Source organism: Frigidibacter sp. RF13 (assembly GCF_026626305.1).
Taxonomy (GTDB): domain Bacteria; phylum Pseudomonadota; class Alphaproteobacteria; order Rhodobacterales; family Rhodobacteraceae; genus TMP-24.
In genome coordinates, this window is sequence record NZ_JAPNUE010000012.1 from 1 (window position 1) to 57,671 (window position 57,671).

Consider the following 57,671-nt stretch of genomic DNA (forward strand, 5'->3'; position numbering starts at 1 on the left):
CAGACTATCATTTCGCCATTCGTGCCTTTACCGCTCTTTCAGCGTGCCGCATGACCCCAGGTAGTTGAACGGTCTCAAGCCGCTCCTTTGATTTTGTTGACTTTCGTGTACCGCATTTAACGGCTACGCGACACCGGCGTCAGCGTTTGCGCCCGCACCGGGAGGCCAGTGATAGCCATGGCCGAAGCCGCGCCGATACCGCCAAGAACAGACCGGCGCGACAAAGCTAGCCCGGTCTTGCGATTACGATGTGTCATTTCAGAATCCTCCGCTGTTGTGTGTCCGCCTCGACGCGCATGGCTGGGCAGTTTGTTGTAGTGGTTATCGCAAAGTCACTTGCCGCCACGGCCTTCCAATCCGGCTTGGGCGTCGGCATCGGATCCGGGCACGCGCATCTCGAAGGTCTCGCGGATCACGGTGTAGTCGAAGTATCCCAACCGGGCGATTGGCTCGATCGCGGTGATGTCCAGTCGACCGTCAGGCCGGATCACTTGGTCGTCGATATGGATCGTCTCCACCTGGGCAAAGACGACATCGACGGTGCCGTGGTTGGAGGCGCCGCGCATCGTGTGCGTGCTCAGGTACCGGCATTCGAACTTGCAGGGGCTTTCCTTGACCATCGGCACCGCACCGTTGTCGGAATAGATGCGGGTCACGTTGATACGGTCGAACTCGCTTTCCTCGGGCGGCAAAGCCATGGCGCTGATGTTCACCGCCTCGCGCAGCGCGAATGTCGCCATGTTCCAGACAAACCAGCCGGTTTCCTCGGCGTTCAGGACCGTGTCCTTGCGCCGCCCGTCCGGGTAGCGGTTGGCCGCGAACATCACCATTGGCGGATCGAAGGTCAGGTTTTGCCACTGGCTGTAGGGCGCGATGTTCTCCACCCCGGCGACACTGCGGCTGGACAGCCAGCCGATCGGACGCGGCACGGTGCAGCTCTTGAATGGCGAATACGGCAATGGGCAGCGTTCAGCACCGGGCGAGTACTTCATGGCGGCGTCCTTCTCGACCTTGTTTGTGATTTACAATATATGAGCGATATATCGGCAGTATGTCAATCTGCCTTGATATAGAGCGGCGCGGTGCGCCGCAGTTGTGCTGGAGACGGAAATGAACAAGACAGAGCAGGCGGTTGCCATGCTGCAGGGCATGATCGAGCGGGGCGAACTCGCCCCTGGGTCGATGGTGTCCGAACGGACCATCGTCGAGCTCATCGGCTTGGGGCGGACACCGATTCGCGAGGCGATCCAGCGCCTGGCGCCCAGCTACATGATCCGAGTGCATGCCAGCCGTGGGATCGAAATCCCGGCAATCACAGTCGAGGATCAGCTCAGCCGACTTGAGGTCCGCCGCGCCGTCGAGGTGCTGGCAGTAGACCTCGCGAGCAAGAGAGCCAGCAAGACACAGCGGGAGGCCATGCAAAGCTTGGCATCCCGTCTGGAAGGCCAGTTCACCTTGCAGGAGTACACCGACACCATCCGGGAAACCCATGCGCTCATCCTCGATGCCGCCGGGAACCGCTATCTCGGGTCGCTGATGCTCCCATTGCAGGGGTTGTCGCGACGGTTCTGGATCGTTCATGCGCGCGAGGAAAATAGCGATATCTTACGCGGGCGGGATCTGCACCGCGCCATTCTGACGGCCATCTCTGAAAGAGATGCGGAGGCCGCCACAGCCGCGTCTCGGGCGCTCAATGATTACCTTGTGGAGTTTGCGCTTGCAGTGGTGGCTCGCCAGGCTGCGCGGTGAGATGAACCGGGAGGGGTCTGCCGGCGCATTTCTGGTTCGATGATCGGGCTACTTTTCTGGCAGCGTTCAAGCTTCAGGGAAGCCACCTCCGGGAAAGCCAAGTTGCCAGAGGCCACCCTCTGGAAGCCTGTTTGCGAGAAGTCGTTGAGTCCGCTTCACTTTCCCCGTTGACAGGCCTGCCTCGATTGACCCGCCCCTTGATCATTGAAGAATTGAGCCCGGAGGCCCCCCTCACGGGCGCTTTTTTTGATTTCCCCCCCTCTCATCCCGAGCCGCATCCCATGGACCTCGTCTTCGCGCCGAGCCAGATCGAGGCTTGGCCGATTGCCCGGCTGCACCCCTATGCCCGCTTTGCCAAGATGCATGGCGACGACCAGGTGGCGAAGATCGCGGCCATGGCCGAGGATTTCGACCTGACGCTTGTGTGGACGCTGCGCGGAATGCAAGGACATCGTGAACCGGCAGTGTCCCGGGTGGTGGTGTAGGAGGCCGCGCGCGGAGCCTCCGGCGTAGCGCGGCGCGCGGCCGCGGGTGACGCTGGCGGTCACCGCTGCGGGAAAGGCCGAGACCGCTCTTGCCGGCGCGCGCGCCAAGCTGGACACAGTGATCGAGGCCCTGCCGGAAGGTCTGCGCACGCCCGAGGCGGTTGTCGCTCGACGGGAGGCGTTGCAGAGAGAGCAAAGGCAACTCTCCGAGGCGCTGGAAGTGGCGACGCAACAGGACCGAGCCGTCAGTGAAGTGCTCACCCGTTCGCAAGAGCAGCTAGAAGCAGCGAAGCGGGCGCGCGACGGGCAGCAGCAGCGCGTGAAGAAGGCACAAGGTGATTTTGTCGCTCGGCTTACCGAGGTTGGGCTGGACAAAGCGGGATATGATGCCTGCAAGAGCCATTTCCCGACTCTCGACGCCGACCGCAAGAAGGTGACCGATCACCGCGATGGATTGATCGCTGCTCGCAAGACATTGCGAACGCCATAGCCGCTTGTGCAGATCGTGAACGCCGGGATCTTGCCCCGCTACAGCTGGCGTTGGCAGACGCCACCCAGACCTTGAACGCGGCCAACGCTGCACTTGCCACAGCGAGAACGGATGTATCGTCACTGGCCAAATTCAAGGAATCGCTTGCCGCGGCTCTGACCGAAACCGAGCGGCTTGAAACTGAGACCGGTCCGCTCCGGGGGCTGGCTGATCTGGCTAACGGCAAGAACGATTTCAAGATGACACTCGAGACCTTCGCGATCGGAGCAATGTTCGACCAGGTTCTCGAGGCGGCGAATATGAGGCTCGACCCTATGACACGTGGTCGCTACCGGCTAACGCGTGGGCTCGAGCCATCTGGCGGTCGCGGCAAGCGTGGGCTCGAAATCGAGGTCTTCGACATCAACACCGGCAAGGCGCGCCCGACAGCAACGCTGTCAGGCGGCGAAACCTTTATCGCGGCACTGGCCCTCGCGCTTGGGCTAGCTGATGTGGTCGAGAGCCTTTCGGGCAAGATCCGGATGGACACTTTTTTTTCGATGAAGGCTTCGGGAGCCTCGACACCGAGAATGGGGCGGGCACGTTGGATCAGGTGATCCAAGTTCTTGCTGCGCTGACAGAGGGCAGCCGGGCCGTCGGCCTGATCTCGCACGTCGGACTGGTGCAGGAGGCTATTCCACAAGGCTTTTACGTGCGCTCGACCCCAAGCGGCAGCCGGGTAGAGTAAAGAAGGGGTACGGGATGACGGACCGCTGGTATTACCGGAAGGCACACACCCGCCGTCTGTCGTCAGGGCGCACGGTATCCGTCCGCGGCGGTTGGGCAGTTCGGGGCGATCGTGAAAGCAAGAGGGGCGCATCGTTCAGGCGGACTTGTCCAATATGTGGGGCGCTGATCGTAAGCGTTGGCATGCCCAGAGGAGGGTGGGTCCATTTTGAGGGCGGCAAAGGCCTGACACGAATTAAGCACCCTTGCCTGCATCTTGGCGAAGGTCTGAGCAGGCGGCGCGACGAGGACACACCGGATCTTTTCGAAAGCCTGCCTTAGCTCGTTGCCGGATCACACAGAGCGATTCTGACCAAAACACTTAGGTCGATGTTCAAACCACGACCCTTTGGCCGCATCGATGAACGTAAGTATTGGCGTCAAGCGCTCCTCCCTCAATGAACCGAGAAGGTCCCTGTCGCTGGATCTGATCACAAAGGTCTAGTCCTTGATCCGCCACATTCTGAATCGTCCTTGTTGCGTCACTTCTCGGATCAGGCCTCGCTCTTCCATCCATGCGAGGTTCCTTTGAACAGCCGCGCGACTTGCGCCTGTTAGGGGTCTGCTCCGGCTGAGTGCAAAATGACACCTTAAGGCTGGGTGCTATCGTTTTTTCCACCTGTATTCGCCTGTGAGCAGGATATGCGCCCACCCGAGTGGCGAGATGTGCGTCAGAAGGTCTGGTGAACAGTCGAGACCTTCGCCCTTTCTGGCTGCAACAGCGTGGCCAAGATGTTTGGTGTTCCAGTAGATGGCGATTGCGGCCAGCAGGTTAAGCCCCGCCATGCGATAGTGCTGTCCTTCAGAGGTTCGGTCTCGGATTTCGCCCTGCCGCCCAATGCGCAGCGCATTTTTCAAGGCGTGATGCGCTTCACCTTTGTTCAGGCCGATCTGGGCACGGCGCTGCATATCGGCGTCGAGCAACCAGTCGATGATGAACAAGGTGCGTTCAATGCGTCCGATCTCCCGTAGTGCAAGCGCCAGTTCATGCTGGCGCGGGTACGAGGCGAACTTCCGCAACAATTGGCTGGGTGGCATGACACCCGCCGCCATTGTGGCGACGGCGCGTAAGATGTCCGGCCAGTTTTCCGTGATCAGCTTTTCTCTGATCTTTCCACCGACCAGCCCGCGGACTTCCTTCGGCGCAGCGGCGGGGTCGAAGAGATAGAGCCGCTTTGAAGGGAGATCGCGGATGCGGGGAACAAAGCGATAAGACAGGAGTGCGGTTGCGGCAAAGACATGATCGGTGAAGCCGCCGGTTTCAGCGTATTGCTCTTTGATCTTCTTCCCAACCTCGTTCATCAGCAGGCCGTCCAGAATGTACGGGGCCTCGTTGACGGTCGCAGGGATGTTCTGTGTGGCAAACGGGCCGAACTGGTCGGAGACATGGGTGTAGGCCTTCAAGCCCGGCTCCTGCCCATACTTCGCGTTGATGAGGTTCATCGCCTCGCCATGACGCGCTGTCGGGAAGAACTGACCGTCGCTTGAAGCAGTCATGCCGACGCCCCAGAACCGCGCCATCGGCAAATCGGCCTGCGCCGCAATCACCTTGGCAAGCGCCCTGTTGATGGCATCGCTTTCAACATGCCAGCGGGACAAGCGCGAGAGTTGGAAGTAGTCATGTGAACTGGTCGCCTCGGCCATCTTGCTGAGGCCAAGGTTCAATCCCTCGGCCAGCAGCACGTTCAACAACCCGATGCGATCCTTGCAGGGAACGCCGGTGCGCAAATGGGTGAAGGTTTCGGTGAAGCCGATATCGTCATCAACTTCCTGCAACAGATCGGTGATCCGGACGGCAGGCAGGCGACCATAGAGATCAAGCACCATGCCATCAGCATCCGCCGGGATTGCTGCCGTCAAACGATCAACCTTGAGCACGCCGTTCTCGATTGAACCGCCGGGAATCGCGCCGGTTCGGGCGGCCTTGGCCAAACGCTTCATACCGTCCGCTAGCCTTGCCTTGCGATCATCGAGCCAGACCACAGGTTCGAATGGCATCGTCAGGCGAGGGCACGCCTTGGCTGTTTCTATCGGTACCAAAGCCTGTTTCAGATCAGCGTAACGCCGGGAATGGGGCAGCCAGATATCGCCGGATCGGAAAGCTTCGCGCACCTGGAACAACACGGCGACCTCCCAGAGCCGATTGTCACCTGGGTCCTGAGCATTGAGGTGTCGATGCCATTTCGAAGTTCGGCGTAAGAAGCCCACCTGGCGGGACGCATCGGTTTGATCCTGGGCGATGACTTTTGTTGCCTGCATCAAAGGTGCCGCCACCGGGGCGGCGCAGATATCGAGCGCCCGCAGCATTCTTGGGGCATAGCGCCGGAACCGGTGATACCCATGAACGACATGCGACAGGGCGTCAGCCGCCATCGTGTCGGTCAACTCGGCCGCGGTTGTCACCATGTTTTCGAGTTGAGACCAGCCACACGTAACTTCAATGGTCGCTTCAAGGGATGCACCATCCGCCTTGGCCGCTAGCAAGGCGGCGCCCAAATCCTTGAAGGAGCGCAATGTCTCGCGCAGCGAAGATCGGGCGTCTGCGATACGCGCATCGGAAAGCCTCTTCGCATCCCGCCAGATCTTGCCAACAATCCGGTCGTGGGTTTCGATCACGGCATCGGCAATGGCTGCCTTCCACTCTACCGCACAGACAGCAAGGATCGCCAGGCGCCGGTCACTCGTGATGTCGCGCAACCCATCGGCAAAGTAGCGCTCGCCTTGGCGGCGCAGGCGGGTGGCCCGATGTGGCGGTACGTTGGACAGAATATCCGGTGAGAGGCCGAATTCTTGCAAAAACTCCAACCGGTCCAGAAGTCGCGATGCTCCAGCCGAGTTGCTGCCCGCCTCGAAACGGCGAAGCCAGATGAACCGGGTGACATTGCCATCCACGATCTCGGTCAACAGCGCGTCCAGGCGTTCTTTCGTTTCATCGTCGATCTTGTTGGCGATCCGGCTTTCAATCCGACGTTCTGCCGATACCAGGGCATCCGCGCACAGCCGCTCGACGACCGAGATGCCGGGCAGGATTACTTGTGACCGGCGACACTCTTCAATAAATCGCCGTGCCAGGTCTTCGTTGGATCGGGCCGTTTCAGCCTCTTTCTCCAGCCAGGCTTTCAGACTGCGCGCACCCTGGCCCGAGAACATCTTGAAGCCATAGAGCTGGCGCAGGGCGTGCAGGTGCTGCTGACGGGTTTGCCGACGTGCGGCATATGGCAAGACATCGTCGCCGGTCAGACCCAACTGGGCCGCGATGAAGCGCAATACCTTTTCCGGGATGACCTCACCGGAAGACAACAGCCGACCAGGATAGCGTAGGGCACAGAGCTGTAGGGCAAAGCCGATCTTGTTTTCCGGCCGCCGCCGTTCGTTGATGTGTTCGATATCGTCGTCTGCCAGTGTGTAATGCCGCAACATCAAAGTCTCGTCAGTCGGCAGGTCGAAAAGCGCCGAACGCTGGCGCTCGGTCAGAATGGTGCGATGCGCCATGTTTCTTTTGCTTTCTTGTTGGAGTTTATTTATTGATGATTATGATATGAGTTAAGGAATAAACGAGATGGCCGAAAGCCCGGAATTCCTCCACACACCACAAACGTTCGTTTGTGAAACATGCTGATCGGATACGCGCGCGTCTCAAAAGCCGATGGCAGCCAGTCGCTTGATCTGCAAAAGGACGCTCTTGTTGAGGCGGGCGTCGATGAAAAGCAAATCTACTCCGATCAGGCCTCGGGCAAGAAAGACGACCGCCCGGGCCTCGAAGCCTGTCTGAAGGCTCTGCGCGACGGCGACGTCCTTGTCATCTGGAAACTGGACAGAATGGGTCGCAGCCTGAACCATCTGGTGAAAACGACGACCCTGCTGTCAGAGCGCGGTGCCGGCCTGAAGGTGCTTACAGGCCAAGGGGCACAGATCGACACGACCACCGCAGCCGGTCGGTTGTCATTTGGCATCTTTGCAGCGCTCGCTGAATTTGAAAGCGAGTTGATCCGGGAACGCACCATGGCAGGGCTGCAAGCCGCCCGTGCTCGAGGTCGAAAGGGCGGCCGTAAGTTTGCACTCACCAAAGCCCAGGTCCGGATGGCACAGGCCGCAATGGCCAACAGGGACACATCAGTTTCAGAACTGTGCCGTGAGCTGGGCGTGAAGCCCGTCACCCTGTACCGATACGTCGATCCCAAAGGCAACCTGCGCGACTATGGAAAACGCGTCCTCGGCGCTTAAGGTGTCATTCTGCACTCAGCCGGAGCAGACCCCTATTTGTCGATGTCCCGACCGCCGAGGCAAGACTCGTACCGTAAGCGATGGCGTGGACGCCCCCGGCGGCATCGATGTGCCACGGCGGTGGGTGCCTCAAGCACCGCTGCGGAGGGGAGCGTCCCCCACCGCTTACTGTGCACAGACGTGTGGAGGTCAATCGGTAAAGTGTACAACGAAGCCAACCTTCGGCTATCAAGCATATATCGCTTAAGAACCAAACTTCGCGACAGAACCGGTGCGGCTCGATGCTTGCGCGAAAATCTACTCTTCGCGAAATGCGTGCTGCATCTGGTCGAGAACCGGGCGAAGCAGGTAACTCGCAACAGATCTTTCGTCGGTTCCGAGAAAAGCTTCGATCGGCATGCCGGGGATCAGCTGGAGACTGCCGAGCTTACTTATCTCCGCTGGCGCGACCGTGACCTGGACTTTGTAGTATGTCGCCTGGGTCGCCTGATCGGTCACCGTGGTCGGCGAAATCAGCGCGACCTCGCCGTATATTTCTGGTGTCGTACGGTGGTTGAAGGCAGAGAATCTGAGCCGTGCTGCCTGACCCGGATAGACTTGATCGACGGCGGTTGGCGCGACATGCAGTTCGAAGGTGCGAACATCAGCGTCCGGGATGATCTGTGCAATTACGGCGCCCGGCGGAACGACCCCACCGACGGTGACGATCTGCAACTCATGCAGATAGCCGCTGACCGGGGCGACAATATCGATCCGTTCGAGTTGCTTGCGCGTGGACGCGATCTGTTGATCAAGTTCATCAATCTGGCTTACCGTGCTTCGCAGTTCTGTCACGGCCTCTTCGCGGAACTGTTGCTCTATCCGGGCCTGTTCGAGCTCGGCGTCGCGGATAGAGTTCCCCAGCCGTGCAATCTCGCTGAGCTGCTCGGTGATCTCGCCCAGTAGTTGGGCGCGGCTTTGTTCGAGCGACAGGATGTCAGCCTTTGTCACGAGGTTCTTTTCGACCAGTTTCCGTTGCTTATCGAGTTGTTCCACGACCAGCTGTTCCTGCGCACGCTTTGCGCCGAGCAAAGCTGTGATGCCGTCGATCTGGCTGCGGAACTGGCTGATCCGCTCGGCGGTCTGGGCGCGGCGGGCGGATTGAATTTCGGCACGGGCACTGAAGATCGCCACCTCGCCCTGTCTGAGAGAGGAAAGGTCGATGTCGCCGAGCGCGATAGAGGGGTCCGAAAAGGCGGGCGGCGCCGTTCCGTCCCGTTCGGCGAGCAGGCGGTCACGACGGGTGATAGCCTCCGCGTAGCGGCCAAAGTAGATCTTCAGGTTGGCCCTCAGGAGCGTATCATCGAGCCGGATAAGCAACTGCCCCTGATCGACATGCTGCCCCTCGGTGACGAGAATCGCGCCGACGATCCCACCGTCGAGATGCTGGACCGACTTGGGCTTGCCATCGACCGAGACAGTCCCTTGCGCCACGACCGCACCCGCGATCCCCGTCCAGACCGACCAGAAAATCAGGATCAGGACGAGTGCGATGCTCCCGATCACGGCGACAAGGCCCGCCTTGCGCATGTCGGTTTGCGGCGCCTTGGTGTCAGCCAGCATCCTGCATCCTCCGGATGACGGCAGGGCCGGTGTGACCGGCCGGTCTTGTGGCCTGCGCCAGAACCTCGTCACGATCGCCGAAATGTCGGACCTGTCCGCCCTGCAGGACCAGTACCTTGCCGACGGCGGCAAGCGCGCTTGGCCGATGGGCCATGAGGATGACCGTCGTTCCCCTCGCCCGCATGTCGAGAAGCGCTTTCGCGAGCGCCTCGTCACCGGCAGCGTCAAGATTGGAGTTGGGTTCGTCCAGGATCACGATCTTGGGTGAGCCGAAGAGCGCACGCGCCAGGCCGATACGCTGCACCTGGCCACCCGACAGGGGGAAGCCGGAAAAACCGATCTCGGTGCCATAGCCTTGCGGCAGGGACAGGATCATCTCATGTACGCCGGTCAGTTTGGCAACGGCGACGATATCCTCGTCCTTGGCCTCGGGGTCGAACCGGCAGATATTGTCGCGGATCGTCCCGGACAGAAGTTCGACCTGCTGCGGCAAATACCCGATATAGCGGCCGAGCTGTTCGGCGCTCCATTGCGGCAAGGCAGCGCCGTCCAGCCGGATCTCGCCGCTGTCGGCCGCCCAGGACCCCACGAGCAGCCGTGCGAGCGTCGATTTACCCGAGGCGGACGAGCCGATCACCCCCAGACCCTCGCCTGCCTCCAGCTGGAAGGTGACATCCGACAGCACCGGCGGCCTCTCGGCCCGGTTGCGCTGTCCGGGCGCGAACTTGGTGAGACCACGGACGGCGATCTGGCCCGTAGGCTCCGGAAGTTCGATCGGCACGGCCGCCGCAGCCGGCGCCGCCAGAAGTTCGGTCAGCCGACGATGCGCCTCGCGCGTCTTGACGATTGCGCGCCACTGGCCGATCACCTGATCGATCGGCGCGAGCGCCTTGCCCGAGATGACCGAGATCGCGAGCATCAGTCCTGGCGAAACCTCCTGCCGGATCGCGAGATAGGCCCCAAGCGCAAGGACGGCCGACTGCAGCAGCATGCGGAAAGCCTTGGATGCCGCCGACAATATCTCGGACTTGTCGCCGCCGCGCTGATGGGACCAAAGCCCTTCGTCGTGCATCTTGCGCCAGCGGGCACCTATGCGGCCGCTCATGCCCATGGCCTGAATGGTTTCCGCGGTGCGGTAGCACTGCTCGACAAAGAAGCTTTCCGCCGCATCCATTCCCATGGCGCGCTTGTAGGCTGCATCCGTCAGAAACTGTCCCGCTATCGCAAGCACAGTCACCACCAGAGCGCCGAAGATCGTCAAAAGGCCGAGCCAGGGATGGATGAGCGAGACGATCAGCAGATAAAAAGGCACCCACGGCAGATCGAGGAAGCCAAGCATGGCCGGTCCGGTCATGAACCCGCGGATCGTCGCGAGGTCGTTCAATGGTCTTCGAAGCGCGGGATTTCCCGACAGGGCTGTCTGGATCCACAGCTCGAATCCGCGATTCCCGAGTTGCCGGTCTAGCCGGTAGGCCGCGCGCGACAGGAAGCGTACCCGCAGAAAGTCGTAGAAGGCCAGGAAGGCATAGAGCACCACGACGATCGCCAGGAGCCCGATCAAGGTCGGAACCGACCCCGATCCGAGAACCCGGTCGTAGACCTGCATCATGAACAGCGATCCGGTCAGCATCAGGATGTTCACGCAAGCGCTGAACAGTCCGACGAAGACGAAGGTCCTGCGAAGCCCGGTGAGGGCTTCGCGGTAGAGATTTGGTACGGGATTCACGTGCGCCATTCCAATGCGGCTCGTCCGCCTAGTAGAACGAGAACTTGTTACTATCCATCGCGGCCAGCTGCGTGGTGCTGAGGAAGGCGTCGACCGAGGTCTCGGGATCTACGAGGACACCACTGGGAAGTCCAGCATCCGATCCGTCGCTGCCTGGGTCGTTGATCTGGTCCCGTCCGGCCTCGGATATTTCGCCGGGCGACAGATCGCCGAGCAGCTTCAGCCAACCGGCGTTGCCTGTATCGTGCGTGGTGAAGGCAAGGCCTTCACCAAACGACGCCATGGCCCGTGCAAGCCGGGAAGCCGCCGCCGACAGGCCCGACATGTCAAGGACTTCGGGGGCGTCGCCCTGAACCTCAGGCGCCGGCACTGTCGTGGCGCGTGCGCCAGCTGCAGATGTCGCTGACGGCTCCTGAAGATCGACCGGTTGAGCAGCTTCGGCAAAGACGAAGCTTTCGTCGGTGATCCGCGCCAGGTCGCCCGCCCGCATGTTCTCAAGCACGAGGGACTCGGTCCGGTAACTGATCGTGATCGAGCGGTCATCGCCGGTTCCGGCCTCCGATATCTGCAGGTCTGCAAGGCTGGTGACACCCCATCCCGACAGATCGATCAGGTCGGTTCCGATCTCGAAGTCCATCACGCGATCGACCTGCCCGTCACCCTCGACGAAGGCAAAGGTATCCCCGCCCGAGCCGCCGTAGAAGGTCTGCAGACCTTCCGAGTCGCGCAGATAGTCGTCGCCCGCGCGGCCATAGACACTGTCGAGCCCGTCGGTGATCAGCACATCGCCGAAATCCGTCCCGTGAAGAACTTCGATGCCAGCGATCCGGTCTCCCTCGGCGCCGCCCTTGTTCCTGGTCGGATCGGTCATGTCGACCAGCACGCCGCCACGCAGATAAGCATAGGACAGCGTATCCACGCCATCGCCGCCGAAGAAGGCATCGCTGCCGCCGCCAGCAAAGAGCGTGTCGTCGCCGGTACCGCCACGGATGGTATCGTCGCCATTCCCGTCATAGACCACGTCGTCCCCGGCGCCGGCTTTGATGGTCTGGCCGCCATCGCCAATGCCTTCGTCGTCACTGTCACGGAAGGTGCCGTTGATGGTGTCGTCGCCACTGGTACCGTCGACGGTCGCCCCGCTCCACTTGTCCGGGTCGCTGGTGCTCGGATCCGCGAAGAAGAAATTCGCACCCGTCAGCTTGCCGATATCCTGGGCGGTCAGGCCATTCAGTTGCACCGCGTCGGTCCCGAAGCTGATGGTCAGGTTGCCTGTCGGCCGCCCGGTTTCATCGATCGTTTCGGTGATCGTGAGCTGATCAAGCCGCGTGACACCCCAGAGCGACAGGTCGAGCACGTCATCCTCAAGCCTGAAGTCCGTAATGATGTCGGTCGCCTCGTCGCCCGCCGACATCACGAACCAATCGCGACCCGCCCCGCCGGTCAGACGCTGGAGGCCGGAACCGTCCTGGATGACATCGTCGCCATCGCCTGCATTGATCGCCTCCAGACCATCGGTGATCAGAATGTCATCCTGCGCCGAACCGATCAGGCGCTCGACCGACGTCAGACGATCGCCCTTCGCGTCGCCGTCGCCCTTGGAAGTATCGTACATGTTGAGCGTCACCGACTGCGTCGCGTCCGCATAGCTCACAGTGTCGACACCCAGCCCACCCTCAAGATAGTCGGCGCCCGCGCCGCCGGAGAGGAGGTCGTCACCCTCTCCACCATACAGCGCATCGTCGCCCGCCCCGCCGAAGAGCGTGTCGTTGCCTGCGCCACCGTTGATCTTGTCCTCGCCGGATGCGCCGGTCAGTTGGTCGGCCGCGTCCGTGCCGTTCAGTACCTGATCATAAGCGCTGTCAGGTGCGCTGATTGTAAGCTGGAACGTATCAGAGACCGTCGCGGACCCGTCGCTGGCAACAAGAACGATATCCAGAACCCCGAGCGAACCGGCAGGCGGTGTGCCCTGGAACGACTGCCCGTTGAACGTCAGCCAGGACGGCAATGGCGCACCTGACGCCAGGCGTGCCGCATACACAAGCGTGTCGCCATCAGGGTCGCTGAAGGCGGCGAGATCCGCCCGGAAGGTGAACGCCTTGCCGACCTCGATCAATGCCCCCGCTGCGTCGCGCGAAACGTCGGCCAGGGCATGCGCGAGGACGGGCGGGTCGCCCGAGCCGGTGAAGATCAGCTGGAAGTCGTCGCTGATCGTGAGCGCGCCATCGCTCGCGTAAAGCCTGAGGCCGATCGCGCCTGCGAAATCCTGCGGCGGTGTGCCGCCCACGGTACCGGTCGCCGCATCGAAAACCATCCAGGAGGGCAGCGGATCGCCATTCGCGAGTTTCAGCGAGAGCGTTAGCGCATCGCCGTCGGGATCGGTGAAAAGGCTTGTCTGCAGCGCGATTGCAAAGGCAGTGTCCTCTTTCGCATAGCGGTCGGAAAGCGGTGCGGAAAGAACCGGAGCACGGTTCGGTACAGAGGCGCCGCTTTGCGCCGTGCCCGAAACCGCCCCCTGTGCCTGAACCATCTGGCGCTGAGCGGCTGCAGCCGGGCTCCGCGCCGCCGCGGGCACCGACGTGCTTGTGAACAGGAAATCGCTCGCATCAATCTGGCTGTCGCTTGTGAGACCGGTCAGGGTGATGGTGATGTCGGCGACGCCATTGCCGTCGGTATCGACCAGTACCTGATTGCCCTGGACGCGGGCCTCGCTGTTGTCCGATCCGCCGGTGAAGGCGCCGGAGCCGAGATAGGAGAAGTTACCGACCAGGAGATCACGGAACTCCAGCAGATCGCCCTCGTCCGCACCCCCGTCGAGCTGGTTGAAATCCAGAATGGTATCGACGCCATTCGTCCCTGCCGCATAGACGAAGCGGTCCGCGCCTGCGCCGCCATTCAGCGTGTCATTGCCTGCGCCGCCAGTCAGGCGGTCATCACCGTCAAGCCCCGACAGCGCGTTGTTGCCGCCGTTGCCGCTGAGGACATTGTCAAGAACGTTGCCGGTGCCGCTGTTCCAGGCACTTCCGGTCAGCGTCAGGTTCTCGACCTCGGCGGCGAGCGTCACCGTGACCGAACTTTCGACCGTATCGATCCCGCCGCCCGCAAGTTCGACCACGACGTCCGATGCGGAATCCACCACATAGGTATCGTTGCCGAGCCCGCCGGTCATACTGTCGATGCCCGCGCCTCCGTCGAGGCGGTCATCGCCATCGCCACCAGAGAGCGTATCGTTGCCCGCCGCCCCCGAGAGCGTGTCATTGCCAAGATCCCCGGTCAGGATATTGGCCGCGCCATTGCCGGTGATGACATTGGCGAGCGCATTGCCGGTACCGTTTATCGCGGCACTTCCGGTAAGCGTCAGGTTCTCAACCTCGGCCGCCAGCGTCAGCGTGACCGAGCTCTTGACCAGATCGATCCCTTCGCCCGCGAGTTCGGTGACGGTATCGCTGGCGCTGTCGACGAGGTAGATGTCGTCGCCCGCGCCGCCCGCCATCACATCCGTGCCGGTATTGCCGTCAAGGCTGTCGTTGCCAAGCCCGCCATAGAGCGTATCGTTGCCCGCACCGGCCATGAGCGTGTCATTGCCCGCGAGACCGTCGATCAGATCGCCATAGGCCGTGCCGTTGATCACGTCGTTCCCGGCCGTGGCCTGATCGGCGAGCGCGCGGGCCTTGATGCCCGCTTCGTCCAGGGTGCCATCGGAGAAGAGGATCTGTTCGATCACGCTCCCTCCGAGCCCCAGATCGCTTCTGATCTGATAAAAGAGTGTGATCGTCCCGTCCGGCGTGGTGACTAGGATATTCCAGCCATTGGTGCGGAACTGCACCTGACTTGCGGAATATTTGCTCAGGTCCAGCGTATCCAGACCACCGCTGTCGCTGACCCAATCGTCACCCGACGCGTAGACAATCGTATCGTCACCAGCGAAGAGCGAGATTGTGTCATTCCCACCCAGATCGGTGATCAGATCGCCATAGGCCGAGCCGTTGATCACATCGTTCCCAGCCGTCGACGGATCGGACAGCGCGCGCGCCTTGATGCCCGCTTCGTCCAGGGTACCATCGGCGAAGACGACCTGTTCGATGTTCACGGACCCGCTGCCGACGTCCGCCCGGATCTGGTAGTACAGTGTAATCGTCCCGTCAGGTGTGGCGATCAGAATGTTCCAACCATTGGTCCGGAACTGCACCTGATTGGCGGAATACTTGCTCAGGTCCAGCGTATCGAAGCCGACGCTGGTTTGTGGGACACTGCCGGCCATGATCACATCATCACCGGAGTGATAGACAATCGTGTCGTCGCCCGCTTCGCCGTAGATCGTGTCATTACCAGCGCCATCGAAGATCAGGTCCGACCCGTTGACCGAGCCATGGATCACATCATTGCCCGGCGTCGACTGGTCGTTGATGGCTCGTGCAAGGATCCCTGCCTCATCAAGCGTGATATCGGAGAAGACCACATTCTCTGCAACGACATCGCCCCCCAACACGCCATATGCCTGAGCGGACAGCGTGACACTGCCATCCGGCGTCGTAATGACGACGCTGGTCCAGGACAGGGTGAAGGTTACCTGATCCGACCTGTACTGGCTGAGGTTCAGTGTATCGAAGCCGGAGCTGGTTTTCCTATGACGTCCGGCGACGAACACGTCGTTACCGCCCTCATAAATCATGAGGTCGTCACCCTGGTCACCGACGAGCGTGTCATTGCCAGGGCCACCCACCAGCACATCGTTGCCAGCCCCGCCAAGCAGCGAGTCGTCGCCCGCGCCGCCGAACAGCCTATCGTCCCCAGCGCCGCCGTCCATTGTGTCGTCGGAATCCTCACCGACAATATAGTCATTGCCGGCGGTTCCGATCGGCGGGCTGCTGATGATCAGATCGAATGAATCTTCGGCCGTTAGTTCACTGTCGCTTGCCGTCAGGACGATGGAGTAGATGCCGGAGGTTCCCGCCGGGGCGGTGCCACTCAGCCGTTGCCCGTCGAACGACAGCCAGGACGGCAGGGCGGACCCGTCGGCCAACCGGGCGGTAAAGCTCAGCGGCACTTGCTCCGGATCTGCAAAGGCCGCGGTGTTGATCGCCGCTGTGAAGGCGGTGCCGGTGACGATCTTCTGGCCCGCGTCATCGCGCGATATGTCGGCGAGCGGGCTCAGAAGCACCGGCGTGTCATTCACGGCGGCGACATTGACCGTCACTTGGCCGGTCGCCGTCAACCCGGTCGGATCGGCCACGACATAGTCGAAGCCCGCCTGACCATAGAAGTTCTGCGACGGCGTGATGGTAAGAATGCCCGCACTGTCGATGGTGACAGTCACCCCGACCAGATTGGTGAACCCGGTGATGACGAGGCCGTCGCCGTCGACATCACCGTCATTCGCAAGAAGCGCGCTCAAATGGATCACCAGAGGGGTGTCCTCGGTGGCATTCAGGCTGTCGCCGTTCGCGTAGGGCGCGTCGGGCTGCGGCGTGATCGTGATGAAGACGCTCGTTGTGACATCTACACCGGTCTCGTTGGTGATGGCATAGGTCAGGGTTATCGGCCCGGTCAAATCCGCGGGTGGCGTGAAGATCCAGGTTCCGTCCGGTTGCTCGACCACACCGGCAGAGCGGAAGCCAAGGAACGTGAGCCCGGTTCCGTTCGGATCGTGATCGTTCGCCATCAGAGCCGCCGGATCGAATACGAGCGTGCCGTCTTCTGCAACTGAGTAACCACTGTCCGACACCGCGACGGGAAGCTCCGCCGTTGGCCGGACCGTGATGTCGATATAGCCGATCGATTGCGCGCCATGCGCATCCTCGACGACATAATGGAAACCGGCATTGCCGAAGTAATCCAGCCTCGGCGTGAAATGTGCCGTGCCGTTCGACAGGGTCACGGTGCCATTGTCGGCATCATAGACGCTGACGACCTGGAACGTATCGCCCTCGATATCGGAATCGTTCGCCAGCAGCGTGGCAAGATCGACGCTGAGGACCGTATCCTCGTCCATCGTCAGCGGCGCATCCGGCCGCAGCGTCGGCGCGTCGTTCACGGGCGCGAACGCCGCCTCGATGGTTCCGGTGCGGCTGACGGCCCCGTCGCTGACCGTATAGGTGAAGATCAGCGTCCCGTTCACGTCGGCATCCGGCATCAGCTGCCAGCTCCCGTCCGGCAGGATGAAGACCCGCGCACCGGTCTCGGGCGCGGTAACCCCGGTGACAACCAGCGTGTCGCCGTCCGCATCCGTGTCGTTGGCAAGCAGGACCGCAGGATCGAAAACGATGGGCGTATCTTCAGTGCCCTGGAAGTAGTCGGTCGCAAGGACCGGGGCCGAGTTGGTCTCGGCAACATTGATGATGACGGTCGCGGTCGATGTCGCGCCCCTGCCGTCCGATATGGTGTAGATGAACAGGTCCTGGCCGCTGAACTGCGGATCGGGCACGTAGGTAAGGATCTGCCCATTCTGGGTTAGCGTACCGTGCTGAACCGTCCCGACCGAAATGACCGAAAGGGCGTTGCCATCCGGATCGGTGTCATTGGCAAGAAGCGTCGACAGGTCGATGGCGAGAGACGTATCCTCGACGGCCGCCACCACATCGTACTCCGCTAGCGGCGGATTGTTGAGCGTGATGTTTACCGTACCTGTTGCCGTACCCTCGCAGTCGTCGGTCAGGGTGTAGGTGAAACTGTCGGATTGCGCGATCCCGTCTGTGGGCGGCGTATAGCGAACAATCGCGCCGATGTTGCCGTTGAAGCTTTCGTTGAAGCCCGTCTGGTGGCTCGCGCTACCGTCCGAAACTGTCAAACGAATGTCGAGCGACATCAAGGCATCAAGCGGGATGGTCGCGGTGATGATGCCGGTCGCGCTGTCAAGCGCGAGCCAGGCGGGCAGCGGCGAGCCGTCAGCCTGTGTCGCGCTGTAGCTGCCGCCGGGAAGTGACGGCAACGCAGCGGTGTGGTCGATCACGCGTGTGGCCTCGATCACCTGAACTGTACCCGTGGTCGGGGCATTGACGGCAATGATCCGGATCGGATCACCATCGATGTCGCGATCGTTGGCGATAAGGGTCGAGATCGCGATATCCCGCGGCTGGCCCTGAGTGAACGAGAAACTGTCCGCAAAGGCGTCGGGCAAGTCGCGTACGCTGTCGATGTTGGCGATGATCAGCGCCGTAGTTTCGGACTCAGCACCCTGAGTATCCTCGGCCCTGTAGGAGAAGACATAGGTTCCGTCGAAGTCCTCGCTCGCCTGCACCTCAAGATGATCGCCGACGATGGCCCATGTGAACCCTGGTGCGGGCCCAGTCGCCAATACCGGGTCCACGACGACATTGACGATCAGCGCATAAGCTGGGGTTGTCGCCGTCCCGGGCACGGAAACGCGAACATCAACCGCACCGACATAATCGCCGACTGGTGGCGTACCGCTGAAGGTCATGCTGGAGGCGTCGAAGGTTATCCAGGATGGGAGCGGGCCACCGTTGGCAAGCGTGACATCCAGTGCGGCCTCGTTGTCGAGCGCGACAGCGAAGAGGCCCTGTGCCGTGAAGAACGCCTGGTTCGACAGCATGGCATTGACGGCCGGGTCGACGCCCGACGCCGGATCAATGACGAACTCGAAACCGAAGCCGCCAGCGACCGTCGTCTGGTAACCGTTCGCCAATGGGGCATCTGGCGGCGCATAGGATACCGTGACGCGCGCCGGCAGGGTGCCGTCGGGTGGCGCGCCATTCGTCATGCTGAGTTGCAGCGTCACCGGGTCGAAGCTCAGCCAGGATGGCAGGGGTTGGTCGCCGGGAAGCGTCGCGGTCCAGGTCCCCTTGCCATAGACGTGGCTCGCCGGATCGAAGCCGCCAGCGAAGGCGCCGAGATCGGCGATGGATTGGTAAAGGTCGGCGGGTTCGGTCTGCAGGAGCGCCAGATCGACGTCGGGCATGATACCAGCCGTCAGCCCGGAAGCCATGGTATCGTCGATAGCCATCGCGATCTGGTAGGTCCAGCCGCCCATCTGCGGAGGCAGCGCGAACTCAACAACGAGATCGAGCGTACCAGCAAAGCCGCCCGGCATCGTGCCGGTCAGCATCAAGGTCGCAGGATCGAAGCTGAGCCAATCCGGCAAAGCCGACCCATCCGCGAGATGCGCCGAGACGGTGACCGACGGGTCCAGCCTGTCGAGGGCAAAATCGTGACGCTCCTCGACCGTGCGGTCCACGGCGTTCGGTCCCAGCCCCAGAAGCCTCGGGTTCAGAATGCCGAGGAAGCTTACCGACGAGTAGGTCAGGACGTCGCCATCGCCGTCGCGATCGTTGCCGAAGACCTCGCCCGGTAGAATGATGTTGATCTCATCCTCGACGCCGCCGACCACATCGTGGCGCACCGTCGGCGCTTCGTTCACCGGAATGATCGAGATCGAGACATAGGCGGTGTCGGTCCCGCCGCGGCCATCGCTGATCTCATACTGGAAGCCCGCGGTCCCGTTGTAGGAGGCGTCGGGCGTGAAGGCGATCATCCCGTCCGTCGTCCATTCCACCCGCCCGTTGAGCGGGAAGCGTTCAAGTGCCGAGATGACCAGCGTATCGCCGTTCGGGTCATGGTCATTGGCAAGCAGGGTCGCCGGATCAATGATCAGCACGTGATCTTCGAGCGTCAGGAAACCGCTGTCATTCTGCGCACGCGGCGGATCGTTCAGCGGAATCACCGAAAGCGTGGCGTTGATCGTGTTCGAGGCGCCATGTTCATCGGTCACGACGAAGGTGAACCCCGCGGCGCCAAGGCTGTCTGCGGTGAACTCCACATAAAGGCCATCCGCCGACAATGTCGCCGTTCCGTTTGTCCCGGCGCCAAGCGAGGTCCAGCTGAAACTGTCGCCTTCGACGTCGCTCACCGAGGCCATCAGATCGGCCACGGCAATGACGTTCACGATGTCCATGCGGATCGTGTGCTGATAGCTTCCGGTCGGCGCGTCATTCACCCCGGTGAAATAGAGTTCCACCTCGCCACGCGCCATGCCGCCATTGCCGTCCTCGACAACGTAGGTGAAGCCCGCGAAGCCGAAGTGATCGGGGCGCGGCAGGAATTTGATATACCCGCCCGACACGCCGCCTTTCCCGTTGGTCAGCGGGAAGCTTGGCGTGGAATAGAGCGGATCTCCGTCGCCATCATAAAGCGGCAGCAGGCTCGTGATGGTCAGGCTGTCGCCATCGATATCGCTGTCATTTCCAAGCAGCGCAGAGAGCGGGATCCAAAGCTCCTCGTCCTCGGTTCCGACGAAAATCCCGTCGTTGCCCGCGACCGGCGCATCATTCACCGGCGCCAGGTTGACCTCAACGCGCGCGGTGCTCTCGCGGCCGAAGCTGTCGCGCACGGTATAGTCGAAGAAGGCATCGCCATTCTGGTCCTGCGCGCCCAGGAACTGGATCATGCCGTTCTGATCGATCGTCGCGGTGGCCCCGTTCAGGCCCTGAACCGAGATCAGCTCAAGCTGGTCGGTGCCCGCCGCAGCGTCGTTGACCAACAGCATCGCCGGGTCGATGATCGCGATCTCGTCCTCGACGCCAAACCGGTAGAGGTCGTCCGCGGCGTTGAAGCGCCCGATGCGCTGCAGATCGTCTATATCCGCCCGGTTCCAGCTCGACCCATCCGCAAATCGGATCTCCTCGATGCCGGTATTGCCGCCTAGGAAATGGCCGCTGACCCTCAGCGTATCGGTGAGGAACCCGCCAAGATTTTCCAGCTCGATCAGAAGATCGTCGCCTTCGCGTACCAGCGAGACGTCGGCCTTGCGGACGTCCGCTGCAAGCACGACCGCATCGATGCCCGCCACATCAGCCTCGACCAGCGTATCGGAGCCCTTGTCGAAACCAAACTCATAGATGTCGGACCCATCGCCGCCGACGAGCATGTCGTCGCCGCGGCTGCCGTCAATGACATTGTCCGCCGCATCGCCGGTGATCGTGTCATCGAAGAGCGAACCGCGGATCTTCTCGATGTTGCTCAGCACGTCGCCCGCGGCCTCGCCAGCCGTTCCGGCGCTGCCGGAGAAGCTGATCGAGACACCAAGAGCAGAACCGGTATAGTCAACCGTATCAAAGCCAGCGCCGCCGTCGATCACATCCGCACCGAACCCACCGATCAGGATATTGTCGCCCGCGTCGCCGGTGATCGTGTCATTGTGGAAGCTTCCGCGCACGATCTCGATACTGGTGAACGTATCGCCGGCTGCATCCCCGCCGCCTGCCGTCACACCCGAAAGATCGACGAAGACCCCGCTGACAGAGCTCGAATAGTCGGCCGTATCGATACCGGCACCGCCCTCGAGCTGATCGGCGCCGCGCCCGCCGCGCAGCACATCGTCACCGTCACCACCGACCAGCGTGTCATCGCCGCGCCCACCGTCGAGGATGTTGGCTTGGCCATCGCCCTCAAGCCGGTCGGCGAAATCACCGCCAATCAGATTTTCGATGCTGACGAGCGTATCGCCGGTTGCGTCACCGCCGGTCGCTGTGCCGTCTTGCAGTGAAATGTCGACAGCTTGGGCGCTGGCACTGTAGTCGGCCGTGTCGATGCCCGCGCCACCGTCGATGATATCCGCACCCGTGCCGCCGTCGAGCCGGTCGTTGCCATCCTGACCGCGCAGCGTATCGTCGCCCGCAGCGCCGGTCAGCAGATCGTTGCCCGCGCCGCCTTCGAGCCGGTTCGCACCTGCGCCACCATCCAGCGTATCGTTGAACACCGAACCGATCAGGCCCTCGACATTCACGAACTGATCGCCCTGCGCATGGCCACCCTGGCCGATGCCGGTGGCGATCGAGGCCCTGAGACCCGCATCCGACTGGCTGTAGTCGATCACGTCATAGCCACTGCCGCCGTCGATCATGTCGGCGCCGTCGCCTGCGTCGATCAGGTCGTCACCGCCTTCGGCACGGATCACATCGTCTCCGGCAAGGCCGGAGATCGTCTCGTTCACAGAGGTGCCGACCAGAAGGTCGCGCATGTCCGTCCCGACAATGATGCCGGAATTGACCCCATTGGCGACATCGATCCAGACGCGGCCGCTGTCGGTCAGCTCGCCATCGCTGATCAGATAGTCGAGTGTGACCTGGCCGACCGTGCCGGGCGTCTGGTGAATGACGATGAACTCGTCGTTGAAGACCTCGAAACTGCCCTGGCTAAGGGCCTCGATCCCGGCGAAGGTGATCGGACTTTCCTCGACATCCGTGTCGTTGGACAGCAAGTCCGAGATACGGATCACCAGCGGCACGCCACCGATCATGGAATAGCCGGTGTCATCGCCCGCCACGGGTTCGTCGTTGACCGCAATGATGCGGACCTCGACGGAGCCCGTCACCTCGTCAAAGACACCGTCTGTGATCTTATACCAGAGATTCGTCGACTCGTTGGTATTGGCATCCGGGATGAAGGTCAGCGTGTCCTCGTCCTTCCGGACTATCCTGCCATGCGGGAACATCGAGGCGATACCGAAATCGGTGAAGGTCAGCGGATCGCCGTCGATATCTGTGTCGTTGGCCAGTAGGTCGGCGATCAGAATGTCGGTCGGCACGTCCTCATATACATAGACGATGTCCTTGCCCGGCACCGGCGCCGCGTCCACGACATTCTCGAACCAGAGGGTGACCTTGGCGGAATCCGTCAACCCCTCGGCATCGCGGACGAGATAGTGGAACGTCGCCTCGCCCCAGAAATTCGGGTCAGGCGTGAAGACAATGGTGCCGTCGCCCGGCAATGTCAGCGTGCCACCGACTGCATTCGACGCGTCGATGAAAGTCAGGGCCGAGCCTTCGATATCCTGATCGTTCAGCATCAGGTTGACGATCGGGATGATGATCGGCTGATCCTCAACGCCTTTCAGGTAACTCCGTGTCGTATCGTTGTAGCGATCGTCGCTTGCGACGGGATTGTCGTTCACCGGCGCCACATCGAGCGTGACGAGGCCGGTGCTGCTGCCGCCCTGTCCGTCACTGACCGTGTAGCGGAAGCTGGCGGTGCCGAAGAAGTTCGGCGCCGGTTCGAACAGGATGCCGTTGTCGTACCAGGTGGCGGTGCCGCCGATCGCCCCGAAGGCGCCGGTGATCGTCAGCTGGTCCCCGTCGAGGTCGAAATCGTTGGCGAGCAAGGTGGCATTGTCGAAAAGCTGCGGCGTATCCTCGACCATTGCGAAATGGTCGTCGCCGACGGTGGGCGCGAAATCCACCGGTTCGACATAGACATGGGCAGTGGCCGTCGAAGTGCCGCCATGGCCGTCGCTGACCGTGTAGGTGAAGCTTGCGTTGCCAAAGAAGGTGACGCGCGGCACCACATGCACTTCGCCGGTTCCGGTCAGCGTCACGGTCAGGTCGGGCGTGGACCCGACGGCGATGATGCTGAGCGCGTCGCGGTCCACATCGCTGTCATTGCCGAGAAGTTGGCCGACGGTGATATCGAACGCCGCATTCTCGGTGGTCTGGAAGCCGTGATCGTCCCGCGCGACAGGCGCATCGTTCACGGGCGTGACGGCTATGTAGACGGTCGCTTCCGCAACACCGCCTTCGGGCGTATTGGCGACATAGGTGAACGAGGCGGTACCGTTGAAGTCCGCGGTCGGCACGAAGGTCACGTCGCCATTAGAGGCGATGGACGCGGTGCCGCCGACCATGTCCTTCAGATAGCCAAGGATCATCCGGTCGCCGTCGATATCGTTCGCGAGAAGATGCGCGGCGCTGATCGTCAGGCTCTGATCCTCGGCGACGGTGAAACCGGTATCGTCCTGCGCGTCCGCCAGCGGCCGCACCTTGAGATCGACCGTGCCCGTCGCAAAACCGTTCTGCCCGTCAGAGATCGTGTACGTGAACTGGGCAGCACCAGAGAAGCCCTGGTTCGCCGTGAAGACGATATTCCCGTTCGCGTCGATCTCTGCGTATCCATGGTCGCCACCGTCAACCCTGACGATCTGCAAGGCCTGATTGTCGGGGTCATAGTCGTTCCGAAGAAGCTGGGCGGCAGTCAGCACCAGCTGTGACCCGGCGACGACCGAATAATATCCGTCGGCAACGGCGACAGGCAGCAGGTTGTCCAGGCGCGGCAACAGGTCCGCAAGGTACCAGGTGATACCGTCGCTGAAGGAATACTCCTCGATGCCGCTTCCGTCGGTCGCCAAGGCGCCATCAACCGTCAGCGTGTCGCCCGAGCTCAGGAAATGGAACACCAGCGTGTCCGACCCTTTGTAGAGCCGTTCGATGCGCACTTCGGTCGACACATAGTCGGCAAAAATCACCCGGTCGATATCGGTGGCCGAGATCGTCTCGGTGATCCGGTCGTGCCCATCGCCGCGATGGACCATGTAACTGTCCGATCCGGCCTCGCCCCGCAGCGTATCATTGCCCGCGCCGGCAGAGATCGCGTCCGCGCCGGTGTAGCCCTGCACGAAATCGTCGTTTGTGGTTTGCGCGAAGTTCAATGTCGCCGCGCGCATGTCCGCGCGGGTCCAGATCGTCCCGTTGGCAAATTGGATCTCCTCGACACCGACAGAACCGGTTCCGAGCGCATTCTCGATGATCAGCCGGTCACGGGTGCCCGGGAGGCGAAGCACGAGATCGTTGCTGTCCGGCCCGAGCCGCAGCGCATAGACGATGTCTGACGGATCGATATCGAGGATGACACGGTCGGTTCCGCTTCCACCTGTATCGGAAATCCGGTCATCGCCATCGCCAGTAGCGAACCGGTAAGTGTCGCCGCCGTCACCACCGGACAGAAGGTCGTCGCCCACGCCACCGGTCAGCGTATCGGCACCAGCTGTCCCCAGGACGATGTCATTGCCCGGCGTCGCATCCGACAGAAGAAGATCGGCAAGGATATCGGCGATGGTCAGCGTGGCGCCGCTGTCGGCGAAAACAACCTGCTCGATCGACGCGCTGGCGCTGCCGTTCAGCCCGTTCAGGATGACGATCTCGTCACCGGTCCCTGCGAACTGGATCAACAGGTCAAGCCCGCCCGCCCCGCGACGCCTGAAAGTCACCTCGGTCGGATCGTAGCCACTGATGACCAGCCGGTCGTTACCCCCGCTTTCGATGATGGTGTCGTTGCCGTCACCCTTCGCGTAATTGTAGGTATCGTCGCCCTGACCGCCCGCAAGAAGGTCGTCGCCAAGCCCGCCTGCCAGCGTGTCGGCCGCGGCCGTGCCCGTCAGCTTGTCGTCGCCCGCGGTCGCCCCGGCCTGGTTGACGAGGGTTCCAAACTGGCTGCGCTGCCAGACGGTGTTATCGTCAAAGACGATCCGGTCGACGCCGACCGCGCCACCCGCCAGCGCATCGCGCAGAAGGATACGCCCGCCATCGCCTGCATTTGGGTCTCGCGCGGCAATGATCACTTCAAGATCATTGCCGTAGCCACGCCTGAGGGTAACCTCTGATGGCAGAATGCCGTGGAGGACAAGTTCATCCGTCGCCTCCACGCCCTTGTCGCGGATCATGTCCCTGCCATCGCCGCGGGTGTAGACATACCGGTCCGCGCCGCCTTCGCCCTGCAGATTGTCGTCGCCCGTCCCGCCTGTGATCGTGTCGGCTCCGGCTGTCCCGAGTATGAACTCGGATGCAGCCGTTCCCTGCGTGCCGCCGAGTGCTGCATTGATGCCGGTTGGGGTCTCGCTCGACAGGCCCGTCGGAGTGGCAAACCCGGGCGCCGTCTCGGTCGAGAGGCTCGTCGGGGCCGTGAAGCTTGGCGGCGTCTCGCTCGACAGTGCCGTCGGCAACTCTGGCGGCGCGACCTTGGGCGCCACATAGGTACCGGCTGGCAGCAGCGCCGGCGCCGAATTCCCGGTGTCGTCGAGGACGTAGACCTCGGTCACGCCGTCGATGTCGACGATATCCAAGCTGTCGAAACTATAGGCACGCTCAAGCCCGACGCTTGCCGGATCGACCGGATCGGTCATGCCGGATTGAAGTTCGCTGGCCGTGCGGTCGACGGACCAGATCCGCAGGTCGTCGAACCTGGCGTTACCGGTCATGCCGCCATTCGCGGCGATTGCATCAATTGTGAAATCGCCCACGAACGGCACTGCCGACGTGGCGTCCAGAACCCCGTTAACATAGATCTTAAGATTGCCCGCATCATCGCGCGTGATCGCGAAATGTGTCCAGACGGCGTTGCTCGCGACCGTGCTCGCGATAATCTTGTCGTTTGCTGTGTTGGGAGTCAGGGTTGAGTAAAGACGGAACTTGCCTGCATGGAAGTTGAGATTCTGCGACAGAGCTGGGATCGCCGAGACCATGACATCATCATTGGAGATGGCATTTCCAGGATTGAAATAGACCCAGCTTTCAATGGTGAAGGCACCGTTCAGCGTCAGGTTCGGCACATCAACGCCGGGCGTATTCCGAAGGACCAGCGCACTTTCATCGCTTTCATCGACAGCGTTTGCCATGACCGCGGACCTGAAGGCGGCAAAGGTCATTTCCGACCCGTCATCGAACCTGACCCGCTCGATCCCTGACGAAACGGCCGAATCCACGACCGTCACCGAGCCCGCCCCGGTCGCGGACAAGATGGTCAGGTCCTGCGTTCCATTGAGATCGAGATTGGTCTGATACCCGCGCAGATCTGCCAGGGTAATACCGGTTCCGAAGACTATAGTGTCGCTCGCACCGGACGTCTCGATGACCCGGTCGTGACTGCCGTCGAAACCGACACTGTAGGTGTCGTCGCCACCCTGCCCCTGAAGCGTATCGTCGCCTGCGCTGCCGGTGATCGTGTCTGCGGTGTAGGTGCCGACGATGCTGTCGTTGCCGTCGGTGCCCTTGAAATAGGTCTCCTTGAGAAAATCGGCCCAACTCATCGTCGTACCGTTGTCGAACTCGACAGTCTCGATTTGCGACAGCGGCGCATAGGGTACAAAAGTCTCGCGCATGCTCGCGACGGTGAACGTTCCCGTGCCATTCGTGAAGCCGAACGTCACGTCCCCGGGTCCACCGTCTAGGTTCGTCGCCACCGCGCGGATGTCGGCCAGCGTGATCCCGGCGCCAAAGACGATCCGGTCGTTGCCGCCATCCTCGATGATCCGGTCGTGGCCCTGGTTCAGGCCGATCAGATAGGTGTCGTCGCCCTTTAGGCCCCCCAGCGTATCGTCGCCTGCGCTGCCGGTGATCGTATCGTTCAACGAGGTCCCGGCAATGTTGTCGTTGCCGTCGGTGCCCTTGAAATAGGTCTCCTTGAGAAAATCGGCCCAACTCATCGTCGTACCGTTGTCGAACTCGACAGTCTCGATTTGCGACAGCGGCGCATAGGGTACAAAAGTCTCGCGCATGCTCGCGACGGTGAACGTTCCCGTGCCATTCGTGAAGCCGAACGTCACGTCCCCGGGTCCACCGTCTAGGTTCGTCGCCACCGCGCGGATGTCGGCCAGCGTGATCCCGGCGCCAAAGACGATCCGGTCGTTGCCGCCATCCTCGATGATCCGGTCGTGGCCCTGGTTCAGGCCGATCAGATAGGTGTCGTCGCCCTTTAGGCCCCCCAGCGTATCGTCGCCTGCGCTGCCGGTGATCGTATCGTTCAACGAGGTCCCGACGATGCTGTCGTTGCCGTCGGTGCCCTTGAAATAGGTCTCCTTGAGAAAATCGGCCCAACTCATCATCGTACCGTTGTCGAACTCGACAGTCTCGATTTGCGACAGCGGCGCATAGGGTACAAAAGTCTCGCGCATGCTCGCGACGGTGAACGTTCCCGTGCCATTCGTGAAGCCGAACGTCACGTCCCCGGGTCCACCGTCTAGGTTCGTCGCCACCGCGCGGATGTCGGCCAGCGTGATCCCGGCGCCAAAGACGATCCGGTCGTTGCCGCCATCCTCGATGATCCGGTCATGGCCCTGGTTCACGCCGATCAGGTAGGTGTCATTGCCGCCGGCGCCGAAAAGCGTATCGCTGCCGGCGGTGCCATACAGCGTTTCCGCGATGCTTGTGCCGAAGACATGATCATTCGCTGCTGTCTCGGCATGACGTAGCGCGAACTCCATGAGTTGCGGATTGCCCCAAGTCACGCCACCCGCGAACTGGACTGCCGTGATCTGTGCCGGGAAAACTACCAGGATCTCGCCGCCATCCACCATGCGCAGGATCAGGCGCCCGCTGTCGTCCGGGCGCAGGACCCGGACTTCGCCGGGCATATAGCCGTTCAGGACGATCCGGTTCGTGCCGGAATTATCGTCGATGACATCAGACCCGTCACCACGATTGTAGATATAGACGTCGTTGCCAACGCCGCCCACAAGCGTATCGTCGCCGCCAAGACCCTCCAGAGTGTCTGCGCCCGTGCCGCCGGCGAGGCTGTCATTCTGCTGGGTCGCGACCAGCGAGGTCTGGCTCAGGAGTGCCGCGACCGACAGGGTGGCCCCGTCGCTGAAGCGAATTGTCTCCACGCCCATGAAAGACGACGTAGAGGTGGAGCGCAGGATGATCTCATCCTCGCTGCCGGTGAAGGCCAGGATCAGCTCCTGTCGCGCCGCGTCGAGGCGCGAGACCTTCAGCTCACTCGCCTGATAGCCACGGATATCCAGAATGTCGGCGCCGCCTGCGTCGGTGATGACATCGCGCCCGTCGCCGCGCGAGAACAGATAGCTGTCTGCCCCGCTCCCGCCATAGATGTCGTCGTCGCCCAGACCGCCTTCGATCACCGCGCCATAATTGTGGCCTTGGATCATGTCGCTGCCGACACTTTCCTGCCCGTTCACGGATGCGGCAAGCAGCGCAGCCCTGTCCCAGATGACCCCGTCCGCAAAGACGATACTGGGGAAGCGCGCCCCACCCAGCGCATCAATAAGCTGCACTGCCTCGCCCGTCTCGGGGAAGGTGATGATCAGATCGCGGCTGCCTATGCCCGCGAGCCGAACCAGGGCCTCGGCCGAACCATAATCGTCAAAGCGGATCTCGCCCGCAGCGCTGGCGACAGCGGCCATCGACAGCCGGTCATAACCGTCGCCTTTGGAGAAGAGATAGGAGGTATCGGCGGCAAGCGTGACCGTATCGAAGCCACGGCCCGGCTTCACGACAAAGTCGGGATCAAGCTGGGTCGCGTCGACCTTGTCCTGACTGCCGTTCGGCCTTTGCGCGTAGACATGCGTCAGGACATCGCCGAGCGTCAGCACGGTATTGGCGACCACCCAGGTCTGGCCATCATCGCCGAGAACCCCGTCGTTGAAGCGGAAGGTTTCGACCTGCAAACCCGCAACCTTGCCCGCACCGCCCAGCACCACCAGACTGTCGCCCCCGGGGGCAAGCCGGATGATCAGATTGTCGCCCGCCGTCTCAAAACTGACCTGATCGGCAGTGACACCCTTGCGGAATTCGATGACGTCCGTTCCCGAAGATTCCAGAACGGAATCCTGGCCGTCACCATGGCCAAAGACATAGGTATCGTTGCCGCCGCCGCCGATCAGCTCGTCAGAACCCGCGCCGCCTTCCAGACGATCGTCGCTTGAGAAGCCCTCAAGCTTGTCGTGTCCGGTGGTCCCCTGCAGCATGCGGACGCGCAGGTCGTTGAGCGTGACGACGGTATTGTCGGCGAAGGCAAATTCCTCGACCGTCGTGCTGGTCAGGCCGCCGACAATGCGCAGCACGTCTTCGCCGTTTCCGAGGTCGATCAGCAGATCGTTCACATCGCGACGGATGATCAGCGAGTCCAGCGTGACGCCTTCGCCGAAGCGGACGCGATCCTTGATGCTGCCTGCGTCAGTCTTCTCAAGGATCTGGTCATAGCCGTAGCCAATGCCGAATGCATAAAGATCGGCCATGTTGCCGCCGACGAGCGTGTCTTCGCCCTGACGCCCGTCGAGCGTGTTCGGTTGGTCATCGAGACCAGTGATTAGGTTGTCACCGCGGTTGCCGCCGGAAATCTGAAGATAGGTCTGTTCAATATCCGATATTGTCAGCGTGAGGTCGCTGAATTGGAAGATCTCGACCCCGTCCGTCACATTGCGGAACTGGTTGCGGATCGTCAGCGTATCCGACCAGCCGGCAAAGCTGATCACCAGATCGTCGCCGATCTTGGCGAAAGAGGCGATAGATGCCGTCAGATTCGGCCCGAATATGACGCGATCGGGCTGTTCCGTCTCGGTCTTTTGACGCCCCGCCCAGGACGCCCGGACCTGCGTATCGATGATCGTGTCGTTGCCGTAGCCTGCGTCGAACTTATAGGTATCCCCGTCAGAGCCGCCTTCAAGCGTATCGTTGCCGCCCTTTCCGTCGATGATCTCGCCGAAGTCGCTGCCGACAAGATGCTCGGCCTGATCGGTTCCGATCAGATCGACATCTTCGGGGTTCAGATCGGTGTAAGCTATGACGCGATCGGCAAAGACGAAGGTTTCGACCGCGTGGGCCTGCCTACCACCGCGGACATACTGATCCCGCAGGGTGATGACCTGACCGGTGTCACGGATGGTGAAGATCAGATCGAGCGCGGTCCGCGAAACCGTCAGGTCGCCAAGCACGCCATCACCAAAGTTGATATGTTCGAAGATCAGCTGATCGTTGCCGCCGCCCGCATCGAAAATGATGTCCGATCCGTCGCCCCGGCGCACGAGATAGCTGTCGCTGCCGCCACCGCCCTGAAGAAGGTCGTCGCCTGCCTTGCCGTCCATCCGGTCGTTGGTCGAAAAGCCGTAGAGCGTGTCGTTGCCTTGCGTAGCATAGGCGTCGATGAATTTCTGGAAAAGATCGCTCTGGGACCAGACAACGGGTTTTTTATCTTGCTCGTCGGGAGCAAAGACGAACCGCTCGATAGCATCGGGTGCGCCGAGGAACGGCAGGTAGGTGTCCTGGTTGAGAAGCGTTACACGGTCGGTCTTGCCATGGATTTGCAGGGTTAGAGTGTCGGACGCTCCGTCGCGGATGAAGTCGAAATCCGACCACCTCAGCCCGTCGATGAACGTCAGCGTATCGTCGGGCGCACCGAACAGCTTCACCGAATAGTCGTTGTCGTCGATGACATCGTGGCCGTATCCGCGGCCGGAGATTCCGCGGCCGAAAATATAGGTGTCACCGCCCTCAAGCCCCTGCAGCAGGTCGTCGCCGAGGCCGCCGTCGAGAGTATCGGCGTCGATGAAGCCATAGATCGCGTCCGCGCCATCGGTCTTGGCGTTCTTCAGTACCCGCTGCGTGATCTCGGTAAAGTCGAGCCAGCTGCCGTCCTCGAACAGAAACTTTTCGATGAGGTTCGGCGCGATATAGTCCAAGGCCAGGGATGGATCGATCCCGCCGAGGAATTCGCCCAGATTGAGCCGCATGCCGCCGAACTGATCCTTTACCAGAATCGTGTCGCCGGTAAAGCTGCCGTCCTTGTTCTTGAGCTGGATGAAAAGATCATTGCTCTTGCCGGTCCGGGTCAGATGCAGATCGTCAGCGGTGATGTCACCGGTGAACTGGAGGAAATCGAGCCCCGCCTTGCCCGGCAACTCTGTCGGCAGGTTCTGTTCGTCGACAACATCCTGCCCGTCGCCTTTGGCAAAAACATAGATGTCACCGCCAGCGCTGCCGTGAAGGACGTCATTGCCCTTGCCACCCCACATGATGTCGAGATCGCCGGACCCCGCGATCACCTGATCGGTGTCTTGCGGGTTGGCGACGGCATAGGCGATCTTCATCTTGTCCCAGACGACACCGTCGGCAAAGACAATGGCCTTGAGGGCCGTGTCTTCCCTATATCTGCCGAAGCTGTTGGTATTGGCCTCGCCGAGGAAGTGATTGTGAACGGTGATCCGGCCGGTCTGCCCCGCTGCCGTCAGGATCAGATCCTGCCCGACCCTGGTCGCGATGACCTGGCTGGAGGTGACTTCGGTGAAGCGCAGTTCATCCGGGGCGCCGCCATCGACATCCGCAATGACAGCGTCGCCGAAATTCTTTCCAGCGTAATAGACATCACTGCCCGACCCGCCGCGATAGTTGGCTTCTCCCGCGCCGATCAGGATGAAATCCGTGCCGGTGGTGCCATGATATTCCGCGCTGGACGACGCGGGCAGATTGGGCGCGTTCGGCTCGTCGATGAGCCGCGTTTCATCAATCCCGAGTGCGTTCATGGCACCACGCAGGTCGATGTCGATACCTACGTTCTGGTAGGCGGGCAGCATCATCTGCAGGATGTAGCGCTGATCCAGCGAAACGGTCGTGCCGAAGAGGTTTCCGGTGCCGTCCATCCGGTAATCGGGATAGAGGGTCGACAGGATCTGGTGCCAGTCGCGCAGATAATCGTAGGACGGCGTCGCGCCATCAGGCGCGGCCGCGAAAATCGCCTCGAACATCGGCGCCAGTTCGCGGTCCGTCGTCGAATAGAACTGGTCGGTCGCCACATCATAGGCGAGGCCGGGGAAGAAGGACGACATGCCACCCTGGAACCCCAGCCTGAGCGCGAAAGCCCGCGAGGCGGTGATATATTGGTCGATGACGGTATCGAGCAGCCCGATCATCGCCTTGATGCCGGACTCATAGTGATCGTCCGACAGGCTCGCGCTGCCGCTCTCGTTCACCGAATAGGCGATCTGGCCAGCCTGATTGTCATAGGTCGCAGTCAGCATCGCCGGCACAAAGTCGATTCCGGCCAGCGACGTGGCAAAGTGGAACTGGCCCGGGGTCAGCATCTCGACCCGGTAGGTGCTGTTGGTCGTCGAGTTCACGACATCCAATGTATCGAAATCCACCTCATACGACCGCAGATTGAAGCCGCGCGCATGGCCGTACTTGTCCTGCAGCTCTAGCGCCCGGTCGAGGTTGCGGGCCCAGACGTAGAAATCACCGTCCTGGTCCGTCACCCGCACCGTGTAGTCGACCACGACGCCGTCGACCTGATAGACGCCGATCTCTTCGACATCGATAGCCGCATAGGGGTTGAAACCGATCGCCTCGACGCGCCACTCCTGCCCGGCCGCATGGGCCTGTGCCATGATATCTGCGACTGTCGGTGACGCGATTGCCTGCCCGTCGGCATCGACAACCGGCGTGCCACTCGCCAGCCGCCAGCTTCCGTCCGGATTCTCGATCCCATAGTCAACAACGACCGCCCGGCCATTGATCAGGCTTACCAGATAGGGCGCATTCTGCCGGTGCTGGAGTTCGTTCGCGCGCGTCGAGGGCGACCAGAGCTGCTCAAGCTGCCAGTGCGCGCCATTCGCGGCGCTTTGCGCCAGCACATCCTCCATCGTCGGTCGGGCGATGGTCGACCCATCTCCCGCTAGGATCGGCTGGCCGCTTTCCAGCTGCCAGAACCCGCCCGCCTGATCCTCGACCCAAACCGCCCGGTCGATCAGCACCTTGCCGTCCGACGACAGAAGCACCGGCGTCAGTTCGCGGCTCTCTTCCAGCGAGAAGCCCCACTGACCAAGCACCGCCCCGGTCTTCTGCCGCATGTCCTCGAGGTTTGGCACCGTCACATTGGCAGCGACATCCGCCAGCATGTCGCGGACCGCGAAATCGTTCGAGGCCGCCACCGCCAGATTCGTAATCCGCCCGAAGCCCTTGGCCGAAAGCGGTGTGTCGCCAAGCCAGGCTGCCAGACCGTTCTCACCCGCGAACTTCGTATCGACATCACTCATCTCGAACACAGCGTCGAACGCATTGCCCTTGTGCCCGTCCGCCCAGGTGAACTGGCCCGACCGGATCAGATGCGTGCCCTGCGGCGTCGTCACGTCAAGCGCATTGCCCGTCACGTCGATCGACAGGATCCCGAGTGCTGCGAGCGATGTCAGCTCGCCCGCATCCGTCACCCCGTCCTGGTCGCGGTCGCGCCAGACCATGAGCTCGCCATAGGCGACATCGGCCGCATCGACCTTGCCATCGCCGTTCGTGTCGAGCTCGGCCAGCGCCGCGAAACCCGACCGACCCACGCCCCCGAACATCTCGGAAATATCGTCGATCCGCCCGTTGCCATCGAGATCGCGGACAAGGAACCCGTCGTCCCCCTTCAGCCAACCGGTCTTCTCGCCGAAGAGATCACCGTCATGATCGAACCACACTTCGGCATCGTCCATGCTGACGGTCTCGATCCCGTCGCCATCGAGGTCGAGGATGAGGGGGTCGGCTGGCTCCAGCCAGTTCAGCGCCTTGAATTGCTTCTTGCCAGCGTTCGCAATCGTCACAAGGGCGTCTTGCAAAACGGCTGTGCGGTTGATCCCACCAGGAAACCCGGGCAGCATTCCAAGCAGCGACAAGCGCGAGTTCGCGTTCTTGAACACCATACCGAGGTCGCCTGCGAAGTCCAAAAGATCAGCGCCGAAACTGACCGCAGGGCCGTTGTCGAAGTTCTCGACGGTCATCGTGCCGTGCAGGATCGGTCCGTCGCCATCTGCTTCCCCGAGCTTCGTTGGTGTTCCAAGGCCAAAAAGCTCGGCGACCGAGTTGATCACATATAGTCGCTCGCCATCATATCGATACTGGATGAACGGCAGAATGTAATCGTAGTAGATCGAGCCACCCACACCGCTCATTGCACCGAAGGCCATGAAGCCGAGCATCGGCACTTCGTTCGACCCGCCAACGAGCGGCAGGCCGAAGAAGCGCAGCTGGTCGTTTTCGTCGGGATCCATGAGCCTGGTCCCCTGCCACCACCAGACCTCATCCGCGTTGGACAGACGCCCATCAGCATCGCGCGCATTCTGGTCAATAGGCATCCCGTTCGCATCCAGCCCGGAATAGCTATCCGTATAGATCTCACCATTGACAGATGTGTTCAGAATCCAGTCTCGGCCAACACCCCCGATCGCCCGCGCCCCCTCCCCGCCTGAGACAACGAGCCAATCATTGCCGTCGCCGCCATCTACAGAAAGGACAAGCTCTGCGCCTGCCTTTGTCTCATCGTTCGGGCGCCCGCCAGCCTCGACGTCGACAGTCTGAGATTTGTCAAATCTGGCAGGATCAAACACGATGACGATGTCGTCCCCCGTACCCGACTGAACGTCTCGGACGGTTGACGAGGAAAGACCGCGAACCTCGCTGTCGAGAAGGCTCTTGGAAAGATCGTTCTCGCTGAAAATCAGCGTATCGCCATAAGCGGTACCGGTCAGCCTCTCGAATCCAGTCAGCGTCAGCGCTGAGTCAAAATCCCTCAGATCGAACGCAGGGCCACGATCAAGAAGCTGCCCAACCCCGGCGACGCTCAAAAGCGCCCCTCTGTCGAAAGACGGATCGCCCCTAAAGGGGCTACTACCAGAGCCTTGTCCTGCGATCGTGTTTATTAATCCGTTTATGACGGTCGCGCCACGTTGCAACGGCTCCAGCGAAACATGATCATAGTCCGCCTCTGTCACCTCGCCCGGCGCATAGGAACCAAAGTCGATAACCAGCGGAACCTTCAGCCAGTCGTCTGTAATCTTCGCAACGTCCGCCCGCTCCGAGAGCGTGATCTTCTGAATGCCGAACAGTGCCTCAATGCGACGGCGATCCTCTTCAGTCGCATTCAGATTGTCGATGGTTAGTTCGACAACCTCGATGGCACCCACGGTGCCCAGCTTGAGATCGGCGATCTCGAGACCCCTGGTTGCGTAGTCCGGCGCTTGATCGGTTGATAGGGCGGCGGAAAAGACCACCTCGTTCGTTTCCGACAGGTCGACACCGAAGTAGCTTGAGCCCGTCTCCGAAAGCCGCCATCTCAGAAAATCTTCGGCCTCGTAGCGAAGATTGCCATCGGTGTTTCCTGGGTTGATCTGGGCAAGATCGATACCGACGATGACATCGCGATAGCGGGCACCTTCCGGCAAGCCGCTCGCCGCATCTGCCGCGAAGAGATCGGTGAACCGGTCCGACCCTTCACCCCCGAACAGAACGTCCGACCCGCCACCCGCATAGACCTCGTCGTCGCCGGCTCCGAGTACAAATATCTCGTTGAACCCTGACCCTTCGACCTTATCTGCACCCTCCGCACCGAAGAAAAGGCTCGCACGGTTCGCCTCGGTACTTCCCACATCCTCTTGCGAAAGCTTGACTGGGCCGGAACCGGCAACCGTTCTGATTTGCACGCCATCGACATAACGTCCGGCAAGACCCGCTTCCGTCCAGCCATGAAGCGCCTCGGGCACCCCGAAAAGCGCTTCGAGAATCTCATCTTCCGATCCGCCCGCCTGGGACGCCAGGAGCGCGTCGAGCCAGGCGGTCATCAGGATCGGCGCCTTGGTTGGCGATGCGCTTTCGTTGTTCTCCGTGAGATCCCAAATGTCGGATCCCAGGTCGAGGACCAGTATCTCGCCCTCGCGGGTGGTCGGATCTTCATTCCGCTGACCGTCGGTCAGAAAACTCAGGATGCCCTGCAGAGCATCGTACCCGCTCGTCTGGCCCGTTGCTCCGGCTTCGATCTTGCGCAGCGCCATCAGGCCCGCAAACTGCACGACCGTCTCGGCTATCGCCTGGCGAAATCCGCCCTGTAGCATCGGGTTTGATGGCAGGCTTTCGATTTCCCTTGCGAACTCGGCGTTGGTCTTGACGGCCAGTCCGAGGTCCGACAGGTCGTCGAACATCGCCCTGGCCCCCACGCTGCCGAAAACCAGCGTGTCGCTGTCCAGTACAGAATAGGCAACCGCGCGCAGAAGATTCTCCGCAATGAACCCCTCGTGGAAACGGCTTTCGTCTGCGGGCCTGATTGCGTCTGCGGCGTTATTTCCAAAGAGCGCTCTGAACACCTCCTGGTGGATCGAAGCCCAGTTTTCCGACAGCTCCTCCTTGTCTGAAAACAGCTGCAAAACCAGCCCAGCCATACTGTGTAACGTTAATCCGGGGAGGAGGCTAGATGGAACATGCGCTAGGTTCGTCTCAGCGTCAGTCAGGCCCGCATCTTTCAACCACGGATAATTCGTGTTGTCCCGCTCTGAGAAATATCCGGTAGGCCTCAAGACTGACCCCAGTGTTTCGCCCGGCATGAAATAGCCGCCCGCCATATCTGACGCCTCGCGGCCGCTGTGCTTGAGCAAGCTGTCGCTGGCGGAAAGGTAGGACATCGGGTCGAATATGGTCGCCTGCAGGCCCAGGACCCGAGACCAGAGACCGGCCAGCCCGCCGCCGAGGGAATGGCCGGTGAGGGTCAAACCGCCCGTGGTGCTGGCCTGAACGCTTTGAAGGAAGTCGAGCGACAGGGGCAGCTGGTCCGGCTGCGCCCCTCCGCCCTCACCAGTGAAGCCACCGCCGATTGGCCAGCCATGTATTGCGTCGCTGCCGCCATAGTAGCCGCCGAGTGGGTTCAAGCCATCTGTGCCCCGGTAGGAAATGACCGTACCGTAGGGCGTGTCATAGGCGACGGCGTAGAAGCCGGCGGCGACACCAGGTGTACCTGCCTCTGTTGCCGACTGCTGAATGACAGTTGCACTGCCTATTGCCGACCCGATACCGCCGAGGCCGTCAATGTCATTTCCTCTTTCATCGAGGTTAACACCGTCATTGATGGCGCTCCCATAGCCCCGGTTGTAGGCGTCCATCGACAAGAGAGCGAGGAAAAGCTCTTTCTCTGATACGGTCATCGGGCTATCTCCGTCGAGAATGAATTTGCACTAAGCGAATTCGCGAATCGCTCCGTGGCATCAATTGTTTCGTAGCGCCGCCCATCGAGTCTGTTGGGCCAGATGTCGTCCAGCCACCCCAACACTGCCTCCACCTTGCCCTCTGTCACCGGCGCGTCGGTCACGGCGAGGGTGACTTCTGTCAACCTGTAACAGGGGCCGCCGTGGGGGGCGGCGCGCTCGGTCGGGGTGGGGATCAGCGTCTGGAACGGGTAGGGGCCGGAGCGCGGGCCGCGCAGCTTCGATTGTGCCGCCCAGGCCTCGGTCCAGCGCGCAGCCTCCTCGCGCGTAAAGCGTGTCTTCAGCGCATCGCGCCGCGCCTCATAACCTTCGAACCAGTCGTGATCCGGCCGCGTGATCCAGGCAAACTCCACCAAAGCCGCCGCCGCATCGCCGGTGATCCCGGCCTCCGCCGCCGCGCGCGCCGCCTCCTGCCGGTAGCCCTGTTCCCAGGCCCAGGAGGCCCAGGTCCGCCCCTCGGCCCGCCAGGGCGCCTCCGCCGCCGTCAGGCCCCGGTCGCAGCCGAAGGTCGCATCCAGATCGTCGGGGTCCACCCGCCGCACGGTCTTGGGGTCGGCGATATCGTCGAAGGTCACCAGCCGTGGCCAGACCTCGCGCGGCAGCACGACCGGCTCTTCCTCCGGCAGCGCCTTGATCAGATCCATCGCCTCGTGAGAGCTGAAGCGGCTCTGCTCTGCGGAAACGGCATAGGCGAGATTGAAACCTGGCCTGCCATCCAGAAGCGCGAAGAGCCAGCGGCCCGGCGCCACCTCGAACGCAACCGCCTCACCCCGCGCGGAGAACCCCCCGAGCTGTCCTTTTTCCTTCCAACTCCCCTCCCAGCGAATGGCCTGCACCGTGCTGCCGCTGACCGGCCCCGAGGGCGTGTCAATGGTCACGACCATTTGCTGGTGCCAGCGTTCGGTGACCACGCCAACCAGAATGCCGAAACCCATCTCATAGAGCACTCCCTGCCAGAAATACGAGGAAAGTGGCCAGAAGATCGCCGTGGGAACCGCGAGCAGCAAGACGAGCCCAAGCGCGATGAGTTTGAGCGCAAGCCTCACGCGACGATCCCCCCGCCGGGAACAGAGACCGGGAAGAACCCCGGCATCAATGGCAGCAGTTCTGGTATCACGTTGGCCCTCCCTCGGCATTCTGCATCGGGAAGGCCCGAACTGGGCCTTCCCAGGATCTGCGCCCGCTCAATCGGTCTTGGCCGACTCTTTCAACTTCGCCGCGTTGGCCGTGATTTTCTCCAGCATTTCCTTCTCCATGAGCCCGACGACATGCGGATGCATCCTGAGTTCGCCCTCCTTCACGACCTGACGGAAATTGGCGATCACCCGCCCCGCGGTCTTCCGGTCCGGCGCGATCACGTCGAGAAGCCAGTTGATGCTGCCCGACTGCCAGTCCTCGGGCTTCAGCCGGATCGGGAAGGTGGCCGACTTGATCTGGTCGCGGATCTTGGCGTCCACCTCCTCGCTGACCGAGGCCCAGATCGCGAAGCCCGCGATGTCGCTCAGCATGCCCGGCTCTTCCTTCGCCGGCCGGGCGATGGCGATCCGGTCGCGAATCAAAGGCTCCAGCACCATCTGCGTGAGGTCCCCCAGCGACTGATGCCGGTAGCGCGGCAGGTTCATCACCGCCATCACCACCTGGCCAAAGCTTTCGCGGACCTGGGTGCGCAGCTCCTGGATCTTCGCCAGCACCTCGGGGCTGAGCGCAGGCGCGGCGGTGCCGTTGACTGCGTCGGAGGACTGCGGGGCGGTGGTTTCCTTGGTCTTGGACATCGGGCTGATCCTTTCAGAACAGGGCTCGGAGGCGAGCCCGCGCGGGTGCCGTACCGGTATGATTGAGGGAAGGGAGGGCGCCGGAAACTGATGACAAGAAAGGCAACCCCTGACACGTGTGATCGGCATAACGAAGGCCGCAGCCCTTGGTTGAGGGCGCGACCTGCAAGATGCAACCTAGGATAAAGACGATTGCCGGTCAAAATGTCATTAACCAAAATCCAGCGCATCTGTGGAAACAATTCCCGGCCGATCGGAAACAGATCAGCAAGGCGCCACAACGTCATCTGGAGGACGGCAGCGGACGGTGTTCAGGAGGCCGCGTGCCTGTCACACCTGCGCCGCCCAGACCCTGTAGCGCCCCGCCCCTGTGAGCTCGCGGATCAGGCCGCGCGTGGCGAACCTGTCGAGGTTGCGCTGAACTGCGGCCCGGCTGGCGTCAGTGATCGCCTCGGCCAGCGGCGCCGAGATCATCGGCCAGGCGGCCAGGGCTGTGATCAACGCGGGCGGGGTGCGACCCGAGAGATCGGTGGTCGCGGCGCGCGCGCGGGCGTCCCAGTCGCGCAAGCGGTCAAGCTGCAGGAGCGCGGCCTGCGTGGCCTGGGCGGCCCCGGCGATCCAGGCGCCGAGCCGCTCCGCCTCGGTCCCGGTCGCGCGCAGGGCCGTCGGTCCCGTGAGCGCGAGCGGCAGGAAGAGCGCCCCGCCCCGCCCTGCCCCGGCAGCATGGCGCGCGGCCAGAACCGCGGCCTCCACGTCGATCGTCGCCCCCTGCCCTGCCCGCTCCGGACCCAGCATCCGCCAGCCGTGAAACAGCATCGCGCCCTGCGTGACGGGATGAAGTGCGGCGGTATCGGCCATGAAGTCGGCCAGATCGGCCAGGCTTTCGGGGCGCTCACCGTCTGCTGCCGCCCGGCCGAGAAAGGCCGCCAGCCCCGCCTCCCACCCGCCGTCCGACGGACCGGGCCCGGCCGACAGGCGCCGCACCGCCCAGCCCGCCCGGATGACGGCCTGCGCATCCTCGCCCGTTGCGCCAAGCCTGAGCCCGACCCACAGCGCCAGCCGGTCGGATGCAATCCGGTCACCCGTCCACCAGCCAAGATCGGCCACCTCGAGAAGCGCCAGCCGCTGGTGCCAGCCCTCCGGCGCGCCGCGCAGCCGTTCGTCGAGCGCGCCGAAGAGGGCCGCAAGCTCGGCAAGCGGGCGCGACAGCTGGTCCTGCGCCGCCTGCCAGCGGTTCGGATCGAAAAGCCGCACCCGTTCGGCCCGGGGCCCGGGCGGCAGCCCCTCATCCTCTCCCCCGTCGCCCGGCAAGAACCATAAATCCTGCTCTGCCACCGGATCGGGATCGTAGGGTCCACGATCGTGATCCATGTCTTCTTCAACAGATATTGGTCTATCGCGCCTCATATGGTCTTTATTCTTGATTTCTGCGCATTACCCAAGTGATTTCTGTGCGTGGCTGTTCGTCACGATAAGTCCGCCTTATCATGACTATTGAAACCTGCCCGAGTCCAGCGCATTCTGATCCAAGAAATCCGCTCAGAACGGCCTCCATGACCACACTTGTCCTGCCCGCCTACGCCCAATTGTCGGACGCCGACGAAGCCGCACTGAGCGACCTCTACCGGCGCGGCACGCCGCCTAACACTCTGCGCGCCTGGGAGCGCGACCTGGCCTATATCGCCGCCTGGAAGATGGCAGCGTTCGGACGGCCGCTGAGCTGGCCCGAGGACGAGAAAGTCGCCCTGCGATTCATCCTGGACCATGCCCAGGACCTGACCGGCAAGCCCGGCTCCGCCCAGGACGTCGCACTTGAACTGAACGCGATTGGCCTCAGGGTCGCGCTCACTTGTCCTGCGCCGGCCACACTGGATCGGCGCATCGCCAGCTGGCAGGCTTTCCACCGCATGCGGAATCTGGCTTCTCCCTTCTCGGCGCCCCTGGTGCAACAGGCCCGGCAGAAGGCGCGCAGGGCGAACGCGCGGCCCCGCACGCCCAAATCGCCCAAACCCGTGACCCGCGACATCCTGGAGGCGCTGCTGGCCACCTGCGACGACACCCATCGCGGCATCCGGGACCGGGCGATGCTGATGCTGGCTTTCGGCTCGGGTGGGCGGCGCCGGTCGGAAGTGTCTGCCCTGAACGTGGAGGACATAGGCCGCGATGACTTTGCCACCAAAGGCCTGTTGTGGATCCGGCTTCTGGAGACCAAGACGACCAAGAAGGACCAGGCGCCGAAACTGCCGCTGAAGGGACGGGCAGCGCGGGCCGTGGTCCATTGGCTGGAGGTAACGGGTTTGAGAACCGGCCCGCTGTTCCGGCCGGTCAGTATCTCTGACCGCCCCCTGCCCCGCCGCCTGGCCTCGGATGCGCTGCGGACCATCCTGCGGCACCGGCTGCGGCTGGCGGGCCTGCCAGAGGATTACGCCACGCCGCACGGGCTGCGTGCAGGCTTCCTGACCCAAGCCGCGCTGGACGGTGCGCCTCTGGCCGCGGCCATGAAGCTGAGCCTGCATCGCTCGGCCGTTCAGGCCCAGAAATACTATGCCGATGTCGAGATCAGCGAGAACCCGGCGGCGGACCTGCTTGGCGACTGATCGAGGCCAAACGGTCGTTTATTGGCAGCATATGAAACTGCAAACGGCCTGTTTTGATGCCCCTGATCGGCTATGCGCGCGTCTCGACCGAGGATCAGACCCCCCTGCCCCAGTCGCAGGCCCTGAAATCCGCAGGCTGCGTCGAGATCCACGAGGAACAGGCTTCGGGCGGAGACCGGGCCCGGCCGGTGCTGGCCCGCGTGCTGGACCGGATCGGCAAGGGTGACACGCTGGTCGTCGTACGCATCGACCGGCTGGCGCGGTCGCTTTCGCATTTGCTGGAAGTGATCGAGCGGCTGGAGGCGAAAGGCGCCTTCTTCCGCTCGCTCATGGACCCGATCGACACGTTCTCCCCGCAGGGCAAGTTCACCCTGCAGGTCCTGGGTGCCGCGGCCGAGTTCGAGCGCGCCTTGATCCGCGAACGCACCAAGGCCGGGCTGGCCAGCGCAAAAACCAAAGGCCGGGTTGGCGGCAATCCGGGCCTGCGCGCCCGTGATCCGGCAGCGTTGCGCAAGGTGCGGCTGGCGCGGCAGGACGGCTACATGGAGCGGCTGAACGAGACGGCCCAGGACTGGGTGCCCCATGTACGCCGCCTGCGGCCCGACATGGCCTGGGAAGACGTGCTGCGCATCGTCAACGGCCCCCTGCCCCGCGAACGCTGCTGGACACAAAGCCGCTTGCTCCGCGCCGTGAATGCCTATGTTCGCGACGGCTTTCTGCCAGGGAATGTACTCGACCGCGCCGGGCGGCGCGAAACCGACGACCGTCTGCTCGCCATTGTCGCCGCCATCAAAGGTGCGGATCCCGACATCACGCTACAGGCGATCTGCGTCCGGCTGGAAGCGATGCGTGAGCGCACGCCCCGCGGGCGGACCAGCTGGCAGCCGTCATCGGTCGCGATGCTGCTGGAACGGGCGGAACGGCTAGGCTTGTTCAGATCGAAATCCGTCTAACTATTTGTAACATAGTGCGAAAATCCCCTTCTTGCCAATTGGCAACTTACTTCCGCCCAGCGCTTCTGTTTGCGAGATAGGCTTCAAAAGCAGCCCGCAGCGATGCGTCAGAAAGCTTATCGCTGAACTCCAGAACAACCTTCGACCCACGCTTTCTAAGTGTCACCCCAGTGCTGTCCGCATCACCCCGAAAAATCTGCTCCGGAGGTCGCGTGCGCTTCGGGCCCGAAGCTGCGGATTTGAGAAATGAAAGCACTGTAGAAGCCTCAATCGGAGCCCCCTGCCCTGCTCGCGCAGCAGCCTGTCTTTCGGCTAGGTCACGAGCCGCCTGCATTACGGACGATGCGACCTTCGGGTCCGCCAGTAACGGCTTCAAGACGCGCGCGTGGAGCTCTTTGATCTCGCGAATTGATGGGTACGCGGCGACCACCTGATCGGGAAGCCGTGCCAGATTCAGGTAGCGCGATAGCCACCCCTCCGAAACCTCAAGGCGCTCGGCCATCGCCTTCTGTCGCCCGCCATAATACTGCTCAAGCGCCGCAGCATAATCCCGAGCCCGTTCGAAGTCCGAGATGTCCTCCCGATCACGGTTTTCGACGTCAGCGAGACGGAAAGCTTCTTCATCTGAGAGATCGCGAACTTCGATAAGATAGCGGAACTGCGGGTAGTTGTTCGCACGAAGCCACGACACGGCAAAATGGCGCCGTGCCCCGCAGATGACTTCGTACTCAGCACTGTGGCCCTTCCGCAGTTTGCGAACGATGGCCGGAAATTCCTGTTGGCCTTGAGACTTGATCGAGTCGATCAGGTCACGGCAGTTGTCTTCGTTCAGCAGATCGTAGGCACGGTTGTGACGATCCCACATGATGCACAAGGCGGGATCCACCCAACGCAGGACCTTTTCTTCGCGCTCCCCGACGTCAGCCAGAGCATTTGACCTGCGGAGAAACCGCGTGCCGCCGCGGTCTTCTTCCCCTGGCGTAGATTCGTTGTTCAGATCTTTGAGGACATCCTCGAAGATCGCGTCATGACGCTTGCTCACAGCACTCCCTCCTTGCGAAGCGCACGATGATGGCTCGGCCAAGTCTTGCGAGCCAAGGTTTCAATCTCTCGACCGACCGCATCAAGGTATGCACGGCACCGCTTGTGCGTTTCAGTCCGCGTGCTTGGTCCGGTCAGCTCATAAACTGTCGAAAGGTTGGCCGTCGCATTGTCGATTTCTGCGCTGTCCTTCAGGACCGACTGAAGCATGTCCTGAGGAAACACCGCATCCATCATGCGCTTGATGGCCACATGTGCGGACTTCTGATCATTCATTTTGGACGCCAGAATCTTCACGAAGCTGTACGATCTTTCGCCGCCAAACTTCGAAAGCTCGGTTAGCGTCGCCTCCATCATTTTCAGAAAATGTGCTGTCGAGGCGAAATCGATGTTACTCGGAGGCGCCGGTATCAGAAGAGCATTGGCGGCCCGTAGAACTGAGAGGGAAATCATACCCAAGGCAGGCGGCGGGTCCAGGAGGACCACGTCGAACTGGTCGGATATGCTCGCAATCCCATCGCGCAACCGGTCAAGGATGAAGGTGGGTTCTCGTGCCATCCTCGCCGCAAACTCATATTCCGCGTCGTAGAGTCCTAGATTAGCCGGAATCAGGGCAATCCCGGGCCAGTAGGTCGCCCGCAGAGCGTAGTGCAGTGACTTCGGCCCGCCGTGGCGTAGGAAGGGGTAGAGCGTGTCTTCCTCCTCATCCACGTCCACGTCTGGGTTCATACCGAAGATCGCCGTTGAAGACGCTTGGCTGTCGCAGTCGATAACGCAGACGCGGTAGCCCTTTAGCGCGAAGAACTGCGCCAAGTGGCTGACGATGGTTGACTTGCCGACGCCGCCTTTGAAGTTCTGTACGGCGAGAACAAGCGGAGGGTCATCCGCACCGCGGTGCGGCAAGGTACCGAAGACCTCTCGCATCTTGTTGACTTGCGCGAGTGTGTATCCCGTGCGGCGCCCCGTCTCCGCATCTTTGTCGGGTTCAGGTAGTCGTCCGTCCGCTTCAGCGTCTCTGATCGCCTTCTCCGTCCGGCCTACCATCTCAGCGGCGGTTCGGACGTTGAAACGGATATCCAGGCGCTTCTCCGAATTCGGAGCGAAGACGCGCTCTCTCAGGCGCTCGATCACGGTCGCCGCGCGACGTGTTAGGAGGGTAAGCTCGCTCAGCGTGACCGGTGGCAGCACGGTATCGTCCATCAACTGCTCTCTTCTATGGTTATGCTCGAATCATGCTGCATCTTCCACGCAGGGTAAAGTTCGGAAATCACCCTCTCGATGGCGATCCTCCGGAAAACAGCCAACTTGACGTCGACTTCCGCTCTTTCTCTGGCGTGGCTCACAAAGTCGATAGTCTGCTCCCATCACGATGTCGCCCCATCCCAAAAAGTAGGGTTTCGATGAGAGCTGTCGGTCAGCGCAACCTTCTTCCTGAAAAATAATCCACAAAGAAAACCCCTAAGAGTTCAGATTCTTTCTGGTTCTAGGGTTCGCATGCCGTAAGCGGCTGTAAAGCATAGATAATACACGCCTTACCTTACTTCCTGGGTGCTTGGCCATACATTCTGGGAGTGTAGAACTTACGAATCGGGGCGGGAAGACTTACCTTTTGCAGCTGGTCGAAGACTTACATTTCGGGTGACGCCGCCTCTCAAGGTGTCCGGCTGCAGATTTCTCTTTGGTTTCAATCGCCTGCGAATCGCCCCTGATTCGTCCTCGCGTGATGAACTTACAAATTGGGTGCTGGCCCGAGGTCTGCCGATCTGAGCGCTACCAGACACTTGCTCGCTTACTCACTTCAAACTACAAAAGTAAGACAAAGCATGTATGGGCTCCATGGCTGAAAAACCCTATCGCACCATCGATGCTCGGCCAAGTGCCGACAGTCTGATCAAGCCAGGCGAACTGGTTGATCTGATCGAGGTCACACCCCTGAGCCTCAACGATCGGAGAATTTACAACCAGCTTCTTGAGAACGCATGGGATGCCATCGACAAGCCCGTGAGCCACATCATCTCGAAATCGGCACTGCGCGGCAAACACAACTCGAATGACCGGGTTGGCGAAAGCTTGGAGCGCTTGATGTCGGCGGTCGTCAAGGTGTCTGTCAACTGGGACGGCGGACCGGCGATCGAGCGAGTACAGTTGCTGGGAGGGAACATCGAAGCACTGCGGTCTGACGGTTTGATCGAGTACGAAATTCCTGCGCGATTGCGAAAGATCATCGCGAACTCAACCGTTTTCGCGCGCCTTCAGCGCGAGGTGATGTTCGCGCTTTCATCCAAATACTCGCTAACGCTGTACGAGATGGTGCAGAAGCGAGGAAACTTGCGTTGGAGGTCAGCAGAGCGGTTTTCGCTTGACGCACTTCGGGGCATCCTTGGCGTGCCGAAGGGAAAGCTGACTTCCTGGTCAAACCTCAAGCTTCGAGCTCTTGATCCGGCCGTAGCAGAGGTGAACGACCTTTCGGATTTCATGGTGGCGTTTGAGCCCCTGAAATCTGGCCGAAGCGTCACACATGTTGAGCTCAAATGGTGGCGGAAGGATGAGGAGGCAACCGGCGCAGCAGGGCGTGCTCTCCAGTTCTCCAAGGTCGGACGACGTATTAGAGCTGCCGGCACAGAGGACAGGGTAGTCCCGTCCGCTCCTGTTGAGGCGACACCCGATCAGCGGCCGAAGGCCCCGGAGTTGAAACCCCGACCGGCATGGCTCCAGTCGCGTGGTACGCCACTGCGGACAGAAACCTACGAGACCGCGCGCCTTCGGCATGCAGGCTACGATATCTATTTCGTGGAAGGTGAATGGCGCGCCTGGGCAGCCGGAAAGCCCCCCGCGGACGATCCGGATAGGGCATTCCTAGCGTTCTTCCGGAAGTTTGCTGAAGCCAATCCCATCAGATAGTTGCCAATTGGCAAGTGGCCTTTTTTATAAGTAAGATCAGATATTTAATGTGACTTTCTGCCCCCTGTCCTCTTGGGTTCCGGAAGGGCGAAGAGTTAGAGGGAGCCTCTTGGCCTGTGACGGGCCAAGGCCGGGAGAGAGGCTTCCGGCGCCCGTCATGGAGAGATTGACATGAACAATGTGGAAATTCGGGACCCCGTGCGGCCGGTGAAGTCGGGCGGCTACAAGGTGGATGTGAGCCGCGGCGAGCGGAACGGGCGGGTGTCGTCCGAATGGTTCAACCGGCCCGATGACGAGAGGTATCTCTCGCTCGGCGATCTCTGGGCCTCGGTGAAGGTCCGTTCGGAACGAAGCCGTAGCCGGGTGGTGCAGACCGCCGACATCCGCGTCGAGGCCGCGCGCGACAGTGTCGAACGACTGCATCTGGTGTTGCCCAAGGCCAAGGAGCCGGTTGCCCCGACGCATTGGGCGTTCGGCCAGCTCGCCAGCATCGTCGGCGCCCCGGCCTCCTACCTGCGGCAACTGCCCGCGCCGCTGGCCGGGATCAATCTGCAATACGGCCTCAGCAACCACCGCGCCGAGCAGGTGAAGACGTTCGAGACCGAGGATGGCCGAACCGAGTTGCGGGCCGTCACTGGACCCGACTACGGCCGGATTCATGACCACGAGCTGGTCGAGGCGGTGCAGCGCATCGCGGGCAACGGCACCGGCGATACGCGCTGGAAAGTGCCGGGGGTGCTCGACTGGTCGACCGGGGTCTACAACCCCGATGTCGAGATCAGCCGGGACACGACGACGCTCTATGCCTCGGACCGCGACGTCTTCCTGTTCCTGGTCGACGATCACAATCCGATCGAGGCGGGAAGGCTGCCCGACGGCTCCCCCGATCTCTACTTTCGGGGGTTCTATTGCTGGAACTCGGAGGTCGGCGCCAAGACACTTGGGATCGCGAGCTTCTATCTCCGCGCCGTGTGCCAGAATCGCAATCTCTGGGGCGTCGAGGACTTCCAGGAGATCACCATCCGGCACTCGAAATACGCGGCCTCGCGCTTTGCCCATGATGCCGCGCCCGCGCTGACGCGCTTCGCCAACTCGTCGGCGCAGGGCTTCGTGAACGGGATCAAGGCGGCGCGGCAGCAGATCGTGGCGCGGACGGATGAGGACCGCGACGACTTCCTGCGCAAGCGCGGCTTCTCCAAGGCCGAGTCCTCCAAGATCATCGAGAAGGTGCTGATGGAGGAGAGCCGCCCGCCCGAAAGCATCTTCGACTTCGTGCAGGGCATCACCCGGCTCGCGCGGGACAAGACCCAGCAGGATGCGCGTCTCGACATGGAAGGCCGCGCCAAGAAGCTCCTCGACCGGGTCGGCTGACCTCCGCAGTAGGGCAGAGGGCCCGTCGGCCTTCTGTCCGTCAGCATAGTCCTCCCCTTTCCTCCTTCCCGGCCAACTCCGCCAGGGTAGCGCAATGCTGCCGGGCCGATCTTGGCCGGGTCACCTCGTGAGAGCCGAATGACCCGATTTTCCGAACACCCCACAGCCTTCGTTTCCCGCAGCGCTGGCAGCACTGAGCTGACCGCGCAGGAGCAAGCCACCATCTTCGCCGCCCGCGAGATCCTCGCGCGCCACATGAATAGCAACCCGGTCCTGACCTCATGGGCCGCCTTGATGGACTACTGCGCCCTGTCGGTACGTGGCGAGGTCGAACGGTTTCACGTCCTCTATCTTGACCGAAAGAACCGGCTCATCTCCGATGAGCGCTTGGGCGTCGGCACCGTCGATCACGTCCCGGTCTATCCGCGCGAGGTCGTCAGGCGCGCCCTGGACCTAAACGCCTCGGCGCTGATCCTGGTCCACAACCACCCGTCCGGCGATCCCGAGCCATCGGACGCCGACATCGCCATGACGAAGGAGGTGCAGAAGGCCTGTGGCGTCCTCGGCCTCACCCTGCACGACCACATCATCGTCGGTGCGGGCCGGGAAGTCAGCCTGCGCGGCCGGGGTGATCTCGGATGACGCGCGGGTGCTCTTCGGCGGCGCGGTGTCAGAGGAAGAGGAGGGCAGGAGGTTTTCGACGGGTTGGAGACCGAGGGAGAGGCTCTCGGCGCCCGTCGGGAGATCGGTCCGATGACCAACATGCAGAAAATCACCCTCGCCTCGTCGCGGGATATTCCCTTCCACAATCTGGTTCTGAGCCAGGCCAACGTCCGGCGGGTGAAGGCCGGCGTCTCGGTCGATGAGCTGGCCGAGTCCATCGCCCGCCGCGGGTTGATCCAGAGCCTGCACGTCCGTCCGGTGATCGGCGAGGACGGTGCCGAGACTGGCAAGTTCGAAGTTCCCGCCGGCGGGCGGCGCTACCGGGCGCTGGAGCTCCTGGTGAAGCAGAAACGTTTGGCGAAGTCCGCCCCGGTGCCCTGCATCGTCAGCGCGGCCGATGACTCCGTGTTGATCGACGAGGTCTCGCTCGCCGAGAACATCGAGCGCGCGCCCTTGCATCCGCTGGACCAGTTCCGGGCCTTTCAGGTCCTGCGCGAGAAGGGCATGACCGAGGAGGCCATCGCCGCGGCCTTCTTCGTCGATGTGAAGGTGGTGAAGGAGCGCCTGCGCCTTGTCACTGTCGCCCCCGCGCTTCTGGATATCTATGCAGAAGACGGCATGACCCTGGAGCAACTGAAGGCCTTCACCGTTTCCAGCGACCATGCGCGTCAGGCGCAGGTCTGGGAAGCGGTCAAAAGCTCCTGGTCGAAGGAGCCCTACCAGATCCGGCGCATGCTGACGGAGAGCGCAGTGCGGGCGTCTGACAAGCGCGTTCGCTTCCTCGGGATCGAGGCCTACGAAGGTGCCGGCGGCTACGTCCTGCGTGACCTCTTCGAGAGGGATGATGGCGGCTGGTTGCAAGACCCGGTGCTGCTGGAGCGTCTGGTGGGCGAGAAGCTGAAAGCGGAAGCGGAAGCCATCGCGGCCGAAGGCTGGAAGTGGATCGAGGTCGCCGTGGGCTTCCCCTACGGCCACACCATGGGCCTGCGCGAGCTTCTGGGCACCACGGTCGGTCTGACGGACGACGAGCGGGCCACGCGGGAAGCGTTGCGCGACGAATACGATCGGCTGGAGGCCGAGTATGCAGAGGCTGACGATCTTCCCGAGGACGTCGATCAGCGGCTTGGTGAGATCGAGCGTCTCCTTGGCGCTTTCGACAGCCGCCCGATGGCCTTCGATCCCGCTGAGGTCGGCAGGGCAGGGGCCTTCGTCAGCATCGACAGCGACGGCACCTTGCTGATCGAGCGCGGCTTCGTTCGTCCTGAAGACGAACAGTGGGTGGCGCCGACGGGCGAAGTCTCCGACGATAACCCCGATCGCACTGCGTCCATGGATGCGGATCGCAGCGAAAGTCGCGCTGCGGTGATCAGCATGGGTGGCGAGACCGGCGCGCCCGAGGATGACGAGGACGAAGGCGATGCGATCAAGTCGCTGCCGGAGCGGCTCGTCATCGAGCTGACGGCGCATCGCACCCTGGCGCTGCGCGATGCCGTGGCCAACAACCCGCGCATCGCCATGACGGCACTCCTGCACAAGCTGGCAACGGATTGCTTCGTCTCTCGCAGTTCGGGCAGCGCCGTCGAGGCGACCGTGCGGGACATTCACCTGCCCGTGCAGTCTGCCGATCTGGCCGACAGCCTGCCCTCGCAGAGCATCGACGCCCGCCACGCTGCCTGGAAGGCGGACTTGCCGCTCGGGCAGGGGGACGATGTGCTCTGGGACTGGCTCCACGCACTGGACGAGGCCAGTCGCCAGGCGCTCCTCGCCCATTGCCTCAGCTTCGGGGTGAACGCCCTCTACGAGCGTCCGAACCCTTACAGCGGCATGGGGATCAGCCAGCACGGTCTCGACCGCCGTCTGCGCGAGGCCGACCGTCTGGCCCGCACCACCCGGCTCGATCTTGTCCAAGCGGGCTGGAAGCCCACGGTCGCCAACTATCTCGACCGCGTCACCAAGAGCCGCATTCTGGAGGCCGTGCGCGAAGGGGTGGGCGAGGGCGCTGCGCAGCTGATCGACCATCTGAAGAAGGGCGACATGGCGCGCGAGGCCGAGCGTCTCCTCGACGGCTCCGGCTGGCTGCCCGAGCCGCTGCGCCTCGACGACGCTGACCTGGGCCAGGTGGCGGAGACTGAGGACGCCGGCGTCGAACTGCCTTCCTTCCTCACGAGCGATGACGAGGTTCAGCCCGACGACGAGGAGGAGCGCCGGCAGCTGATCGCCGCGGAGTGACCATGAACGGGGTGGCTTCGGTCACCCCGTTTTCTCATGGGGGCGGATGGCGAGCCGGCAGTTCAGGCAAGCCGCTCGGAATACCGCGTCTTCACGGCCCGATTGATGAATTCGTTCAGCCCATCGCCAGCGCGCGCCAGCACAATCATGCGGTCGATATTGGCCTGACCGGCCGACACCGAGGTGTAGCGATAGATCGCGCCATCCTTGAACGCGACATCCACATGCGTGGAGCCGATTTCGTAGGCTCGGATGCCGGAATCCCGATCCCAATCACGATATGGTGTCATTCCGGTCCCGGGTTCACAATATGCTGAACAAGGATAGCGCCCGTTCGTGTTTCGTTCAAGATGAGCTTCAATTGCCCTGGCCCCGGGCATCGACGGGCCTTTGCCAGACCATCATCGACGCAGCGGTTGGTAGGGCAGGGGGAGGAGGGCAATGCCCTACTGCCAAATCGTCATTGAGGTGGGCAGTTGAACTCGTCGTGTCAGCCCGGATCGACCAGCTTCTTTGGCCAGTTGCGGCTTGGTCGTTCGAACATCGTCCGTTTTCTGCCATCACGCTGGCAGACCAGAACCAGTGGAGCGGCGGGAGCCGCGCGGCTGCAGGCCAAGGGGGAAGGCGCAAGCTGGCCTGGCGTCGGCAGTGGTGGTTCACATCGCCGGTGGCGCTTGTCCTGCCTCTCCTGACGGGCTTTCAGGGTCGCCTTGATCTCCGTGGGTCTTCTGTCCCAGCCCGCGTCCAAACGGCCTCTGGTGATGGGCTGATCTGCCCGAAGGACGTCTTCGCCTCGACCGCTTCGGCGCAACAGCGTCGTCACAACTTTCTTCCCCTGCCGGTGCGGGCACCGTCATTCCTCGCGGGACAAGAAAGTTCCTCCTGTGCTGTCAGGGTCCCCAAGGGGACTGCGCCAGTGGTCGCCTCCGGGCTGTCGATCGCCATCGAGGCCGCAAGGACGCGGGCCCGAAACAGAGAGAAAACGGAGAAAGAACATGGCGACCATCGGCACCTTCAAGAAGACCGGCAACGAGTACACCGGCGAAATCTTCACCCTCAGCCTGCAGGCCAAGGGCGTGCGCCTCGTCCCCGATCTGCGGGCCTCGGGCGAGAACGCCCCCAGCCACCGGGTCCTGGTTGGCCGCGCCGAGATCGGCGCCGCCTGGACGAAGAAATCGAACGACAGCGGCCGCGAATACCTGGGCCTGAAGCTGGACGATCCGAGCTTCGCCGCGCCCATCTACGCCAACCTCTTCGATGACGAAGACGGCGAGGGCTACAGCCTCATCTGGTCCCGCCCCAACACCCGCCGCGGCGACTGATCGCATCAGGCAAAGGCCCCGGTCGAAAGACCGGGGCCGAAGCTATTGCCGCATAGCCCCCCAATCGACACGCATGGGGTTATCCGACAGTACCGAAAACCCCTACTCGCTACAGCCCGAGTGCCGCATCCATGCGCTCATGTTCGAAGGCAGGAGCACAAGCGTTCAGCTCTGCGCCGCCCAGCCCTTGGCGGCGCAACTCCTCCCGCCAGTTGTCGTGGATGCTTCGCGCCATATCCCGCGCCAGGATACGGGCTTCCGGAACACTAACATCGAAGAACTCGGCCGCATCGATCGCCGCGGCGATGTCTGGCTCATGCCCATGGATCGGGCTGATTCCGGTTTCCATCTGTGCGTGGCGACGGGGCTGCGGATTGACGTCGAAGAGCGGCGAAAGGCGCCAGAGGTTCTGTCCCGCATAGATGAACCCGTGGTTTTTCAGGTGGTCATCCGTGTTGGTGACAAGGATCCCGAGAACCATCCGGCGCCAGATTTCCAGCAGATCGTCACCGGGCCGGGCCGAGATGGTGCGAATAATGTCGGCGATGTCGGTGTAATAGCCGCTCGCATACCCAACCTTGCCGAGGGCTGTGCGCGCGGAGATATAGGGGACCCGGCCGCCATCCCGACGATCAAAACGGCTGAAGAGACCGATCGGGTGCGAGCTGCCGGGCAGTTCGAGGCGGCATTCCGGCGTGCGCAGACCAAGGGTCCCGGCGAGCTTCATCGTCGCCACTTCGAGACGCTCCACCGGCCAAGTGTCGTTGATGGAGGTGAACTTGGCGAGCCAAAGCCGGTCGCCATCCCTCATATTGGCCTTTGGCCGCGCCCCGCCTGGTGTGCCGGCGGCGCCGACGAGATCCAGCGCATCTTGCTCTGCGCCGACGGGATCCCGTTCGAACCTTTGCGCGATCTTGAGAAGCTCCTCGATTTCAGCCAGCCGCGGGACTGGCCTTCCGATTTGCGGGAATGGTTCACCATCTTCTTGCAGAAAGCGCAGCGCGCCTTGGCGCGCAGTATCGTCGCATGTGGTCAAGAAGTCGAACTCGGTTGCCCCCTCGCCCAGAATCCGGCGCATCAGCTTGCGACCCCAACTGTCCGGGGAGGTATCCGCAAAGGGCCCGGCGATGACATCGCGCTTCCGGCTGTCGCGCCCGCCAGAGCTGGCGTGATAAGGCGCGCTCGACCGTGGCATTTGTGGGCAGAGATCGAATCCACGCGGGTTGTCGATCCATTCCTGGTCATAGATGAAGGTGGAATGCGCACGCCGCCCGTCCGTCTCGAAGACCAGACGACCGACCGGAACCAGCCCGTTCCCTAGCGCGACACGTGCCACGACCATCAGAAGGCGCTCCCATCATCATCGATCACATCCGACCGTGCCTCGGTGGTGGTCGATTTGGCCGACGGCAGCTTGCGGCGGCCGGTGATCCGCTCTGGCAGGCGGGCCTGTTCAAGGACCAAGCCGGTATCGTCCTTCGCCGGATCCAGGATTTCGCCGAGCCGGTGGAGTTCGCCCAGGACCATGAGCGCCATGGCCAGTGTCTCGAGCCGCACACCGCCATCACCCATCTCGAGCTTGGCGAGCGTCTTGTCGGTCACTCCCAGGCGCTCGCAGAAATCCGCGACGGACATCCTGCGCTTCTTACGGGCGACACGGATGTCATGGCCAAGTCGCTTGAGAGCAGTCTGAACTTGGTAAGAAGACATATTCTGATCGGAGAAAAATCCGCCTTATGCTGGTATAACCGTATTTCTGTCCGTTTTAGGCCAACTTGCCGCGGAGGTCAACGGAGTAGATGACAACGCGGACAGTATTCCGGATTAACGCCCTTAGATCGGACTATTATCCGATTTATCCATTCAGAACCCGACGGCGCGGGGCATTCCAGGATCATGCTTCTTTGGCGCGCACGGCTCACCCATCCCTCTCGGGATTTCCTGTCGGGCCGGAAGGAAGCTGGGGTGGATGAAGCTCGGCGCGCAGCAGCCTCACGCCAGAGGTCGGGTCGGGCACAGGGAAAACCTCGTATTCAACGGCGGTAGTTGGGCTGGTGTAACCCCAGTCTGAACCACGCTGATCGCTGGCGGCCTGCGTGGCCGCAAGGCTGGCGAGCGGTGGGCATCCTCTGACAGGGTAGGGCTCCGGTCTCGGGTCAAAGCCCCATCCCCCGCTTCCATTCGCTGTCCTTGGTCTGATCCGTCTCTTTGACATTCAACCCCAGAGGGGTCGGCTACGCGCGCGTGCCGCCCTCGCGGATTCGGGCGAGCCGAACGCACGAGGGTGATTGCAGATCCGGTCAGACACTTCGGGCGCCTGTCGCGCGGGGGATGGTCCTCCGCCCCCAGGAAGACAGGAGCCGACCCCATGTCCAGACAGGATGCCACCGCTTACGCCGCCAGCCTCGCCGCCACGCTGATGGTCGCGATCACCGTGTTTCAGGCCGGGGACGGCACGCATGGGGCGATGCCGTCGGATGAATACGATGGCGACGAGGCGCTCGTCGCCCTGGAAATCGATCCCTGGCAATGAGGCGCGCAAGCGCCTCACCCCTCTCCGGGTCGCGCTGTTCCAGCGCGCCCGAACAGGGGAAACGGCGCCGAACCGAAGGGTCCGGCAAGGGAGAGGTTGAGGGGGGGAGCGGCCAGGGCGAGCCCGCTGAGACAAAGAGAGCGGCGGCGGGCTCATCTGTAACCCACTCTCCCAGGAGATTCCGAAATGACCATCCATCTTCCCGGCCGCGCTGCGGCTCCCGCCGAGACCGCGACCGACCTGGCGCGGATCATGGCCGAGCAGGCCGAGCGTGACGCTGCCGAAGTGGCGCTGCACGCGCGGAACAAGGAGGTGCTCTTCGACGGGCTGCGCCTCGTCGGCATCGCCCATGTCCTCGTCAGCTTTGACGGCTCGGGCGACAGCGGGCAGATCGAAAACATCGAGGCCCGCAATGATACCGACCAGAGCATCACGCTGCCCGCCGCCCAGATCACCTTTGCCGGCATCGACTGGCAGAGCGGGGCACCCACCGAGCACCGTCTGACCCTCGAGGCCGCTATCGAAGAACTGGTCTACGACCTCCTCTCCGATACCCATTCCGGCTGGCAGGACAATGATGGCGCCTGGGGCGAATTCTGCATCGATGCCCGCGCGCGGACCATCCACCTCGAGTTCAACGAACGGTTCACGTCGTCCGAACTCTTCACCCATGATTTCTGAGGGAAGACGATGGCACATCCGTATCACCACGCCCTCTCTTCGGTGAAGAAATGGGGCGGGACGGTCGAAGACTACCTCGCCTGTCATGAATTTTTCGACGCCTCAAAACTCATCCTGGCCGACTTTCGGCATCGGGCGCTGCGCCATCATGCCGAGGGGATATTCCTGCTGGAGCAAGTCCACGGGAAAACCCTGACCCTGTCGACCGGTCGGGTGATCCCGACCCGTTGGGTCGGCGAGCAGCACGTCCGCGAGGATCTGGGCTTCATCCCCAGCTTTGCCGACTGGGCGCGGTCGATCAGGGCTGAGGCCTGGATGGGCCGGACCCAGAAGATCGAGCCCGAGGTCGACCCGCATCTGGCTGACCCCGTGCGGGAGGTCAGCTGACATGAGCCGCGCATACCAGGACCTCGGTCTGTCGCCTGAGGTCTCGCTCCTTAAGGTGCTGCGCACGGCGATCCGGCGGTTGCACCCCGACACGCTCGCGGTTCGCAGCTGGCGCGATGCGCGCAAGCGCTACTACCGCGAGCTCTTGCTGGCCCATGCAGCCGCACAGGCCGCCACTGAGGCCCCTCAGCCCGCGGAAGCGGGCTGATTTCTCTCCTCTTTTGCCATCCAACCCTGATCCGGCTTCGTGGCCCGGGTTTCTCATCCTGAAAGGAGCCCATCGTGGCTGACTATTTCACCCAATTCTCCTGCGTCCTGGACGTGGGCACGGCTGACAAGGCCATTACTGCGCTTGAAATCCTCGAGCGGTTGCACCTGGCAGAAGAGGACTCTGATGAACCCGAGTTCTCGGGCTTCGCCGTTTCGCTTCAGGACGGCCCCGGCAGTTCGATCCTCTGGTTCCATGATGACGACGGCCAGGGCGATGTCGAAGGCGTCATCCGCTTCGTGCTGCGGCTGGCGGAAGCTCTCGACCTTACCGGCCTCTGGGGTTTCGACTATGCCCATACCTGTTCCCGGCCCCGGCTGGAAGCGTTTGGCGGCGGCGCGCATGTCATCGACCTCGGTGCGCGAAAGAGCGTCGGCTGGATCAGCACCCATGAATGGTTGACCGCTGCGCTGAATGGCGAAGACGACGACGCGGCGGAGGCGCTGGTCGCATGAACACTGCCGTTTCTTCCCGCGCCCCCGCCTCTTTCCCCATCCCGGAATTCGGCCGCAGTGTCGATGGCCTGACAGTCGCCCGGATCGGCGATGCCGCCTATGCCATGATCCCCACGGCTGATGGCCGGTATTTCCTCGGCGGCGGCTGGCGCCTCTCCAAACCCCTGTCGGATTGGAAGCGGTCCGACTTCTACGGTCATGGCGGCGAAGTTTCCGACGAGGTGGCTTTCCGCGTCCTCGTTCTGGAACAGGCCGAGCATCAGGGCGAGAAGGCCGGTCTACGTCGGCAGGAATTCCGCGCGCACGCCAACACGCCCTGGGGACCATCGCAGGGCGCGGTCCGCTACGGCGAGGAGGTGGTGTTCCACTCGACCTCCGGCCATGGCGGGTTCCACCTGACGGCGGACCGCAATGCCCAAGTCCATCCGCTACTTCGAAACCCGGGCGGTTGGTACGAGGAGGATGCCGCCTGGGCCGCTGTCGCGACCGCCTGGCCCAATCTCTTCACGGGCCTTGAGTGCCGTGAGGCCGACGAAACTCTGCGCCACAGCTGGCCGGATGCCTGGGAGGCGATCCATGGCCGGGCGCTCAAGCCCGGCGAGTCCCGCAGGCGTGACGGCGAACCCTTTGTCCGCGACCATGCGACCGACTGGGTGGTGATCTCGGCGATCTATTCCGACCAGCATCGCGGCTTCACCGAGGTGATCGCCACACGGGGTGGGCGGCGCGATCCGAAATCCGAGGAGCGTCGCTTCCTTGTCCCTTCCCGGGAGTACAAGGTAGGCCCCTTCGGCTTCGTCATCGATGAGGCGCGCCATGCCGTCTATGACGGCCCGTCGAGCTTCATCGGGTGGCGGGGCAGGGCAGGGGGGTGATCCCCCTTACAGCGGCTGCCCGGTCATCGGTCGGGCGCCCGCCAGAGGGAGAGGTGGGCGGGTGGTTCCGTGACGG

At 62.3% G+C, this 57,671-nt stretch carries 32 protein-coding genes; 18 read left to right on the forward strand and 14 right to left on the reverse strand.

Annotation, left to right across the window (positions count from 1 at the left end):
* Positions 1-116 precede the first annotated feature (116 nt).
* Entirely contained in the window at positions 117-257 is a 141-nt protein-coding gene (locus OU426_RS18165) for a twin-arginine translocation signal domain-containing protein (protein ID WP_420712609.1), read from the reverse strand.
* Between the two features lie 75 nt (positions 258-332).
* Positions 333-992, reverse strand: a complete 660-nt coding sequence (locus OU426_RS16270) for a flavin reductase family protein (protein WP_267635150.1) — start codon at positions 990-992, stop codon at positions 333-335.
* A gap of 118 nt (positions 993-1,110) precedes the next feature.
* Between OU426_RS16270 and OU426_RS16275 the strand changes: the two genes are divergently transcribed.
* From OU426_RS16275 to OU426_RS16290, 4 genes are all read left to right on the forward strand, one after another.
* Positions 1,111-1,749: a GntR family transcriptional regulator gene (locus OU426_RS16275; RefSeq protein ID WP_267635152.1), complete on the forward strand. Its 639-nt coding sequence runs from the start codon at positions 1,111-1,113 to the stop codon at positions 1,747-1,749.
* Positions 1,750-2,030: 281 nt separating this feature from the next.
* Positions 2,031-2,234, forward strand: a complete 204-nt coding sequence (locus tag OU426_RS16280) for a ParB N-terminal domain-containing protein (protein ID WP_267635214.1) — start codon at positions 2,031-2,033, stop codon at positions 2,232-2,234.
* A 46-nt stretch (positions 2,235-2,280) separates the two neighbouring features.
* Entirely contained in the window at positions 2,281-2,724 is a 444-nt protein-coding gene (locus OU426_RS16285) for a hypothetical protein (RefSeq protein ID WP_267635153.1), read from the forward strand.
* A 50-nt stretch (positions 2,725-2,774) separates the two neighbouring features.
* Positions 2,775-3,320 carry a hypothetical protein gene (locus OU426_RS16290; protein WP_267635154.1) on the forward strand — a complete coding sequence of 182 codons (546 nt, stop codon included), beginning with the start codon at positions 2,775-2,777 and terminating at the stop codon, positions 3,318-3,320.
* 772 nt (positions 3,321-4,092) lie between these two features.
* Here the strand turns inward: OU426_RS16290 and OU426_RS16295 are convergent.
* Entirely contained in the window at positions 4,093-6,981 is a 2,889-nt protein-coding gene (locus tag OU426_RS16295) for a Tn3 family transposase (protein ID WP_267635155.1), read from the reverse strand.
* A gap of 120 nt (positions 6,982-7,101) precedes the next feature.
* Here OU426_RS16295 and OU426_RS16300 point away from each other — a divergent pair, with 120 nt between their 5' ends.
* Entirely contained in the window at positions 7,102-7,713 is a 612-nt protein-coding gene (locus OU426_RS16300; RefSeq protein WP_267635156.1) for a recombinase family protein, read from the forward strand.
* A gap of 297 nt (positions 7,714-8,010) precedes the next feature.
* On the opposite strand, the gene OU426_RS16305 is transcribed toward OU426_RS16300, so the two are convergent.
* The 6 genes from OU426_RS16305 to OU426_RS16330 all read right to left on the reverse strand — a co-directional run bounded on the left by OU426_RS16305 (position 8,011) and on the right by OU426_RS16330 (position 40,690).
* Positions 8,011-9,315: an HlyD family type I secretion periplasmic adaptor subunit gene (locus OU426_RS16305; protein WP_267635158.1), complete on the reverse strand. Its 1,305-nt coding sequence runs from the start codon at positions 9,313-9,315 to the stop codon at positions 8,011-8,013.
* Entirely contained in the window at positions 9,305-11,050 is a 1,746-nt protein-coding gene (locus tag OU426_RS16310; protein ID WP_267635159.1) for a type I secretion system permease/ATPase, read from the reverse strand. Before OU426_RS16310 ends, OU426_RS16305 begins: the two co-directional genes overlap by 11 nt.
* A gap of 19 nt (positions 11,051-11,069) precedes the next feature.
* Positions 11,070-37,487: a tandem-95 repeat protein gene (locus OU426_RS16315; protein WP_267635160.1), complete on the reverse strand. Its 26,418-nt coding sequence runs from the start codon at positions 37,485-37,487 to the stop codon at positions 11,070-11,072.
* Positions 37,484-38,593, reverse strand: a complete 1,110-nt coding sequence (locus OU426_RS16320; protein WP_267635162.1) for a hypothetical protein — start codon at positions 38,591-38,593, stop codon at positions 37,484-37,486. The genes OU426_RS16315 and OU426_RS16320 overlap by 4 nt, the downstream gene beginning before the upstream one ends.
* Before the next feature lie 138 nt (positions 38,594-38,731).
* Positions 38,732-39,319 (reverse strand): toxin-activating lysine-acyltransferase, encoded by a 588-nt coding sequence (locus tag OU426_RS16325; RefSeq protein ID WP_267635163.1) that lies wholly within the window; start codon positions 39,317-39,319, stop codon positions 38,732-38,734.
* Between the two features lie 330 nt (positions 39,320-39,649).
* A complete protein-coding gene (locus tag OU426_RS16330) occupies positions 39,650-40,690 on the reverse strand; it encodes a hypothetical protein (RefSeq protein ID WP_267635164.1) in 1,041 nt (346 codons plus the stop codon).
* Positions 40,691-40,872: 182 nt separating this feature from the next.
* Between OU426_RS16330 and OU426_RS16335 the strand changes: the two genes are divergently transcribed.
* Together OU426_RS16335 and OU426_RS16340 are read left to right on the forward strand one after the other, a co-directional pair.
* Positions 40,873-41,916 (forward strand): tyrosine-type recombinase/integrase, encoded by a 1,044-nt coding sequence (locus tag OU426_RS16335; protein ID WP_267635165.1) that lies wholly within the window; start codon positions 40,873-40,875, stop codon positions 41,914-41,916.
* Positions 41,917-41,972: 56 nt separating this feature from the next.
* Positions 41,973-42,869, forward strand: a complete 897-nt coding sequence (locus OU426_RS16340; RefSeq protein ID WP_267635167.1) for a recombinase family protein — start codon at positions 41,973-41,975, stop codon at positions 42,867-42,869.
* Between the two features lie 46 nt (positions 42,870-42,915).
* On the opposite strand, the gene OU426_RS16345 is transcribed toward OU426_RS16340, so the two are convergent.
* Together OU426_RS16345 and OU426_RS16350 are read right to left on the reverse strand one after the other, a co-directional pair.
* Positions 42,916-43,911: a ParB/RepB/Spo0J family partition protein gene (locus OU426_RS16345; protein WP_267635168.1), complete on the reverse strand. Its 996-nt coding sequence runs from the start codon at positions 43,909-43,911 to the stop codon at positions 42,916-42,918.
* The gene (locus OU426_RS16350) at positions 43,908-45,110 is read right to left on the reverse strand and encodes an AAA family ATPase (RefSeq protein ID WP_267635169.1); all 1,203 of its coding nucleotides are present in this window, start codon (positions 45,108-45,110) and stop codon (positions 43,908-43,910) included. Before OU426_RS16350 ends, OU426_RS16345 begins: the two co-directional genes overlap by 4 nt.
* Before the next feature lie 636 nt (positions 45,111-45,746).
* Between OU426_RS16350 and OU426_RS16355 the strand changes: the two genes are divergently transcribed.
* From OU426_RS16355 to OU426_RS16370, 4 genes are all read left to right on the forward strand, one after another.
* Complete coding sequence (locus tag OU426_RS16355) at positions 45,747-46,811, forward strand: RepB family plasmid replication initiator protein (RefSeq protein WP_267635170.1); 1,065 nt, start codon at positions 45,747-45,749, stop codon at positions 46,809-46,811.
* Positions 46,812-46,982: 171 nt separating this feature from the next.
* On the forward strand, positions 46,983-48,182 hold the full coding sequence (locus OU426_RS16360; protein WP_267635171.1) for a DUF932 domain-containing protein: 1,200 nt from the start codon (positions 46,983-46,985) through the stop codon (positions 48,180-48,182).
* 198 nt (positions 48,183-48,380) lie between these two features.
* Complete coding sequence (locus tag OU426_RS16365) at positions 48,381-48,824, forward strand: JAB domain-containing protein (protein ID WP_324289831.1); 444 nt, start codon at positions 48,381-48,383, stop codon at positions 48,822-48,824.
* A 111-nt stretch (positions 48,825-48,935) separates the two neighbouring features.
* Complete coding sequence (locus OU426_RS16370; protein ID WP_267635174.1) at positions 48,936-51,074, forward strand: ParB/RepB/Spo0J family partition protein; 2,139 nt, start codon at positions 48,936-48,938, stop codon at positions 51,072-51,074.
* A gap of 62 nt (positions 51,075-51,136) precedes the next feature.
* On the opposite strand, the gene OU426_RS16375 is transcribed toward OU426_RS16370, so the two are convergent.
* Entirely contained in the window at positions 51,137-51,364 is a 228-nt protein-coding gene (locus OU426_RS16375; RefSeq protein WP_267635176.1) for a hypothetical protein, read from the reverse strand.
* A 705-nt stretch (positions 51,365-52,069) separates the two neighbouring features.
* On the opposite strand from OU426_RS16375, the gene OU426_RS16380 reads away from it, so the two are divergent.
* Positions 52,070-52,396, forward strand: coding sequence for a DUF736 domain-containing protein (locus tag OU426_RS16380; RefSeq protein ID WP_267635177.1), 327 nt, complete (start codon positions 52,070-52,072; stop codon positions 52,394-52,396).
* A 109-nt stretch (positions 52,397-52,505) separates the two neighbouring features.
* On the opposite strand, the gene OU426_RS16385 is transcribed toward OU426_RS16380, so the two are convergent.
* A complete protein-coding gene (locus tag OU426_RS16385; RefSeq protein ID WP_267635179.1) occupies positions 52,506-53,738 on the reverse strand; it encodes a type II toxin-antitoxin system HipA family toxin in 1,233 nt (410 codons plus the stop codon).
* Positions 53,738-54,106, reverse strand: coding sequence for a helix-turn-helix transcriptional regulator (locus OU426_RS16390; protein WP_267635180.1), 369 nt, complete (start codon positions 54,104-54,106; stop codon positions 53,738-53,740). The genes OU426_RS16385 and OU426_RS16390 overlap by 1 nt, the downstream gene beginning before the upstream one ends.
* 658 nt (positions 54,107-54,764) lie before the next feature.
* Between OU426_RS16390 and OU426_RS16395 the strand changes: the two genes are divergently transcribed.
* From OU426_RS16395 to OU426_RS16420, 6 genes are all read left to right on the forward strand, one after another.
* Positions 54,765-54,929, forward strand: coding sequence for a hypothetical protein (locus OU426_RS16395; RefSeq protein ID WP_267635181.1), 165 nt, complete (start codon positions 54,765-54,767; stop codon positions 54,927-54,929).
* Positions 54,930-55,115: 186 nt separating this feature from the next.
* Positions 55,116-55,610, forward strand: a complete 495-nt coding sequence (locus OU426_RS16400; RefSeq protein ID WP_267635183.1) for a DUF6878 family protein — start codon at positions 55,116-55,118, stop codon at positions 55,608-55,610.
* Between the two features lie 9 nt (positions 55,611-55,619).
* Entirely contained in the window at positions 55,620-55,997 is a 378-nt protein-coding gene (locus tag OU426_RS16405) for a DUF6915 family protein (protein ID WP_267635188.1), read from the forward strand.
* A 1-nt stretch (position 55,998) separates the two neighbouring features.
* On the forward strand, positions 55,999-56,205 hold the full coding sequence (locus tag OU426_RS16410) for a hypothetical protein (protein ID WP_267635190.1): 207 nt from the start codon (positions 55,999-56,001) through the stop codon (positions 56,203-56,205).
* Between the two features lie 74 nt (positions 56,206-56,279).
* Positions 56,280-56,720, forward strand: coding sequence for a hypothetical protein (locus OU426_RS16415; protein WP_267635191.1), 441 nt, complete (start codon positions 56,280-56,282; stop codon positions 56,718-56,720).
* On the forward strand, positions 56,717-57,595 hold the full coding sequence (locus OU426_RS16420) for a DUF7007 domain-containing protein (RefSeq protein WP_267635192.1): 879 nt from the start codon (positions 56,717-56,719) through the stop codon (positions 57,593-57,595). Before OU426_RS16415 ends, OU426_RS16420 begins: the two co-directional genes overlap by 4 nt.
* The last annotated feature ends 76 nt before the right edge of the window (positions 57,596-57,671 follow it).

Coding starts and splice junctions, on each gene's coding strand:
- OU426_RS16270 (WP_267635150.1), bottom strand. CDS start 992: ATGAAGTACTCGCCCGGTGCTGAACGCTGCCCATTGCCGTATTCGCCA.
- OU426_RS16385 (WP_267635179.1), bottom strand. CDS start 53,738: ATGGTCGTGGCACGTGTCGCGCTAGGGAACGGGCTGGTTCCGGTCGGT.
- OU426_RS16295 (WP_267635155.1), bottom strand. CDS start 6,981: ATGGCGCATCGCACCATTCTGACCGAGCGCCAGCGTTCGGCGCTTTTC.
- OU426_RS16305 (WP_267635158.1), bottom strand. CDS start 9,315: ATGCTGGCTGACACCAAGGCGCCGCAAACCGACATGCGCAAGGCGGGC.
- OU426_RS16310 (WP_267635159.1), bottom strand. CDS start 11,050: ATGGCGCACGTGAATCCCGTACCAAATCTCTACCGCGAAGCCCTCACC.
- OU426_RS16390 (WP_267635180.1), bottom strand. CDS start 54,106: ATGTCTTCTTACCAAGTTCAGACTGCTCTCAAGCGACTTGGCCATGAC.
- OU426_RS16280 (WP_267635214.1), top strand. CDS start 2,031: ATGGACCTCGTCTTCGCGCCGAGCCAGATCGAGGCTTGGCCGATTGCC.
- OU426_RS16350 (WP_267635169.1), bottom strand. CDS start 45,110: ATGGACGATACCGTGCTGCCACCGGTCACGCTGAGCGAGCTTACCCTC.
- OU426_RS16340 (WP_267635167.1), top strand. CDS start 41,973: ATGCCCCTGATCGGCTATGCGCGCGTCTCGACCGAGGATCAGACCCCC.
- OU426_RS16335 (WP_267635165.1), top strand. CDS start 40,873: ATGACCACACTTGTCCTGCCCGCCTACGCCCAATTGTCGGACGCCGAC.
- OU426_RS16410 (WP_267635190.1), top strand. CDS start 55,999: ATGAGCCGCGCATACCAGGACCTCGGTCTGTCGCCTGAGGTCTCGCTC.
- OU426_RS16360 (WP_267635171.1), top strand. CDS start 46,983: ATGAACAATGTGGAAATTCGGGACCCCGTGCGGCCGGTGAAGTCGGGC.
- OU426_RS16420 (WP_267635192.1), top strand. CDS start 56,717: ATGAACACTGCCGTTTCTTCCCGCGCCCCCGCCTCTTTCCCCATCCCG.
- OU426_RS16375 (WP_267635176.1), bottom strand. CDS start 51,364: ATGACACCATATCGTGATTGGGATCGGGATTCCGGCATCCGAGCCTAC.
- OU426_RS16315 (WP_267635160.1), bottom strand. CDS start 37,487: ATGACCGTATCAGAGAAAGAGCTTTTCCTCGCTCTCTTGTCGATGGAC.
- OU426_RS16370 (WP_267635174.1), top strand. CDS start 48,936: ATGACCAACATGCAGAAAATCACCCTCGCCTCGTCGCGGGATATTCCC.
- OU426_RS16330 (WP_267635164.1), bottom strand. CDS start 40,690: ATGGATCACGATCGTGGACCCTACGATCCCGATCCGGTGGCAGAGCAG.
- OU426_RS16355 (WP_267635170.1), top strand. CDS start 45,747: ATGGCTGAAAAACCCTATCGCACCATCGATGCTCGGCCAAGTGCCGAC.
- OU426_RS16275 (WP_267635152.1), top strand. CDS start 1,111: ATGAACAAGACAGAGCAGGCGGTTGCCATGCTGCAGGGCATGATCGAG.
- OU426_RS16405 (WP_267635188.1), top strand. CDS start 55,620: ATGGCACATCCGTATCACCACGCCCTCTCTTCGGTGAAGAAATGGGGC.
- OU426_RS16395 (WP_267635181.1), top strand. CDS start 54,765: ATGTCCAGACAGGATGCCACCGCTTACGCCGCCAGCCTCGCCGCCACG.
- OU426_RS16400 (WP_267635183.1), top strand. CDS start 55,116: ATGACCATCCATCTTCCCGGCCGCGCTGCGGCTCCCGCCGAGACCGCG.
- OU426_RS16325 (WP_267635163.1), bottom strand. CDS start 39,319: ATGTCCAAGACCAAGGAAACCACCGCCCCGCAGTCCTCCGACGCAGTC.
- OU426_RS16380 (WP_267635177.1), top strand. CDS start 52,070: ATGGCGACCATCGGCACCTTCAAGAAGACCGGCAACGAGTACACCGGC.
- OU426_RS16300 (WP_267635156.1), top strand. CDS start 7,102: ATGCTGATCGGATACGCGCGCGTCTCAAAAGCCGATGGCAGCCAGTCG.
- OU426_RS18165 (WP_420712609.1), bottom strand. CDS start 257: ATGACACATCGTAATCGCAAGACCGGGCTAGCTTTGTCGCGCCGGTCT.